The sequence below is a fragment of the Primorskyibacter flagellatus genome, from assembly GCF_900176485.1.
In the GTDB taxonomy this organism is placed as follows: domain Bacteria; phylum Pseudomonadota; class Alphaproteobacteria; order Rhodobacterales; family Rhodobacteraceae; genus Primorskyibacter; species Primorskyibacter flagellatus.
This window is the reverse complement of record NZ_FWYD01000002.1, coordinates 56212-112621: the sequence shown is the minus strand read 5'-3', so window position 1 is coordinate 112621 and position 56410 is coordinate 56212. Positions and strand designations below refer to the sequence as shown.

54 protein-coding genes and 1 pseudogene (2 of these 55 running past the window's edge) are annotated in these 56410 nt (G+C 61.1%); 18 read left to right on the top strand and 37 right to left on the bottom strand.

All coding sequences use genetic code 11. The annotated features are described in order from the left end of the window. Both B8991_RS03420 and B8991_RS03415 read left to right on the top strand, forming a co-directional pair. Positions 1-605 carry the end of a thiamine/thiamine pyrophosphate ABC transporter permease ThiP gene (locus B8991_RS03420; protein WP_084350424.1) on the top strand. It extends 913 nt beyond the left edge of the window, so the window shows 605 of its 1518 coding nt (coding positions 914-1518); the start codon falls outside the window, past its left edge; the stop codon is at positions 603-605. Next, a complete protein-coding gene (locus B8991_RS03415) occupies positions 592-1287 on the top strand; it encodes a thiamine ABC transporter ATP-binding protein (RefSeq protein ID WP_084350423.1) in 696 nt (231 codons plus the stop codon). The genes B8991_RS03420 and B8991_RS03415 overlap by 14 nt, the downstream gene beginning before the upstream one ends. Before the next feature lie 127 nt (positions 1288-1414). Here B8991_RS03415 and B8991_RS03410 read toward each other — a convergent pair whose 3' ends face one another. From B8991_RS03410 to petA, 3 genes are read right to left on the bottom strand one after another with little or no spacing between them, the layout of a single operon-like run. Beyond that, positions 1415-2212, bottom strand: coding sequence for a cytochrome c1 (locus tag B8991_RS03410; protein WP_084350422.1), 798 nt, complete (start codon positions 2210-2212; stop codon positions 1415-1417). 17 nt (positions 2213-2229) lie between these two features. Continuing rightward, on the bottom strand, positions 2230-3558 hold the full coding sequence (gene petB, locus B8991_RS03405; protein ID WP_084350421.1) for a cytochrome b: 1329 nt from the start codon (positions 3556-3558) through the stop codon (positions 2230-2232). A 10-nt stretch (positions 3559-3568) separates the two neighbouring features. Then, positions 3569-4138: a ubiquinol-cytochrome c reductase iron-sulfur subunit gene (gene petA / locus B8991_RS03400; RefSeq protein WP_084350420.1), complete on the bottom strand. Its 570-nt coding sequence runs from the start codon at positions 4136-4138 to the stop codon at positions 3569-3571. 224 nt (positions 4139-4362) lie between these two features. Here petA and B8991_RS03395 point away from each other — a divergent pair, with 224 nt between their 5' ends. Further along, positions 4363-5016: an outer membrane protein gene (locus B8991_RS03395; RefSeq protein WP_084350419.1), complete on the top strand. Its 654-nt coding sequence runs from the start codon at positions 4363-4365 to the stop codon at positions 5014-5016. Positions 5017-5121: 105 nt separating this feature from the next. Here B8991_RS03395 and B8991_RS03390 read toward each other — a convergent pair whose 3' ends face one another. The 4 genes from B8991_RS03390 to fsa all read right to left on the bottom strand — a co-directional run bounded on the left by B8991_RS03390 (position 5122) and on the right by fsa (position 8388). Beyond that, a complete protein-coding gene (locus B8991_RS03390; protein WP_084350418.1) occupies positions 5122-5730 on the bottom strand; it encodes a glutathione S-transferase in 609 nt (202 codons plus the stop codon). A gap of 133 nt (positions 5731-5863) precedes the next feature. Beyond that, positions 5864-6790 carry a tyrosine recombinase XerC gene (locus tag B8991_RS03385; protein WP_084350417.1) on the bottom strand — a complete coding sequence of 309 codons (927 nt, stop codon included), beginning with the start codon at positions 6788-6790 and terminating at the stop codon, positions 5864-5866. Then, positions 6787-7494 carry a DUF484 family protein gene (locus B8991_RS03380; RefSeq protein WP_084350416.1) on the bottom strand — a complete coding sequence of 236 codons (708 nt, stop codon included), beginning with the start codon at positions 7492-7494 and terminating at the stop codon, positions 6787-6789. The genes B8991_RS03385 and B8991_RS03380 overlap by 4 nt, the downstream gene beginning before the upstream one ends. Before the next feature lie 240 nt (positions 7495-7734). Then, a complete protein-coding gene (gene fsa, locus B8991_RS03375; RefSeq protein WP_084351109.1) occupies positions 7735-8388 on the bottom strand; it encodes a fructose-6-phosphate aldolase in 654 nt (217 codons plus the stop codon). A gap of 98 nt (positions 8389-8486) precedes the next feature. Between fsa and B8991_RS03370 the strand changes: the two genes are divergently transcribed. The 5 genes from B8991_RS03370 to uvrC all read left to right on the top strand — a co-directional run bounded on the left by B8991_RS03370 (position 8487) and on the right by uvrC (position 15689). Next, positions 8487-10685 (top strand): primosomal protein N', encoded by a 2199-nt coding sequence (locus tag B8991_RS03370; protein ID WP_412780370.1) that lies wholly within the window; start codon positions 8487-8489, stop codon positions 10683-10685. A 105-nt stretch (positions 10686-10790) separates the two neighbouring features. Further along, complete coding sequence (locus tag B8991_RS03365) at positions 10791-11588, top strand: S49 family peptidase (protein WP_084350415.1); 798 nt, start codon at positions 10791-10793, stop codon at positions 11586-11588. Positions 11589-11758: 170 nt separating this feature from the next. Then, positions 11759-12715, top strand: a complete 957-nt coding sequence (locus tag B8991_RS03360) for a calcium/sodium antiporter (protein ID WP_179141430.1) — start codon at positions 11759-11761, stop codon at positions 12713-12715. A gap of 29 nt (positions 12716-12744) precedes the next feature. Beyond that, the gene (locus tag B8991_RS03355; protein ID WP_084350413.1) at positions 12745-13527 is read left to right on the top strand and encodes an SDR family oxidoreductase; all 783 of its coding nucleotides are present in this window, start codon (positions 12745-12747) and stop codon (positions 13525-13527) included. Between the two features lie 284 nt (positions 13528-13811). Further along, positions 13812-15689 carry an excinuclease ABC subunit UvrC gene (gene uvrC / locus B8991_RS03350; RefSeq protein ID WP_084350412.1) on the top strand — a complete coding sequence of 626 codons (1878 nt, stop codon included), beginning with the start codon at positions 13812-13814 and terminating at the stop codon, positions 15687-15689. Between the two features lie 153 nt (positions 15690-15842). Here the strand turns inward: uvrC and rpe are convergent, their stop codons facing one another. Genes rpe through B8991_RS03315 form a run of 7 tightly spaced genes read right to left on the bottom strand, consistent with a single transcriptional unit; the run spans position 15843 to position 23121 of the window. Further along, the gene (gene rpe / locus B8991_RS03345) at positions 15843-16532 is read right to left on the bottom strand and encodes a ribulose-phosphate 3-epimerase (protein WP_084350411.1); all 690 of its coding nucleotides are present in this window, start codon (positions 16530-16532) and stop codon (positions 15843-15845) included. A 32-nt stretch (positions 16533-16564) separates the two neighbouring features. After that, on the bottom strand, positions 16565-17497 hold the full coding sequence (locus tag B8991_RS03340) for a 2-hydroxyacid dehydrogenase (RefSeq protein ID WP_084350410.1): 933 nt from the start codon (positions 17495-17497) through the stop codon (positions 16565-16567). Between the two features lie 9 nt (positions 17498-17506). After that, a complete protein-coding gene (gene rodA, locus B8991_RS03335) occupies positions 17507-18646 on the bottom strand; it encodes a rod shape-determining protein RodA (protein ID WP_084350409.1) in 1140 nt (379 codons plus the stop codon). Beyond that, positions 18643-20583 carry a penicillin-binding protein 2 gene (gene mrdA / locus B8991_RS03330; RefSeq protein ID WP_084350408.1) on the bottom strand — a complete coding sequence of 647 codons (1941 nt, stop codon included), beginning with the start codon at positions 20581-20583 and terminating at the stop codon, positions 18643-18645. The genes rodA and mrdA overlap by 4 nt, the downstream gene beginning before the upstream one ends. After that, on the bottom strand, positions 20580-21119 hold the full coding sequence (locus B8991_RS03325) for a rod shape-determining protein MreD (protein ID WP_084350407.1): 540 nt from the start codon (positions 21117-21119) through the stop codon (positions 20580-20582). Before B8991_RS03325 ends, mrdA begins: the two co-directional genes overlap by 4 nt. After that, entirely contained in the window at positions 21112-22044 is a 933-nt protein-coding gene (gene mreC, locus B8991_RS03320; protein ID WP_084350406.1) for a rod shape-determining protein MreC, read from the bottom strand. The genes B8991_RS03325 and mreC overlap by 8 nt, the downstream gene beginning before the upstream one ends. A 30-nt stretch (positions 22045-22074) precedes the next feature. After that, positions 22075-23121 (bottom strand): rod shape-determining protein, encoded by a 1047-nt coding sequence (locus B8991_RS03315; RefSeq protein WP_084350405.1) that lies wholly within the window; start codon positions 23119-23121, stop codon positions 22075-22077. A 418-nt stretch (positions 23122-23539) separates the two neighbouring features. Here B8991_RS03315 and B8991_RS03310 point away from each other — a divergent pair, with 418 nt between their 5' ends. Genes B8991_RS03310 through kdsA form a run of 3 tightly spaced genes read left to right on the top strand, consistent with a single transcriptional unit; the run spans position 23540 to position 26135 of the window. Next, positions 23540-24499: a KpsF/GutQ family sugar-phosphate isomerase gene (locus tag B8991_RS03310; RefSeq protein WP_143514483.1), complete on the top strand. Its 960-nt coding sequence runs from the start codon at positions 23540-23542 to the stop codon at positions 24497-24499. Beyond that, the gene (locus B8991_RS03305; protein ID WP_084350404.1) at positions 24496-25290 is read left to right on the top strand and encodes a 3-deoxy-manno-octulosonate cytidylyltransferase; all 795 of its coding nucleotides are present in this window, start codon (positions 24496-24498) and stop codon (positions 25288-25290) included. Before B8991_RS03310 ends, B8991_RS03305 begins: the two co-directional genes overlap by 4 nt. Next, positions 25287-26135, top strand: a complete 849-nt coding sequence (gene kdsA, locus B8991_RS03300) for a 3-deoxy-8-phosphooctulonate synthase (protein ID WP_084350403.1) — start codon at positions 25287-25289, stop codon at positions 26133-26135. Before B8991_RS03305 ends, kdsA begins: the two co-directional genes overlap by 4 nt. 12 nt (positions 26136-26147) lie before the next feature. Here kdsA and B8991_RS03295 read toward each other — a convergent pair whose 3' ends face one another. Then, positions 26148-26375, bottom strand: a complete 228-nt coding sequence (locus tag B8991_RS03295; RefSeq protein ID WP_143514482.1) for a DUF1127 domain-containing protein — start codon at positions 26373-26375, stop codon at positions 26148-26150. 264 nt (positions 26376-26639) lie between these two features. Between B8991_RS03295 and B8991_RS03290 the strand changes: the two genes are divergently transcribed. Then, complete coding sequence (locus B8991_RS03290) at positions 26640-27962, top strand: NAD(P)-dependent oxidoreductase (RefSeq protein WP_084350401.1); 1323 nt, start codon at positions 26640-26642, stop codon at positions 27960-27962. Positions 27963-28063: 101 nt separating this feature from the next. Then, positions 28064-29368, top strand: a complete 1305-nt coding sequence (gene preA / locus B8991_RS03285; protein ID WP_084350400.1) for an NAD-dependent dihydropyrimidine dehydrogenase subunit PreA — start codon at positions 28064-28066, stop codon at positions 29366-29368. Between the two features lie 334 nt (positions 29369-29702). On the opposite strand, the gene B8991_RS03280 is transcribed toward preA, so the two are convergent. From B8991_RS03280 to B8991_RS03260, 5 genes are all read right to left on the bottom strand, one after another. Next, complete coding sequence (locus B8991_RS03280; RefSeq protein WP_084350399.1) at positions 29703-31508, bottom strand: ABC transporter ATP-binding protein; 1806 nt, start codon at positions 31506-31508, stop codon at positions 29703-29705. A 1-nt stretch (position 31509) separates the two neighbouring features. Then, positions 31510-32439 carry an ABC transporter permease subunit gene (locus tag B8991_RS03275; protein ID WP_084350398.1) on the bottom strand — a complete coding sequence of 310 codons (930 nt, stop codon included), beginning with the start codon at positions 32437-32439 and terminating at the stop codon, positions 31510-31512. 10 nt (positions 32440-32449) lie between these two features. Continuing rightward, the gene (gene oppB / locus B8991_RS03270) at positions 32450-33373 is read right to left on the bottom strand and encodes an oligopeptide ABC transporter permease OppB (RefSeq protein ID WP_084350397.1); all 924 of its coding nucleotides are present in this window, start codon (positions 33371-33373) and stop codon (positions 32450-32452) included. A gap of 118 nt (positions 33374-33491) precedes the next feature. Continuing rightward, positions 33492-35141, bottom strand: coding sequence for a peptide ABC transporter substrate-binding protein (locus B8991_RS03265; protein WP_084350396.1), 1650 nt, complete (start codon positions 35139-35141; stop codon positions 33492-33494). 480 nt (positions 35142-35621) lie between these two features. Next, a complete protein-coding gene (locus B8991_RS03260; RefSeq protein ID WP_084350395.1) occupies positions 35622-36350 on the bottom strand; it encodes a Crp/Fnr family transcriptional regulator in 729 nt (242 codons plus the stop codon). Between the two features lie 88 nt (positions 36351-36438). On the opposite strand from B8991_RS03260, the gene B8991_RS03255 reads away from it, so the two are divergent. Continuing rightward, positions 36439-36807 carry a hypothetical protein gene (locus B8991_RS03255; RefSeq protein WP_143514481.1) on the top strand — a complete coding sequence of 123 codons (369 nt, stop codon included), beginning with the start codon at positions 36439-36441 and terminating at the stop codon, positions 36805-36807. Between the two features lie 129 nt (positions 36808-36936). Here B8991_RS03255 and B8991_RS03250 read toward each other — a convergent pair whose 3' ends face one another. The 6 genes from B8991_RS03250 to B8991_RS03225 all read right to left on the bottom strand — a co-directional run bounded on the left by B8991_RS03250 (position 36937) and on the right by B8991_RS03225 (position 42626). Then, complete coding sequence (locus B8991_RS03250) at positions 36937-37995, bottom strand: TRAP transporter substrate-binding protein (RefSeq protein ID WP_084350393.1); 1059 nt, start codon at positions 37993-37995, stop codon at positions 36937-36939. Positions 37996-38048: 53 nt separating this feature from the next. Then, positions 38049-39338: a TRAP transporter large permease gene (locus B8991_RS03245; RefSeq protein ID WP_084350392.1), complete on the bottom strand. Its 1290-nt coding sequence runs from the start codon at positions 39336-39338 to the stop codon at positions 38049-38051. Continuing rightward, positions 39339-39926, bottom strand: a complete 588-nt coding sequence (locus B8991_RS03240) for a TRAP transporter small permease (protein WP_084350391.1) — start codon at positions 39924-39926, stop codon at positions 39339-39341. Between the two features lie 46 nt (positions 39927-39972). Further along, positions 39973-40479 (bottom strand): flavin reductase family protein, encoded by a 507-nt coding sequence (locus B8991_RS03235; protein ID WP_143514493.1) that lies wholly within the window; start codon positions 40477-40479, stop codon positions 39973-39975. Between the two features lie 12 nt (positions 40480-40491). After that, the gene (locus B8991_RS03230) at positions 40492-41379 is read right to left on the bottom strand and encodes an aldo/keto reductase (protein WP_084350389.1); all 888 of its coding nucleotides are present in this window, start codon (positions 41377-41379) and stop codon (positions 40492-40494) included. A gap of 92 nt (positions 41380-41471) precedes the next feature. Further along, a complete protein-coding gene (locus tag B8991_RS03225; protein ID WP_084350388.1) occupies positions 41472-42626 on the bottom strand; it encodes an LLM class flavin-dependent oxidoreductase in 1155 nt (384 codons plus the stop codon). A gap of 94 nt (positions 42627-42720) precedes the next feature. On the opposite strand from B8991_RS03225, the gene B8991_RS03220 reads away from it, so the two are divergent. Together B8991_RS03220 and B8991_RS03215 are read left to right on the top strand one after the other, a co-directional pair. Continuing rightward, positions 42721-43422 (top strand): GntR family transcriptional regulator, encoded by a 702-nt coding sequence (locus B8991_RS03220; protein ID WP_084350387.1) that lies wholly within the window; start codon positions 42721-42723, stop codon positions 43420-43422. 11 nt (positions 43423-43433) lie between these two features. After that, positions 43434-44525 carry a Gfo/Idh/MocA family protein gene (locus B8991_RS03215; protein ID WP_084350386.1) on the top strand — a complete coding sequence of 364 codons (1092 nt, stop codon included), beginning with the start codon at positions 43434-43436 and terminating at the stop codon, positions 44523-44525. Between the two features lie 120 nt (positions 44526-44645). On the opposite strand, the pseudogene dtd reads toward B8991_RS03215, so the two are convergent. From dtd to B8991_RS03170, 9 genes and pseudogenes are all read right to left on the bottom strand, one after another. Continuing rightward, positions 44646-45088: pseudogene (gene dtd, locus B8991_RS03210) on the bottom strand (D-aminoacyl-tRNA deacylase). Then, positions 45085-45993 (bottom strand): carbohydrate kinase family protein, encoded by a 909-nt coding sequence (locus B8991_RS03205; RefSeq protein ID WP_084350385.1) that lies wholly within the window; start codon positions 45991-45993, stop codon positions 45085-45087. The pseudogene dtd and the gene B8991_RS03205 overlap by 4 nt, the downstream one beginning before the upstream one ends. 346 nt (positions 45994-46339) lie before the next feature. Beyond that, positions 46340-47449: a TFIIB-type zinc finger domain-containing protein gene (locus tag B8991_RS03200; RefSeq protein WP_084350384.1), complete on the bottom strand. Its 1110-nt coding sequence runs from the start codon at positions 47447-47449 to the stop codon at positions 46340-46342. A 129-nt stretch (positions 47450-47578) separates the two neighbouring features. Beyond that, on the bottom strand, positions 47579-48694 hold the full coding sequence (locus B8991_RS03195; RefSeq protein WP_084350383.1) for an SPFH domain-containing protein: 1116 nt from the start codon (positions 48692-48694) through the stop codon (positions 47579-47581). An 18-nt stretch (positions 48695-48712) separates the two neighbouring features. Beyond that, positions 48713-49636, bottom strand: a complete 924-nt coding sequence (locus tag B8991_RS03190) for a DUF2927 domain-containing protein (RefSeq protein WP_084351103.1) — start codon at positions 49634-49636, stop codon at positions 48713-48715. 74 nt (positions 49637-49710) lie between these two features. Continuing rightward, positions 49711-50910: a toxic anion resistance protein gene (locus B8991_RS03185; RefSeq protein WP_084350382.1), complete on the bottom strand. Its 1200-nt coding sequence runs from the start codon at positions 50908-50910 to the stop codon at positions 49711-49713. A gap of 23 nt (positions 50911-50933) precedes the next feature. Beyond that, positions 50934-51821, bottom strand: coding sequence for a 5-bromo-4-chloroindolyl phosphate hydrolysis family protein (locus B8991_RS03180; RefSeq protein ID WP_084350381.1), 888 nt, complete (start codon positions 51819-51821; stop codon positions 50934-50936). Between the two features lie 237 nt (positions 51822-52058). Continuing rightward, complete coding sequence (locus tag B8991_RS03175; RefSeq protein ID WP_084350380.1) at positions 52059-52877, bottom strand: TerC family protein; 819 nt, start codon at positions 52875-52877, stop codon at positions 52059-52061. A gap of 206 nt (positions 52878-53083) precedes the next feature. Further along, positions 53084-53899, bottom strand: a complete 816-nt coding sequence (locus B8991_RS03170) for a pseudouridine synthase (protein ID WP_084350379.1) — start codon at positions 53897-53899, stop codon at positions 53084-53086. Between the two features lie 150 nt (positions 53900-54049). Between B8991_RS03170 and B8991_RS03165 the strand changes: the two genes are divergently transcribed. Together B8991_RS03165 and B8991_RS03160 are read left to right on the top strand one after the other, a co-directional pair. After that, positions 54050-54502 carry a nucleoside deaminase gene (locus B8991_RS03165; RefSeq protein ID WP_084350378.1) on the top strand — a complete coding sequence of 151 codons (453 nt, stop codon included), beginning with the start codon at positions 54050-54052 and terminating at the stop codon, positions 54500-54502. Between the two features lie 29 nt (positions 54503-54531). Beyond that, positions 54532-55119: a pseudouridine synthase gene (locus B8991_RS03160; protein WP_218673185.1), complete on the top strand. Its 588-nt coding sequence runs from the start codon at positions 54532-54534 to the stop codon at positions 55117-55119. Between the two features lie 26 nt (positions 55120-55145). Here B8991_RS03160 and hemF read toward each other — a convergent pair whose 3' ends face one another. Continuing rightward, complete coding sequence (gene hemF, locus B8991_RS03155; RefSeq protein WP_084350376.1) at positions 55146-56039, bottom strand: oxygen-dependent coproporphyrinogen oxidase; 894 nt, start codon at positions 56037-56039, stop codon at positions 55146-55148. Between the two features lie 99 nt (positions 56040-56138). Beyond that, positions 56139-56410, bottom strand: partial view of an SDR family NAD(P)-dependent oxidoreductase gene (locus B8991_RS03150; protein ID WP_084350375.1) — the final stretch only. Its footprint extends 529 nt past the window's final position; only the last 272 of its 801 coding nucleotides appear in the window; its start codon lies beyond the right edge, outside the window — the gene reads right to left on this strand; the stop codon is at positions 56139-56141.

Sequence of the window (56410 nt, the reverse complement as noted above, 5' to 3'; positions counted from 1 at the left end):
TCAGCCTGCCGGGGCCGGTCTGGACGGCGGCGGCGCATTCGCTGGCGGTGGCGCTGGGGTCCACGGCTTTGTGCATCTTCTGGGCCATTCCGCTGGCCACACGGCGCGGAGAGCTGCTGGGCCTTGCGGGCATCGCGCTGTCCCCGCTGGTGCTGGGCACCGGATTGTTCCTGATCCTGCGCGCATTCGTCAATCCGTTCTCGCTGGCCCTGCCGGTGACGGGCGTCGTCAATGCGCTGCTGTCGCTGCCTTTCGTCCTGCGCATCCTGAGGCCCGAGGCAGAGGCGTTGCAGCAGGATTTCAGTCGCCTTGGCGGCGCGCTGGGGTTAAGTCCCTACGCGTGGCTGCGCTGGGTCTATCTGCCGCGTATGCGCCGCCCATTGGGGTTTTCCGCGGGCCTGTGCGCGGCGCTTTCGATGGGGGATCTGGGCGTGATCGCGCTGTTTGCCGATCCGGACCGCGCAACGCTGCCCTTGCAGATCTACCGTCTGATGGGTGCCTACCGGATGGATCAGGCCTCGGCGGCGGCGGTCCTGCTCTTGGCGCTCAGCCTTGGGCTGTTCTGGATTTTTGACCGAGGAGGCCGCGCAAATGCTGGTTCTTGAAGATCTGGTGATCGGGGCAGGGGCGTTTCGTGTGACAGCGGATCTAACCCTACACTCCGGCGCGTCCGTTGCCATCATCGGGCCGTCGGGCGCAGGGAAATCGACGCTTCTGGATGCGATTGCCGGATTCCGCAGCCCGCTTTCGGGCCGTATTCTTTGGGACGGGCAGGAGATTACCCGCGATGCGCCGGGCAAACGGCCCGTGGGGATGCTGTTTCAGGACAATAACCTTTTTCCGCATCTTACTTTAACGCAGAACCTTGCGCTTGCGCTGCGCCCGGACGGCCGGCTTGCCAGTGCCGACCACGCAGCGATTGCCGCTGCGTTGGACCGTGTGGGGCTGGCAGGGATGGAAAACCGTCGCCCCTCTGGTCTGTCCGGTGGGCAGATCAGTCGCGCGGCGCTGGCGCGGGTGTTGTTGCAAGCGCGGCCCATCATGGCGCTGGATGAACCTTTCGCGGCACTCGGGCCTGCGTTGAAGATCGAGATGCTTGATGTGGTCGCGCAGGTCGCCGCCGAAATCGGGGCGCTTGTGTTGATGGTCAGCCATGATCCACAGGACGCGATGCGCTTTGCCGGACAGACGGTCTTTGTCAATGCAGGGGTGGCGCAGGGGCCGTTTGACACCGACGCCCTGTTTTCCGATCCGCCAAAGGCGCTGCGCGCCTATCTGGGGCGCTAAAACAACCGGGTCGGCAGAAAAATGGCAGGTGGTACACGGCGCAGGCCTGCGACCCCTTACCAGCACCCGAACGTAAAAAGGCCCCGCGTCAGCAGGGCCTTTCAAACTTTTCAATCCGGAGACGGCTTTAGGCTTCGGGCTTGTGCTTGCCCTTGAGCGGTGCCCAGATGCGCTTGTTGGTGAGATAGAGCAGCACCGACAGAACGGTCAGAAACAGAACGGCAACAAAGCCTGCCTGCTTGCGCGCCATCATTTTCGGCTCTGCCGTCCACATCAGAAAGGCCGCGACGTCCTGCGACATGTGATGAACGGTGTTGTCGTGGCCGTCGTCAAATTCGACAATCTCGTCCGACAGCGGCGGGGCCATCGAAATCCAGCCGCCGGGAAAGGCGGTGTTTTCGTAAAAGATTGTGCCCGCTTCTTCCTTCTCTTCGCCAGTATAACCGTCAAGCAGCGACGCGATGTATTCTGCGCCGCCGATGCCACGGAAGAACTGGTTGATGCCAGAACCATAAGGCCCGTGGAAACCGGCGCGCCCCTTGGCCATCAGCGACAGGTCCGGCGCACCGGCTGCCGTATTGGCTGGGAATTTGTCAACCGGACCCGCGGGGCGGTAATCGTCCAGCTCGGGGTCGAAAACTTCGAAGTTTGCCGCAGCGTAGGCGCGGACCTGCTCTTCAGAAAAGCCGGGTCCACCCTCGTCACCGAGGGTCCGCAGCGGGACGAATTTCAGCCCGTGGCAGGCCGAACAGACCTCGGTATAGACCTTGAGGCCACGCTGGAGCTGGTTCTGGTCATAGCTGCCGAAGGGCCCCTCGAACGAGAAGGCGAAGTCTTCGACATGGCCCTCGGCACCGGCAGCAAAGGCGCTGCCGGTGGTGAGACCCAGGACCGTGACAGCCGCGATGGTGAGTTTCTTGAACATGCCTGTCAGTCCCCTGTTCATTCCGCCGGCGCCGTGTCGGACGGCTTGGCGTAGTGGGCGTTGAAGTCTTCCTCGATCGTCGCGGGCTGGGCACGCGGCTTTTCGATCACGCCAAGCAGTGGCAGGATGACAAGGAAATAGCCGAACCAGTAGGCCGATGCGATCAGCGAGAACGACGCGTAGGGTTCTTCCGCGGGCATCGCGCCCAGCCACATCAGCGCGAAGAAGTCGATGACCAGCAGGACGAACCACCACTTGAACATCGGCCGGTAGCGGCCGGACCGTACCGAGGATGTGTCAAGCCAGGGTGCCAGCGCCATGACGGCAATCGCACCGAACATCGCCAGAACACCGAAGAACTTCGCGTCGATCAGGCCCCCGGTGACGAACGAGGCGATCTGCACGACCCAAACTTCGGAGGTGAACGCACGCAGGATCGCGTAGAACGGCAGGAAGTACCATTCCGGAACGATATGCGCGGGCGTTACCAGCGGGTTGGCTTCGATGTAGTTGTCCGGGTGACCAAGATAGTTCGGCATGAACCCGACAATGGCAAAGAAGATCACCATGATCACGGCCAGCGCGAACAGGTCCTTCATCACGAAATAGGGCCAGAACGGAACCGTGTCCTTTTCCGCCTCGGCCTTCGATGCGCGGCGTACCTCGACCCCGGTGGGGTTGTTGTTGCCGGTCGAGTGGAAGGCCCAGATATGCACCGCCACCAGCGCCGCGATGACGAAGGGCAGCAGGTAATGCAGCGAGAAGAAGCGGTTCAGCGTCGCGTTATCCACCGCCGGTCCGCCCAGAAGCCATGTCTGGATCGGCTCACCGATGAACGGGATCGCGCCAAACAGGCCGGTGATAACCGTCGCACCCCAGAAAGACATCTGGCCCCAGGGCAGAACGTAGCCCATGAACGCCGTGCCCATCATGCACAGGTAGATAAGCATGCCGATGATCCATGTGATCTCACGCGGGGATTTGTAGGACCCGTAATACAGACCGCGGAAGATATGCGCATAGACGGCCACAAAGAACAGCGACGCGCCATTGGCGTGCAGGTAGCGCAGCATATAGCCGCCATTGACGTCTCGCATGATATGCTCGACCGAGGCAAAGGCCATGTCGACATGCGGTGTGTAATGCATTGCCAGAACGATGCCGGTGGCGATCTGCAACACAAGGCAGAACGTCAGAACGATGCCCCAGATCCACATCCAGTTCAGGTTCTTGGGTGTGGGGATCATCAGCGTGTCATAGAGCAAGCCAACGATGGGAAGCCGTGAGTGAACCCACTTCTCGGCCCCGGTGCGCGGCTCGTAATGGTCGTGAGGAATTCCTGACATGGATCTCTCCTTAACCCAGTTTGATCGTGGTATCGTCGACAAATGCGGCGACCGGGACATGGAGGTTCTGCGGGGCCGGGCCTTTACGAATGCGGCCAGCGCTATCGTAGTGAGAACCGTGACACGGGCAGAACCAGCCGTCGAATTCACCCGAACCGTTGCCGATCGGCACACAGCCCAGATGCGTACAGACACCGATCATGACCAGCCATTTGCCGTCCTCATCAAGGGCGCGGTTCTGGTCTGTCGCGGGTACGGGGGCACCATTGCCCAGATTGGGGTTCTGTGCAGTCCGGTCGATCAGCGTGTCCACGTCAACCGCGCGGGCCTCTTCAATCTCTTTGGCAGTGCGGTGACGGAAGAAGACCGGCTTGCCCAGCCATTTCACCGTCAATTGTGTGCCCTCTTCGACACCGCTGATATCGACTTGTATCGACGCCAGCGCGCGCACGTCGGCGGCAGGGTTCATCTGATTGACCATAGGCCAGACTGCGGCACCAGTGGCAACCGCTCCGGCGCCCGCCGTGGCGTAGTAGAGGAAATCCCTACGGGTGCCTTCGTGATCTTCTGCGTGGGACACGAGGTTAACTCCATTCGTTGGGCCTTGAGTGCGGCCAATACGGGTTCTGGCCGCAGCCAAAGGCCGCAGCGTTTCCGAGGGCGTATTTAACGGGGCTAACTAGGGCCGTCCAGAACACAAAATGGGCGGAAGTCGATTAGCGCGGATGTGTCGCGGTTGAGCCGACGCGAAACAGCCTATATGAATGGGTCAATATTCTCCCTCGGAAGGACAGAGGTCCATATATGAAACTGGTGATTCTCTCGGCCGTGGCGGCCCTGTGCCTGGGCGTTGCGCCTGCTTCGGCAGAGATGGAGGTCAGTCTTTATTCCGGCTGGCAAACTGCGCCGCATAGCCGCGCATCGGGCGATCACCCTGATGGCGGTAGCTATAACGCGCTTATCGGCTGGGAAGGCCGCTCCTTCGAGGCACCGCCCTATTACGGTGTTCGCGGCACCTGGTGGCGCGATGAGAAGCTGGGCTTCGGTCTGGAATTTACCCATGCCAAGGTTTACGCGCCTGATTCTGAGAAAGAAGCAATCGGCTTCAACCGGATGGAATTCACCGACGGGATCAACCTGATTACCGTGAATGCCTATCGTCGCTGGCAGAATCAGTGGCGCGATATCACACCGTATGTCGGCGGCGGCATCGGCCTGTCCATTCCGCATGTGGATGTCGAATCGGCGGGCGGCGAAAAGACCTTCGGCTATCAGGTGACAGGTCCGGCGGTGCGGCTTCTGGCCGGCGTCAACTATGATCTGAGCGAGCGTTTTGCCGTGTTTGGCGAATATCAGTTCACCTATTCCAACAACGAGGCCGATCTTGATGGCGGCGGATCGCTTGAGACCGAAATCAAGACTAATGCGCTCAATTTCGGTGTGACGCTGAAGTTCTGATCGTCGCTGCGGCCATGCGCGCCTTATGCAATGCCGCGCGACAGATCGCATTCATGCACAACGCGCGCCGCGCTTGACGCGGCGCCTTTCGGCCCACGGCCCGTGTTACGCTGGCGGGGTTGTCGTCCGCATCGACCCGCGCTCGGCAAAACCTGCATACCACGCCGCCAATGCGTCATTGCCATTGCGCCAGCCGCGCGCTTCGTGACGGAAATCCACATAAGCCAGCGCACAGCCCACAGCGATCTGACCGGCATCAAGCGGCCCGGACAGGTGGCTGATCCAGCGCGCATTCAAGGCCGCGCAGGCATTTTCGATCTTCTCCCATTGCGCATCGACAAACGCATCCATGCGCTGTCCCTCCGGGCGCAGCCGTGCCTCGTAGGTCATCAGCAGTGCCGCATCGGTAATTCCGTCGCCCGTCGCCTCCAGCGTCAGAGTTTCCCAGCCGCGCGCGCCCTGTGGATACAGTCCGGCCTTGGCGCGAGCATCCAGAAAACGACAGATCACCCGACTGTCATACAGCGTGCAACCATCCGGACGCTCCAGCGCCGGCACCTTGGTCAGCGGATTTTTCGCCACAAGCCCTGCTGCCGGTGCCAGAGGTGTGCCGGTTGTGGCCTCCAACGTGACATCTTCCAGCTGTCCGGTTTCATGAAGAACCACCATGACCTTGCGGACATAGGGCGATGTCGGACTGTGATAGAGCTTCATCGGAGAGACCTCGCTGCTCGGCGTTTTGATATACACATCAGCCTAGGCGGGAATCCGGACGGTGGAAACCGGGGCGTATGGATTTTGAGCGCACAGAATCGCGCACTAACTGCAGGATTTTGGGAAAAGGGCGTTAGTGCGCCTTGGGGTGGGCCTTGTTGTACGCGCTCATCAAATGCACAGAATCGACAGATGTATAGGCCTGGGTAGTGGACAGCGATGCATGGCCCAAAAGCTCCTGGATTGCGCGCAGATCACCGCCCGCGGCCAGAAGATGCGTCGCGAAACTGTGGCGTAGCGCGTGGGGTGTGGCCGTGGCGGGCAGGCCAAGCTGCAACCGCAATCCGGCCATAAGCTGTTGCATGCTGCGCGGATTCAGTGGGCCACCCCGAACGCCGCGAAAAACGGGGGCATCCTGGGTCAGGTCGAACGGGCAAAGCCGCAAATACGCCTCTACCGCGTCGCGCGCGGGGCCAATCACCGGAACGATACGCTCTTTGTTCCCCTTCCCGATGATCCGCAGCACATCGCCAATCGGCAAATGTGCAGGTGTAAGGCCAAGCGCTTCGGAAATCCGCAACCCGCATCCGTAAAGCAGTGTCACCACGGCCACATCCCGCGCTGCGACCCAGGGCGTTTGCGACTGTGCCTCAACGGAGGCGATCAGATTGCGCGCCGCATCAACACTCAACGGGCGCGGCAGCTTCTTTTCAAACTTCGGGGCGCGGGTGGACAGGACAGCCGTGGGCTCAAAGCCTTCGCGCTCGCCCAGCCAGCGGTAGAAGGATTTGACCGCCGACAATTTGCGCGCCACCGATCGCGCGCCCACATCCTCGGCACGCAAGCCTGCCATCCAGGAGCGCATTTCCGAAATGCTGATTCGCGTCAGCGGTGCCAGTCCCTGCGGGCCACCTTGATGAAATGTCAGGAACACCAGAAAATCGCGCACATCCGCAGCGTAGGCCGTCAGCGTGTTGGCCGCAGCGCCTTGCAGCGATTTCTGCGCGCTCAACCAGTCCTCCAACGCGTCACGCGCGGCGGGGGACAGGGCCAGTGTCATGCCAGCCAGCGCCGCATGGCGCGCTCGAATACGCCGGCAAAGAAGGCCAGCAGATCAGTGCCTTGCTGCGACGTGAATTGGTTCGCGTCTGTTGCCCCCATGACCAGAAGGCCGGGCAGGCGCTCCTCTCCGAGATCAAGCCGCAGGCAGGCCTCCGACCGGATGGACGCTGCAATGTCTCCGTAAATGCGTGCATCGCCTGTCTGAATGCCGCGCAACGTGACCTGACGCGGGGTGCCGCCGCGTGCGCCGTTCACATAGTCGTCAATATATCCGGGCGCACAGACCGACAGCACGTCGCCAAGACGTTTGACCGCCGCGCCCTCTTCTTCTTGCGCTGTTTCCAGCACCAGCTTGATCCGGTCCACTTGCAGGATTTCCGCCACCGGCCCGCCCAGATCACGCAGGAAGCTTTCGAACCCGGTCGGGTCCAGCATCCGCAAAATCGCGCGATGCACCTGATTTGTGCTGGCCAGATTGTCGTAGGCCGCCGCAATCACCGACCGGTGCGTGTCTTCCAGCCGGGCAAGCTGCGCCTCCAGCCGTTCCATGGCAATGCCGCGCAGATCGACAATATTGCCGCCCATGCTGCGGTCATTCGCGCCGATCAGGGCCTGCATGACATGCTGATCGTCAAGGATCACGTCAGGGCGCGAGATAATCGTCTCCCGAAGGGAGTCGTCGATTTGGGGGCTGCTGCTCATGCGTGCCTCTGGTTTTATGGGTTCCCGAAGCGGCGCGAAGACCAGCCTGCGAGATGCCGATTTTTTCGGCTTGTCCCTCTGGTTTCCCCGCAATGGGCCAATGTGTCAACTGCGGGCACCGGTTTCGGCCCATGTCCGCCCGAAACCGGCGCGCCTGAGTCACACTTGTCGGATTTACAACGAAAAAGCGCCGCGACGGTAGGACCGCGCGGCACCGATAAGTCAGTCATATCGACCGGCTCAGACGATCTTGATGCCCGCCTCTTTGGCGTCCTTGACGAACTGGTCCAGACCCTTGTCGGTCAGCAGGTGGTTGGCCATCGCCTTGATCACATTTGGCGGGGCGGTCGCCACATCGGCACCGATCTTGGCGCATTCGCTCATGTGGTTGGCAGAGCGGATCGACGCGGCAAGGATATTGGTCTCATACCCGTAATTGTCATAAATTTCGCGGATGTCGGAAATCAGGTCCAGCCCGTCTAGGTTCAGGTCGTCCAGACGGCCGATGAAGGGGCTGATGAACGTCGCCCCCGCCTTGGCCGCCAGCAACGCCTGATTGGCCGAGAAGCACAGCGTGACGTTGACCATCTTGCCCTCGTCCGTCAGCACTTTGCAGGCCTTGAGGCCGTCCCACGTCAGCGGGACCTTGACGGCGATGTTGTCGGCGATTTCCGCCAGCTTGCGACCCTCGGCAATCATGTCATCGGCCTTCAGTGCGATGACCTCGGCAGAAACCGGGCCGGAAACCATGTCGCAAATCTCTTTGGTGACTTCCAGAATGTCACGCCCGGATTTCAGGATCAGCGAAGGGTTGGTTGTGACCCCGTCTATCATGCCCAGGTCATTCAGTTCGGCGATGGCGTCGGTGTCGGCAGTGTCTACGAAGAATTTCATGGAGGCACATCCTTGGTTGGCTTGGCTTTCGATTGCGGCTGTCATACCCCAAGCAGGGGGCAGAGAAAAACCCCTTTCGGTCAGCGCTAACATTAAGGATGGTCATGGAGGCTGGGTATTTCGACGAAGGCGCGCTGGTGGGGGTGCTGACGGCACAACCGCTCGACCGGGTTCTGGACTACCGTGCGCCCGAAGGTGGCTGCCAGTTGGGTGCGTTTGTCGAGGTGCCACTGGGGCCGCGCAAGGTATTGGGTGTTGTCTGGGGGTCGGGCAAGGGCGACTGGGACATCGCCAAGGTGCGGCAGGTCATCCGCGTGCTGGATGCCGCCCCGATGCGCGACGAGCTGCGTGCCTTTCTGGAAAAGGCCGGTGATTACACGCTGACGCCGATGTCGGCGATGTTGCGGCTGGCGACACGCGCGCCGGGGCTGGGCGATCCGCCGTCGATGCGCAAGGTCTACCGGCTGGGCCATGCAGAGCCTTCCCGGATGACCGATGCGCGCCGCCGCGTGCTGGAGGCTTTGCGCGAGTATGGCGGGCTGTCCTTCACGCTCAAGGAACTGGCCGAGATGGCGGGGGTTACCACCAGCGTCGTCAAGGGTCTGGTCACGCAAGGGGCGGTTGCCGAAGAGAACAGCCCTCGCGATCTGCCTTTTCCGCGGCTGGACCCGGATCTGGGCAGCAAGGAGCTGACCGGCGATCAGGCGGCAGCGGCTGAAACGCTTCGGGCAGGCGTGGGGTCCGGCAGTTACGGGACGGTCCTGCTGAAAGGTGTCACCGGGTCCGGCAAGACCGAAGTGTATCTGGAGGCCGTCGCCGAATGCCTGCGCCGGGGGCGTCAGGCGCTGGTGTTGCTGCCGGAAATCGCGCTGACGGCGGAATTCCTGACGCGCGTGCAGGCGCGATTCGGCGCGCAACCGGCCGAGTGGCATTCCGGTGTGACCATGACCGAACGGCGCCGGGTCTGGAAAATGATCGGGCAGGGTGGCGCACAGTTTGTAGTTGGCGCGCGCTCTGCATTGTTCCTGCCGTTCCGCGATTTGGGGCTGGTGGTGGTCGATGAGGAACACGACACGTCCTACAAGCAGGAAGAGGGCGTTCTGTATAATGCCCGTGATATGGCCGTGCTTCGGGCCTCGCTTTGTGGGGCGCGAGTGGTGCTGGCCTCGGCCACGCCATCGCTGGAAAGCTGGGCCAATGCTGACGCGGGCAAGTATGACAAGGTTGAACTGACCTCGCGCTACGGGCCCGCCGTGATGCCGGAAATGCGCAGCCTGGACATGCGGGCGGAAAAACTGCCGTCGGATCGCTGGATTTCCACCGCGCTGCAATCGGCAGTGAATGCGCGGATCGAGAAGGGCGAACAGGCGCTGTTGTTCATAAACCGGCGTGGCTATGCGCCCGTCACGATTTGCCGGGCCTGCGGGCATCAGATCGGGTGTGATCATTGCGACGCGCGGATGGTCGAGCACCGCTTTCTGAAACGCCTTGTCTGTCATCAATGCGGCGAGACCAAGCCGATGCCGGAAATCTGCCCCTCTTGCGAGACAGAGGGACGGCTGGCAGCGGTCGGACCGGGTGTGGAGCGGCTGACCGAAGAAGCGGTAAAGCTGTTTCCGGACGCGCGTGTGGCAACGCTGTCGTCGGATATGTTCGGATCGGCCCGTGCGCTGAAGGCCGAGATCGAGGGGATTGCGCAAGGCTCTGCCGACATCATCATCGGCACGCAACTGGTGGCCAAGGGGCACAACTTTCCGCTTTTGACGCTTGTGGGCGTGATTGATGCGGATCTTGGACTGCAAGGGTCGGACTTGCGCGCGGCGGAACGCACATTTCAACTGATGCGTCAGGTTGCGGGCCGGGCCGGGCGGGCCGAGAAGTCCGGGGTGGCGCTGCTCCAGACCTACCAGCCCGAACATCCGGTGATCCGCGCGATCCTGTCGGGCGACGAGGAAGGGTTCTGGAAGGCCGAGGCGGGCGAGCGCCGTCATGCGGGTGTGCCGCCTTACGGGCGAATGGCGGGGATCATCCTGTCCTCGTCGGATGTGCAGGAGGCATTCGACCTTGGCAACGCATTGGCCCGGCAGGATGCGCCCCTGCGCCGTATCGGGGCGCAGGTCTTCGGCCCGGCCCCGGCCCCCATCGCGCGGGTCCGTGGGCGGCACCGCGTGCGCTTGCTGGTCAAGGCCGACCGTGGCACGCCGCTGCAAACAGCCCTGCGGCAATGGGTGGGGCAGTTCCGCCTGAAAGGCGACATGCGGCTGGCGGTGGACATTGATCCGCAAAGTTTCTATTGAAACTTCCGCCATTCATCCGATGACTACGGGCAAGCGCGCCACTTTGCGCGGGTTTGTACGCCCGCCACCTTGTTTGTCGGGCGGCGGCAATCTACATCCAAAGCCATGAAACAGTGGATACCCTATCTGAACAAGGCCCCGACCGTGGCGGTTGTCCGGCTGACGGGCGCTATTGGCACGTCCGGGCGCGTCAGCCTGAATGACGAGACCATCGGGCCGGTTCTGGAAAAGGCCTTTCGGCGCGGCAAACCCGCGGCCGTGGCGTTGCAGATCAACTCTCCGGGCGGGTCTCCGGTGCAATCCTCGCTGATCGGCGCGCGCATTCGGCGGCTTGCCGAGGAAAAAAACGTGCCGGTACTTGCCTTCGTCGAGGATGTTGCGGCCAGCGGTGGCTACTGGCTGGCGGCGGCGGCAGATGAGATTTTTGCGGACGAAAGCTCTATCCTAGGGTCGATCGGGGTGATCTCTGCTGGGTTCGGCGCGCATGTGTTTCTGGCGCGGCAAGGGATCGAACGGCGCGTGCACACGGCGGGCAAGTCGAAATCCATGATGGACCCGTTTCGCCCGGAGGAAGAGGAAGACGTGGCCCGTCTGACCCGCCTGCTGGGCCAGATTCACGATAACTTCATCAACCATGTCCAGACTCGACGCGGGCCCAAGCTGGCACAGGACCCCGATCTTTTCACCGGTGAAATCTGGGTCGGCAAATCCGCGGTCGATGTCGGACTGGCGGATGCGGTTGGTCATATGATGCCGGAACTGAAAAAACGCTTTGGCGACAAGGTCCGTCTGCGCCGCTACGGCATCAAGCGGCCTTTCCTGTCACGGTTCGGGATGTCGCTGGCACAGGACGCGTTGTCCGGTATCGAAGAACGCGCCCACTACGCGCGGTTCGGCCTTTGACGTGGTTGTAAAGGTCGTCATCCTGTTTCTGGTCGGCATGGGCGTGATGGCCATGTTTGGCAAGTTGCGGTTTCCGGGCAGCAAGCGACTGGCGTCGGCAAAATGTCCAAAATGCGGTCGTTACAAGATCGGACGCGGGCCTTGTTCCTGCGGACACGGAAAGGGCTGACATCGTGGTTTGGTTGATGTGCGGGCTGGGACTGGTGATCCTGCTGCTGGCAGGGGATGCGCTGGTGAAAGGGGCTGTGAACCTCAGCCTGCGGGTCGGTATCCCCGCTTTGATCGTCAGCCTGACGGTGGTGGCGTTCGGTACCTCGGCACCCGAGCTTCTGATTTCGATCAGTGCCGTGCTGGATAACGCGCCGGGGTTGGCGCTTGGCAATGTCGTGGGGTCGAACACCGCCAACATTCTGTTGGTGCTGGGTGTGCCCGCGCTGATATCGACGCTGGACACTTCTGAATGCAAGACGCGCAAGACCTATGTCTTCATGCTGATCGCATCCGTGTTGTTCATAGGGCTGGCCTTTACCGGGACGTTCGACTGGAAGGTCGGGCTTATCCTGCTTGCGGCGCTGGCCTTCATGTTGGCAGATGCCATGCGAGAGGCGATGTCTCACCGTCGTGCGTCAAAGGCCACGGCGGCGGAGACCCTCGACGAGGTGGAAGGCGCAGACCCGGATATGCCCTGGTGGCGGATTGGCGGATTTCTGGCTCTGGGTCTTGTCGGGCTACCGTTGGGGGCGGATATGCTGGTCGACAATGCGTCGATCATCGCGCGGACATATGGCGTCAGTGATACCGTGATCGGGCTGACGCTGGTTGCGGTCGGCACGTCGCTGCCGGAACTGGCGACAACCGTGATGGCGGCGCTGCGGCGGCAAGCCGACGTGGCGCTTGGCAACGTGATCGGGTCGAACATGTTCAACCTGCTTGCGATCATCGGGATTGCCTCGTTTGTCGGGCCAATTCCGGTCGACCCGGAGTTCCTTCGCTTTGATCTTTGGGTCATGCTTGCCGCGTCGCTGATCCTGTTCCCGTTCGTGTGGCTGGGGTGGAACATGTCGCGCATCTGGGGCAGCGTGTTCACCGCCCTTTACGTCATCTATGTGGTGGCAATTCTGTTCTGAGGCCCGCAGAGGCCAAATGGAGGCAAGTCATGTCGATCGCACTTGTGACCGGCGCTGGAAAACGGCTGGGCCGCGCGATGGCGCTCTACCTTGCAGGGCGCGGGTATGACGTGGGCGTGCATTACGGCACATCCGCTGATGCCGCACAGGCCGTCGCGGAAGAGGTTCGCGCGATGGGGTGCCGTGCAGTGCCCCTGCAAGCCGACCTGCTGGACGAGGCGCAGGTGCAGGCCCTGCTGCCCGCCTGTCGGGACGCGTTGGGCGGCCCCGTAACCTGTCTGGTCAACAGCGCGTCGATTTTCGACTATGACCGGATTGAAACGGCCACGCGAGAAGGTTGGGACCGGCATCTGGAAAGCAACCTGCGCGCGCCGTTCGTGTTGACCCAGGCGATGGCGGCAGAAATTCCCGATCCAGTCGCCGATGAAAACGACGAACCGGTGGCGCAGGGCCTTATCGTCAATATGGTCGATCAGCGGGTGCGCAAGCTGACGCCGGAATTCATGACCTACACCATCGCCAAGATGGGCCTGTGGGCCTTTACCCAGACCGCGGCCCAGGGGCTCGCGCCGCGCATCCGGGTCAATGCCATCGGACCCGGCCCGACCATGCAAGGCGCGCGGCAAAGCGACGACCATTTTGCAAGACAACGGGCCGCGACCGTTCTGAAGCGGGGGGCGAATCGGTCCGATATAACCGCCGCACTTGGGTTTTTCCTCGATTCACCGGGGGTGACGGGCCAATTGATCTGCGTCGATGGTGGGCAGCATCTGGGCTGGAAAACACCCGATATTCTGGGCGGTGAAGGTTGACTCTTGGAAAGTTGTACACGCCGCTCTTGCCGGTCGCAAATCTGTTACAGAAACTGTAATGTTTTCAATAATTTGGCACCCGTTAAAAATAAAATCATTTAATTACAATAGCCTAGGGAAGCGCCTAAAAAATGGGCAAATGCAGGAAGCGGGCCGAAATCAAGGGAAATTTCCGTGTGAACGAAACTTGTACGCAGAGTTATCCACAAGAACCGTGGATGTCTTAACTCTTGCCTCCGCTGCCTAGGCATGTAGCAAAATGCAAGAATCAGCCAAGGGACACGATGACCGACGACGCTTCGCATACGACCGCCGATGAGAAGACCGGACACGCCCTGATCCAGTCTTATCTCAAGACCCTTGACAGCTCTCCGGGGGTGTACCGGATGCTGGATGCACAGGCGCGCGTGCTTTATGTCGGCAAGGCGCGCAACCTCAAGGCGCGGGTGTCGAACTACGCGCGGCCTTCTGGGCATTCGGGGCGGATTGCCCGGATGATCCGCGAAACAGCCTCGATGATGTTTCTGACCACGCGGACCGAGACAGAGGCGCTGCTGCTGGAGCAGAATCTCATCAAGCAGCTGAAACCGCGCTACAATGTGCTGCTGCGCGACGACAAGTCCTTCCCGAACATTCTGGTCTCCAAAGACCACGCCTTTCCGCAGATCAAGAAACATCGCGGCGCAAAAAAAGAGAAGGGTGCCTATTACGGGCCGTTCGCCAGCGCAGGCGCGGTGAACCGGACCCTGAACCAGTTGCAGAAGGTGTTCTTGCTGCGCAATTGCTCGGATGCGATGTTCGAAAGCCGCACGCGGCCGTGCCTTCTGCACCAGATTCGGCGGTGTTCCGCCCCTTGCGTCGGCAAGATCGCAGAGGCCGACTATCTTGAAAGCGTGGCCGAGGCCGAACGCTATCTTTCCGGCAAATCGACCCAGATTCAGGAAACTTTGGCGCGGCAGATGCAGGAAGCGTCCGAGGCGATGGAGTTCGAGCGCGCGGCGGCGTTGCGCGACCGCATCCGCGCGCTGACGCAGGTGCAGACGTCGCAAGGCATAAACCCGCGTGGCGTGGCAGAGGCCGATATTATCGCGCTGCATATGGATGGCGGACAGGCCTGCGTTCAGGTTTTCTTCATCCGCGGCAACCAGAACTGGGGCAACCGCGATTTCTATCCGCGGATCGGCGCGGATGTCGAAGAGGCCGAAGTGCTGGAAGCGTTTATCGGCCAGTTCTATGACAGCAAGGAACCGCCGCGCATGTTGCTTCTGTCTCATGCGATCGAGAATACCGACCTGATGGAAGAGGCCCTGTCAGGCAAGCTGGGCCGGAAGGTCGAAATTCTTGTTCCCCAGCGAGGCGAAAAGGCAGAACTGATCGAGAGTGCCGCGCGCAACGCCCGCGAAAGCCTCGCGCGCAAGCTGGCAGAGACCGCAAGTCACACAAGGTTGCTGAAAGGGCTGGCAGAGGCCTTTGCGCTGGACGCTCCGCCGCAGCGGATCGAAGTTTACGACAACAGCCATATTCAGGGCACCAATGCGGTGGGGGGCATGATTGTCGCCGGACCGGAAGGATTCATGAAAGGCCAGTACCGGAAATTCAATATTCGCGGCGATGACCTGACGCCGGGCGATGATTTCGGGATGATGAAAGAGGTGCTGACCCGACGCTTCAAGCGGTTGCTGAAAGAGGACCCGGATCGTGACAAGGGGATGTGGCCGGATCTGCTGTTGATTGACGGCGGGGCGGGGCAGGTCTCTGCCGTGGCAGAGATCATGCGCGAACACGGTGTCGAGGATATTCCGATGGTGGGCGTGGCCAAGGGCATAGATCGCGATGCCGGCAGGGAAGAGTTCCACCGCGTCGGCAAGCGACCGTTCGCGCTGCGCCACAATGATCCGGTGTTGTATTTCGTGCAGCGTCTGCGCGACGAAGCGCATCGGTTTGCCATCGGGACGCATCGCGCCAAACGGTCCAAAGCCGTCGGGGCGACGCCGTTGGACGACGTGCCCGGTGTCGGAGCAGCCCGGAAGCGCGCGCTGTTGGCGCATTTCGGATCGGCCAAGGCGGTGAGCCGCGCGAACCTGTCGGATCTGAAGGCCGTGGAGGGCGTGTCAGACGCGCTTGCAGAGCGGATTTATGCCTTCTTTCACGAGCACGGTTAGCGTCGTTTCGGCAGAGCCGAACCGACCGAATTGAGCGCTTTCGCGCACTCTGTTTTTAGGGGCGTTTTGAGAGGTGACGCGACGCTCTTGACGCGCGCCGTTTGGCGGGCGGCGCGCAGTGAGTATTTTTGCCAAGAAGAAGCAGGGCGGGGGTCAGGCGACGCTTTGCGCGGCTGACCGGATCGCATGCATGTTGTCGCCGTAGATCTGTGGGGCATCGACCGAGCCGCCTTTGAAGACTGCCGATCCGGCGACCAGGACATCGGCCCCTGCCGCGGCGACCAGGGGGGCGGTTGTCGGATCGACTCCGCCGTCGATCTGGATGTGAATTTCGCGGTCGCCGATCATGTTTCGTATGGTCTTTACCTTTTCCACCTGGTTGTGGATGAATTTCTGTCCACCGAAGCCGGGGTTCACGGTCATCACCAGAACCATATCGGCGAGGTCCAGCAGGGTTTCCACTGCGGAGGCCGGTGTGCCGGGATTGAGCGCAACACCGGCTTTCTTACCCGTCGCGCGGATTGCTTGCAGCGTGCGGTGAATATGCGGTCCGGCCTCGACATGGGCGGTGATCATATCGGCACCCGCCTCGGCATAGGCGTCGATATAGGGATCGACCGGCGCGATCATCAGGTGGACATCCATGAAGGTTTTGACATGTGGACGGAAGGCTTTGACGGCGGGAGGGCCGAAGGTGAGGTTCGGCACGAAATGCCCGTCCATCACATCGACATGCACCCAATCGGCACCCTGATCTTCGATGGCGCGGATCTCGCGTCCGAAATCGGCGAAATCGGCGGAGAGGATGGACGGGGCGATCTTGATCGAACGGTCGAAGGTCATGGCGGTCTCCTGCGCTGGTTGGTGGCGCTTTATCAGTAGCCGCGGGCCCGGTCCACAAGATGCTTCAGGGGTTGGCCGTCTTCGGCGCGGCGGATGTTCTCTGCGATGGTGCGGGCGGCGGTGCGGGGGCGCGTTTCCGACGCGACATGGGGCGTGACGGTCACGTTCGGGAGCGACCAGAAGGCGTGCTCCTTGGGCAGGGGTTCGGTGCGGAAGACGTCGAGCGTGGCGTGAGAGATTTGACCGCTGGTCAGCGCGTCGATCAGAGCGCCATCGTCGATCAGGGCACCGCGACCGGGGTTGACCAGGACGGCACCTTTTGGAAGGCGGGCGAGTGACGTCGCATCCAGCAGGTTTTCCGTATCCCCGGTGAGTGGCAGAAGCAGGACGAGGATTTCAGCCGTTTCAAGCGCCTGGATCAGGCCGTCGGCGCCGTGCAAGCGGCGGATGCCCGGCGCATCGCCGGGTCGTCTGCTCCATCCGGTGACGGGAAAGCCGAGGCTGCGCAGCATTTCTCCGCAAGCGGCACCAAGGGCACCGTACCCCAAGATTGTCACGGGGCGATCCTGGGCAAGAGGCGGAGCGCAGTGGTGCCAGCTATGGTCGAGGTTCACGATATGTGCATCCATGCCAAGGTGATGACGCAGGACGTGGCCCGTGACCCATTCCACCATGCCTTGCGTCAGGCCGGGATCGACCATCCGCGCCAGCGGCACGTTCAAGGTTTCGTTGCCGGTGACGCCCTCAACGCCCGCCCAGAGGTTCAGAACCGCCTTGAGCCGAGTATAGGGGGCGAAATCCTTCACCTCGCTGCTGGGCGCATAAACCATGTAGTCGACCAGTTCGGGCGCGAAAGAGGTCCGCAGATCGGCATCCAGCCCTTCGGTCTTCAACGCGTCGCGCAGAGGCGTTTCATAGTCAGGCCAGTCCGCCTGAGCGGCGGCGAAAAGTATATTGAGTGTCATGTGAACCCTCTAGCGCGGTCTGTGAATATGGGCGCTTTGCACCATACCGAAAGCGACCATCAATACCAGCATGGCCGATCCACCGTAGCTGACAAGCGGCAATGGCACGCCGACCACGGGTGCCATACCCATGACCATCGACATGTTGACCGCAAAGAACAGGAAAAATGTCAGCCCGACGCCCAAGATCAGCAGTGATGAGAACCTGTCGCGGTTCTGCATTGCGGAGACGATGCAGAATAACAGCACCAACACATAAAGGATCAGCAGGGAGAATCCGCCAATGAAGCCAAATTCCTCGGCCAGTGTGTTGAAGATGAAATCGGTGTGCTTTTCCGGCAGGAAGTTCAGGCGGCTTTGCGTGCCTTGCATGAAGCCGCGCCCGGTCCAGCCGCCGGACCCCATGGCAATCTTGGCCTGAGTGATGTGGTAGCCCGCGCCCAGAGGATCGGTGGACGGATCAATGAAGGTGTCGATGCGGCGGAACTGGTAGTCCTGAAGCAATTGCCAACTTGTCCCGCGGCTTTGAAACACGGCGGCGATTGCGCCACCGGCAAGTGCCAGGACCACACCGAAATAGATCCAGTGAACGCCCGCGATGAACATCATCAGACCGCCTGCGGTGACCAGCAGAATGGCGGTGCCAAGGTCCGGTTGCTTCAACACCATGAACGTTGGCAGCAGGATGATCAGAAGCGGCAACAGCACCCAGAGCGGCCGTGACGTATTGCGCATGGGCAGCCAATCATAATAGGCCGCCAGGAACATCACCAGCGTGATCTTGGTCAGTTCGGACGGTTGCAGCCGCATGAAGCCAAGGTCGATCCAGCGCTGCGCACCCATCCCGACCGTGCCGAAAAGCTCGACAAAGACCAGCAGCAGGATCGAGACGAGATAGGCCAGTGTCGCCATGTTTCGCCAGAACCAGATCGGCACCAGCGCGACCAGACACATGGCGACGAACCCCAGCGCAAAGCGTTTCATCTGTGGTTCGGCCCAGGGGGTGAACGACCCGCCCGCGACCGAATAGAGCATCAGAAACCCGATGCTGGCCACCGCGGTCAGCAGCAGTGCAAGCGGCCAGTTCAGGTACAACACCTTGCGAAGCCCCGTCGGGACCGCTTTGACGGTATATTCAAGATAGCTCATGCGCGGCTGCGCTCTTCGCCGTCGGGCGCGCGGCGTTCGCGTGCCAGCCGTTCCTGCTGGGCCTTGATGCGGCCGCGATCCTTGCTGGGATAGGCGTCCAGCGGCGGATCGCCCCCATACAATGCCTGAAGCGCTACGTCGCGCGCAATTGGCGTCGCAGCGCTGGAGCCGCCGCCATGTTCAACCACCACGGAGACGGCGATCTTGGGTGCCTCATAGGGTGCAAAGGCAACGAATAGCCCGTGGTCGCGCCGGTCCCATGGCAGGTCGTCATTGCTGGTGACGCCGCGAGCACGTTCGGCAGCGGTGATGTTGCGGACCTGGCTGGTGCCTGTCTTTCCCGCCATGCGGAAGGCGTCCTCGGCGATGCGGGTGCTATAGGCCGTGCCGCGCCGGTTGTTTGACACGGCAAACATCGCCTTGCGGATCCAGCGCAGGTGATTTTCGTTGAAGCCCAGATTTTCACCGCTGTGACTTGGGGATGTTTTGCCTTCGACCGACTTGATCAACCGTGGCGTAACGGCGCGCCCGGTGGCCAGCCGCGCTGTCATCACCGCCAGTTGCAGTGGCGAGGTCAGCACGAAGCCTTGGCCGATAGAGGCGTTGACCGTGTCGCCAATTACCCAGGAAGAGCCGCGCTCGCGCTCTTTCCAGGCCTTGGTGGGTGTCAGGCCTTCGGTGACGGCGGACATGGGGATGTCATGCGACGTGCCCAGCCCCAGACGCAGCGCGGTATCGGTGATCTTTTCGATCCCGACCTTCAGGGCAAGATCGTAGTAGTATACATCGCAGCTTTCGCGGAGCGATTTTTCCAGGTCCATATGGCCATGGCCGCCGCGTTTCCAGCAGTGAAAACGGCGACCGCCGACCTCCATATAACCGGGGCACCACACGGTTTCCTCGGGTGAAATGACGCCCGCGTCCAGCGCCGCAAGCACCGTTACCATCTTGAAGGTCGAGCCGGGGGGATAGGCGTCCTGCACGGTCTTGGAGGCTAGTGGTCTGCGATCATTGTCGCGCAGAACCGCGTAATCGTCGAACGAGATGCCGCGCACGAATTTGTTGGGATCGTAGGAGGGCGAGGATGAAATCGCCAGCAGATCGCCATCGGTCACGTCCATCACCACGACGGACGCGCTTTCAGCGCCCAGCCGGGCCTTGATGTAGTTTTGCAGGCCATTGTCTACGGTCAGTTGCAGGTCGGCACCTGCTTCGCCCTCGCGGCGGTCAAGTTCGCGCATCACGCGGCCAACGGCGTTGACCTCGACGCGCTTGGCACCGGCACGGCCGCGCAGCATCTCTTCGTAGTTGGCCTCGACGCCGACCTTGCCGATCTGGAACCGCGGAATGCGCAACACCGGTTCGGGGTCGGCATAGCGGGCAAGGTCGCGTTCGCTGACCGGGCCGACATAGCCTGCCACATGAGCAAAGTCATCGCCCATCGGATAGTGCCGCGACAGGCCCACCTCTGGCGTGACGCCGGGCAGGGCGGGCGCGTTGACAGCCACGCGGCTGATATCGTCCCACCCTACGCGATCGGCGATGGTGATCGGCAGAAACGGGGCGGACCGCTCCATCTCGGCAAGTGCGCGGTTCAGTTCGTCCTCGTCCAGCTCGACAAGGGCGGACAGGCGCGCGATGACCTCTTCGACATTGCCCGCATCCTCGCGCACCATGGTGATCCGGTAGGACGGTGCATTTTCGGCAATCACAGCGCCATTGCGGTCGAAAATCTGGCCGCGCGCGGGTGGGATCAGGCGGATATTGACCCGGTTTTCCTCGGCCAGAAGACGAAACTGATCGGCCTGATCGACCTGCATATAGCGCATCCGCAGGCCCAGCAGCCCGGCAAAGCCCAGCTGCATTCCGCCAAGGATCAACCCGCGACGCGAAACGCGGCGGTAGCTGTCCATCGAATCCCTTGGCGAACGTCTCATATCCTGCGTCCCAATGTGTCGACCTCTCCGGGGCTGGCGTGGCGCACCCCAAACAGAAACCGCGATACCATGACGACAAACGGATAGGCCATGGCGGTCATCGCCAATTGCATCAGAGCGAGATACAGCGATCCCGGCGCGTACATGACCGACAGCAACGCCAGCCGGTTGGCAAGTGTTGCAACGGTCAGAGCCGATACTACCGTAAGCCATTCCATTGCGAAAGACGCGTCGCGTTGGCGCCTTTGGCGGCGTTTGAGCCATTCAACCGTGATCACCATCAGTGCCGCCCACAACCCCGGCGGGCGCTGGAACATCAGATCGGCCAACAGCATCACCCCAGCAATTGACACGGCGGGCACATATTCGGGGCGTCGTATCGCCCATGCGAGGCTGAGTGCCACCATCAGGTCCGGTGCGGCCCAGCGGCGCGGTGCCGTTTCCAGCGGCAACAGGTGGAAGAAAATCACCACAAGGCACAGTGCTATGTAGGCCGCGCGCATGGTCCAGACGCGTGATAGGCTTTGCTCAACCATCGCTCTCGCGCTCGGTTGCTGGCTGTGTTGCCTGATCTGCCGGCGGCAAGGTCTGACCCGGCAGTTCTTCCGGCGCGATCAACGCGCTGGGATTGTTGACCTTCTGGCTGCCGTGATCCCGCAACACCCGCAGAAACTCAAGACGTTCGTAATCGGCTGACAGGCGCGCCCGCAGACGTCCGCCCGGATCCTTCGCCACTTGTCCGATCAGCAGGCCCGGAGGAAAAACCTCGCCGTCGCCACTGGTCACGATCCGGTCACCGGGCCGCACCTGATCGGGGTCTTCCAGAAAATCGACAGGTGGGGCGGCGGAATTGTCGCCCACGATCAACGCCCGCTGGCCCGAGGGCTGGATCGTCGCGGGAATGCGGCTGGATGTGTCCGTCAGCAGGATCACCCGGCTGGTGCTGTCGCCCACGCCCGAGATGCGCCCGACAAGGCCGATCCCGTCCATCGTGGCCCAGCCGTCCACGATGCCGTCGCGCTCTCCGACGTTCAGCAGCACGGATTGCCGGAACGGTGATCCGCTATCGGCAAGCACCACGCCGGTTACGAAGGTCAGGCGCGGGTCCAGCCGCACATTGTTGAGATCGAGCAGTCGCGCGTTTTCCTGCTCCAGCTGCAAGGCCGCCTCTTTCCAGGATTTCATTTGCTGTAGCTCGCGCCGCAGCTCCTGATTCTGCTCGTAAATGGCTTGATAGCTTTGGAAGTCCCGCATCAGGTTGACGGTTGCCGTAACCGGCACCATTGCCCATTCAAAGCCCGGCATGACCCTGTCGATGACCTGCGCGCGGAACCGTTCGACGCGCGGGCTGTCGATCCGCCAGACCAGAAACAACCCGATCAGGCACAGCACCAGAAACGACACAAGCAGCCGCCGAAGCGGGCCGGTATAGTCTTCGCTTTGTGAACGATCTCTGGCCAATGGACCCCCTTTACGGCAAAGGTGGGCAGCTTAACTGTCGTAGTCAATCGCGTGGCGCAGCTGTTTTTCGTATTCCAATGCCTTGCCAGTGCCCATCGCGACGCAGTTCAGGCATTCATCCGCGATCGAGACCGCAAGCCCGGTCTGTTCGCGCAACGCCAGATCCAGATCGCCCAGCAACGCACCGCCGCCGGTCAGCATCACGCCCCGGTCGACAATATCGGCCGCAAGATCGGGCGGCGTGGCTTCGAGCGCGGTCATCACCGCCTCGCAGATCTGCTGCACGGGTTCGGAAAGCGCCTCGGCGACCTGCGCCTGACTGATTTCGGTTTCCTTCGGAACACCGTTGAGCAGATCGCGCCCCCGGATCAGCATCGACGCGCCGCGCCCGTCATCGGGCATCCGGGCGGTTCCGATGGAGGTCTTGATGCGTTCGGCGGTTGATTCGCCCACCAGCAGGTTTTGCTGACGTCGCAGATAGTTGATGATCGCCTCGTCCATGCGGTCACCGCCGACGCGGACGGAACGGGCGTAAACGATGTCGCCAAGGCTGAGAACCGCCACTTCGACCGTACCGCCACCGATATCCACAACCATGTTGCCGGTCGGATCGGTGATCGGCATGCCTGCGCCGATGGCGGCTGCGATGGGTTCTGCGATCAGCCCAGCCTTGCGTGCGCCCGCCGACAGAACCGACTGGCGAATCGCGCGTTTCTCGACGGGGGTGGCACCATGCGGCACGCACACGATGATCTTCGGTTTGGAGAACGTCGAGCGCTTGTGTACCTTGCGGATGAAATGCTTGATCATTTCCTCGGCGACGTCGAAATCGGCAATCACGCCTTCGCGCATTGGCCGGATCGCCTCGATGCTGCCGGGCGTTCGGCCCAGCATCAGCTTGGCATCTTCCCCCACGGCCAGCACTTTCTTGACGCCGTCCTTGACGTGATAGGCGACAACCGAAGGCTCTGACAGGATCACGCCGCGGCCTTTGACGTAGACCAGCGTGTTTGCAGTCCCAAGGTCGATTGCCATATCTGATGAGAACATGCCCATCAGTTTCTCTAGTCCCAGCATTCTGCGTCGTGCCCCAAGAAATGTTTATAGGCCCGCGACTCTTCGGGTGCAGGCCGGATGCTCTTATAGGCCCGGAAGGGCGGTAGCGAAAGGGGCGTCTCCTGTCAGGACAGGCGTTAACTTGCCGGCGGGCTCAGAAACCGCGCGCCGAACATGTGAAGTGATGTCGCAGGCCAGCCATGAATGGCACTGTGGTTGCCTATTTCGCGGGGTATCAGTCTGTACGACCCGAACGCGCCCGTCCGGGGCGCATGGCGCAACGGGCGCATGCAAACCGGCATCTGTCTGGGCGAAGGCGATTTTATCCGATATGAAACCCCTATAGCTTGGCGGCCTGGGTCGACCTGCGCTGCGCGGCCCTTGCAACTGCGGCCCGGTCGTCGCATTAGCGAGGGACCACAAGCCAAGAGGTGGAGACGTGGCGCCAGCCGAGACCATCGTGAATACGGGCCAGCGCGTTCTGCGCACCGAAGCGGCTGCGCTTGCCACATTGGCCGAAGCGTTGCCCGCTGACTTTTCCGCTGCTGTTGAAATGATCCTTGGCGCAAAAGGCCGCGTTGTGGTGTCGGGGATCGGGAAATCCGGCCATATCGGCAACAAGATCGCGGCGACACTGGCCTCTACCGGGACGCCTGCGCAGTTTGTTCATGCATCAGAGGCCAGCCATGGCGATCTGGGCATGCTGACCACGGATGATGTCTGTCTGTTGCTGTCCAACAGCGGCGAGACCACTGAATTGGGCGATATCATTGCCCATACCCGGCGTTTCGGCATCCCGCTGATCGGGATCTCCAGCCGCGAAAACAGTACCTTGATGCGGGCCGCCGATTTGCGGCTGACCTTGCCCGCAGCACCCGAGGCCTGCGCGATTGGCATGGCCCCCACGACATCGACCACGATGATGCTGGCGCTTGGCGATGCGCTGGCCGTGGCGCTGATGGAGGATCGCGGCTTTGAGGCCTCGCATTTCCACGTTTTCCATCCCGGCGGCAAACTGGGCGCGCAAATGGCCAGCGTGGCGGATTTCATGCATGGTGGCGTAGAACTGCCCCTCGTGGATGCTGACGCGGATATGAGCGAAACGCTGCTACAGATGACTTCCAAGGGGTTCGGCATCGCGGCAGTTGTCACGGATGGCAAGCTGACCGGAGTCGTGTCGGATGGCGACCTGCGCCGCAATATGGCCGATCTGATGAGCCGCAAGGCGGGCCAGGTGGCCACGCCGGACCCCGTGACCATAGCGCCGGACTGTCTGGCCGCCGTCGCCCTGAAAACCCTGAACGAGCGCAAGATCGGTGCGCTTGTCGTCGTCTCGGAGGATAAGACACCCTTGGGCATCCTGCATATTCACGACCTTCTGCGCGCTGGTGTGGCATGAGCGCGGTCATCCTGATCCCCGCGCGCTATGCCTCGCAGCGCTATCCCGGCAAGCCGCTGGCCGAACTGCGCCAACCCGATGGCAGCCGCAAATCCCTGATCCGGATGAGCTGGGAGGCCGCCTGCAAGGTGCCGGGTGTCGACGCGGTGCATGTGGTTACCGATGACGACCGTATTGCCGATGTTGCAAAGGTGTTCGGTGCCAGCGTCATCATGACCTCGCCAGAATGCGAGAACGGGACTGCGCGCTGCGCCGATGCGCTGACCCGCGCCACGCTGGACGCCGACATCATCGTCAACCTGCAAGGCGATGCGCCCCTGACGCCGCCCTGGTTCGTCGAGGCGTTGATCGACGAGATGCGGCGCAATCCATCCGCAAGCATGGCAACACCCGTCTTGCGGCTTGACCGCGAGACCTATGGTCATTTCGCCGAGGACCGCAAGAATGACCGCGTTGGCGGCACCACGGCGGTCTTCGACAAGGATATGAATGCGCTCTATTTCTCGAAAGAGATCGTGCCGTATCTCGATCCGTCGAAACTGCCCGAAGGCCCGCTGCCGGTGTTCCACCATGTCGGCGTCTATGCCTACACGCCGGAGGCGCTGACCGCGTATGGCAGTTGGCCGCAAGGTCCGCTGGAAGGCGTCGAGGGGCTGGAACAGTTGCGCTTTCTCGAAAACGGCCACAAGATCCGCTGCGTCGAGGTTGACGGCCGTGGGCGCGTGTTCTGGGAGTTGAACAATCCCACGGATGTGGACCGCATCGAATCGGTATTGAGGACGCTGGCATGACCCCTATTGACGCACGCATCGTTAAAGTTGGCGACATAGAGGTGGGCGGCAACGCGCCTTTCATGCTGATCACCGGTCCTTGCCAGCTTGAAAGCCTCGACCACGCCCGGATGATGGCGACCCGAATTGCCGAGGCCTGCGCGCCGACCGGCACGCGGTTCGTGTTCAAGGCCAGCTATGACAAGGCCAACCGGTCCTCCATTGGTACCCAACGTGGATTGGGCATGGAGAAGGGGCTGGAGATCCTCGGCCGGATCGCGGAAGAATTTGACTGCCCGGTGCTGACCGATGTGCATGAACCCGGCCATTGTGCGGTGGCGGCAGAGGTTTGCGACATTCTGCAAATCCCCGCTTTCCTGTGCCGCCAGACGGATCTGTTGCTTGCTGCGGGCGAAACCGGACGGGTGATCAACGTGAAAAAAGGTCAGTTTCTGGCACCTTGGGACATGGGCAATGTCGCCGCCAAGATTTCCAGCACAGGGAATGAGAACATTCTTCTATGCGAACGTGGCACCAGCTTTGGCTACAACGCACTGGTGACGGATTTTCGCGGGCTTCCGACGATGGGGCAGACCGGCTATCCGGTGGTATTCGACGCCACCCATTCGGTGCAGCAGCCGGGCGGGCAGGGGGCGTCCAGCGGCGGACAGCGCGAATTTGCGCCGGTTTTGGCGCGTGCGGCCTGTGCTGTGGGGGTGTCGGCGCTGTTTATCGAGACCCATGAGGATCCGGACAACGCGCCCAGCGACGGGCCGAACATGATCCCAGTGGATCAGATGTCCGGCCTCATCGCGGAACTCAGAGCGTTTGATGCACTGCGCAAGGGACTATCGACGTCCGCTTGAGCGGCGTCGCGCTCATAGGTGCATAATGTCGGAAAAGACGTGATGCACGATCCGGTCGCGCGGGATGCCCAGTTTTGCCAATTGCTCGTCCGAGAGCGCATGCAATCGTGCGGCATGCTCCAGACGGCGGTTATGTGGCGACGCTTTGATCAACGCCTTGCCGATGCGTTTCAGGACGCCCATCAAGCCGCCGTTTTTTTCGGGTGCGCCTGTGGCGCCGAATGTGGCAATATCTGCCATTGTTCTGCTTCCTTGCATTAACGTGATCTGTTGATTGCAAAGATAGGTGCTCATCACAGGCTTTCCTACGGCCAATGCTGCATAGCGGCATTGGCCGTAGTGCAAAGCACTCATTGAAAAAAATGGAAGAATTCGATTCGATATTCAGAAAATAATGCTGCGACGCAGCGTCACCTTTGCTGCAGGACGTATAAATTTTACCAGTTGATAAAAAAATGAACCTGTGAGAGCATTTTCCCGAACCAACGAATGCGGAGGGATGGAATGGATCCGAAAATGCTGACCGAAGGGATTGTCGCGGGGCGACGCGAGGCCGGACAACTGGCCGACGCCTTCGAGGATCTCCACCCGCCGCTGTCAGAACACGAGGCGCTGGTCGCCGCTGACCGTTGCTATTTTTGCCATGACGCACCCTGCACGGTGGCGTGCCCCACAGATATTGATATCCCGCTGTTCATCCGGCAGATCGCAACCGGCACGCCAGAGGCTGCGGCCCGCACGATCCTGTCTCAGAACATCCTTGGCGGCATGTGCGCGCGTGTCTGTCCGACCGAAACGCTGTGCGAAGAGGTCTGCGTGCGTGAAACCGCCGAAGGCAAGCCGGTCGTGATCGGTCAGTTGCAGCGCTTTGCCACCGATACGTTGATGGCTGCGGATGAGCATCCGTTCGAACGCGCACCGTCCACCGGCAAACGCATCGCGGTTGTCGGTGCCGGGCCTGCCGGGTTGGCCTGTGCGCACAGATTGGCGATGAAAGGCCATGACGTCGTTGTATATGACGCGCGCCCCAAAGCGGGCGGGCTGAACGAATATGGCATCGCCGCCTACAAGACCGTCGATGGGTTCGCGCAGGCAGAGGTTAATTGGCTGATGAAAATCGGCGGCATCACCTTGCAGAACGGCAAAGCCCTGGGCGCTGACCTGAGATTGGATGATCTGAAAGCCGAGCATGACGCAGTGTTCCTTGGTGTGGGGCTTGGCGGCGTCAACGCTCTGGGCGTTCCGGGTGACGACAAGGATGGGGTGCGCGACGCAGTGGATTTCATTGCAGAGCTGCGCCAGGTGCCGGATCTGACTGCGCTGCCCGTCGGACGTGATGTGGTGGTGATCGGTGGTGGCATGACAGCGGTGGACGCGGCCGTTCAGGCAAAACTGTTGGGCGCGCTCAACGTCACAATGGTGTATCGGCGCGGCAAGGACCGGCTGAGCGCCAGCGAGTTCGAGCAGGACCTGGCGGCGTCGCGCGGGGTGCGCATCATCACCAATGCCCAGCCTGTCGCTGTGCATGGCAACGGGGCCGTCCGCGAGGTCGAGTTCGCCTTTACCGATGACGATCTGAAACCCACCGGGCAAAACTTCCGTCTGCCAGCCGATCAATTGTTCCGCGCCATTGGGCAAACATTGGTAGCAGACGGATTGCCTGATCTCGACGGTCGAAAAATCGCAGTCACAGGGGCGGGTCGCACCAGTGTCAGTGGCGTCTGGGCAGGTGGTGACTGTGCTGCGGGTGGTGACGATCTGACCGTGACAGCCGTGGCCGAGGGGCGCGATGCGGCCGAGGATATTCATGCCCGGTTGATGGGATAAGGCTGCGCGCCCCGGACTTGATCCGGGGCCTTCTGCCAGCCGACCGAAAGGCCCCGGATCAAGTCCGGGGCGGGTGGTGACAACAAAAGGATGATCGCAAAATGGCTGATCTGACAACCGATTTCGTAGGGATAAAATCTCCAAACCCGTTCTGGCTGGCCTCCGCGCCGCCCACCGACAAGGAATACAACGTCCGACGTGCCTTCGAGGCAGGTTGGGGCGGTGTCGTGTGGAAGACGCTGGGTGAGGACCCACCCATCGTGAACGTCAACGGCCCGCGTTACGGCGCAATCTGGGGCGCGGACCGACGCTTGCTGGGTCTCAACAACATCGAATTGATCACCGATCGCCCGTTGGAGGTGAACCTACGCGAGATCAAGGCGGTTAAGCGCGACTATCCGGATCGCGCTGTCGTCGTCTCGCTGATGGTGCCTTGCGAGGAAGAGGCCTGGAAAAAGATCCTGCCTCTGGTCGAGGAAACCGGCGCCGACGGGGTAGAGCTGAACTTCGGCTGCCCCCACGGGATGAGCGAGCGCGGAATGGGGTCTGCCGTGGGGCAGGTGCCGGAATATATCGAGATGGTGACCCGCTGGGTCAAACAATACACGCGCATGCCCTGCATCGTGAAGCTGACACCCAACATCACCGACGTGCGCAAGCCTGCGGCGGCGGCCCATGCCGGGGGGGCCGATGCGGTCAGCCTGATCAACACAATCAACTCCATCACCGGGGTCGATCTGGACATCTTCGCGCCCGAACCCACGATTGACGGCAAGGGCGCGCATGGGGGCTATTGCGGTCCGGCGGTCAAGCCCATCGCCCTGAACATGGTCGCCGAGATTGCGCGTTCGCCTGAAATGCGTGGCCTGCCGATCAGTGGTATCGGTGGTGTGACAACCTGGAAAGATGCTGCCGAGTTCATGGTGCTGGGCGCGGGTAACGTGCAGGTCTGCACCGCCGCGATGACTTACGGCTTCAAGGTCGTGCAGGAGATGATCTCTGGCCTGTCGCAATTTATGGACGAAAAAGGCCTGACCGATACGTCAGAGCTGATCGGCCGGGCAGTGCCAAATATCAGTGACTGGCAGCATCTCAACCTCAACTATGTCACCAAGGCGGAGATTGATCAGGACCTGTGCATCAGCTGTGGCCGCTGCTATGCCGCTTGCGAGGATACCAGCCACCAGGCCATCGCGATGTCGGATGATCGGGTCTTTACCGTCAAAGATGAGGAGTGCGTGGCGTGTAATCTGTGCGTCGTCGTCTGCCCGGTCGAGGATTGCATCACCATGGTCGAGATGCAGCCCGGCCAGACAGATCCGCGCACCGAACGTGAGGTGGTCAAGGAATATGCCAACTGGACAACACATCCCAACAATCCTGGCGCGGTGAAAGCCGCCGAATGAACCGCTATTTCTGACGCGGTCTTCGCTGTGAAAATTAACGAAATGCCGCCTCGGTCTCTGCCCGTGGGCGGCATTCGCTTTTGAAGGCGCAGTCTTGTTCCAAGTTCAATCAATCTTTTGTTCAAAATTAACGATATGACGAACACAATTCCGGCCACGACCGTTTGATATTTTTATGGCCACGATGACGTGAGAAACGAGGGCGCGGCCACAAGGCTGAAAAGCACGCTGTGCAGCCTTGTGGTTTTCGCGCGGTGGCGCGCTCTTGTTCCGACCTATCTTGGACTGATCCAAAGCAGCCCTGGCATTCTGGCGGGCGCTTTCTGCTGCGCGGTCACGCGGTGCCGGACATGATCCGGTCCAGCGGATCGTGCTCGGCCACCAGATGGCCTTCCGACACTTCATCAAGTTGCGGGACATACTCATCTTCGCCCGCGGCCAGTTTCGAGGGCAGGAAGCGCAGCGATGCGCGGGTATCCAGCGGTGAAGGCAGCTCTCCGGGCAGGCGGATGCGTTCGCGCGCGCGTTCGGCGACCGGATCCGGGATCGGCACGGCCGAGATCAGCGATTGCGTGTAGGGGTGGCGCGGTCTTGCACAGATCGTGTCGGCATCGGCCAGTTCCACGATCCGACCCAGATACAGGACCATGATCCGGTTGGAAATCGCGCGCACCACAGACAGATCGTGACTGATGAACAGCATCGACATGCCGAATTCATCCTGAAGGTCGCGCAGAAGCTGCACGATCTGCGCCTGAATGGACACGTCCAGCGCGGACACGGCCTCGTCACAGATAATCAGGCGCGGCTTGTTGATCATCGCGCGGGCAATGCCGACGCGCTGGTTCTGTCCGCCCGACAATTCATGCGGATAGCGGTTGTACATGGCCGCATCCAGACCGACGCGCTCCATCATCGCCTGCACTTCAGCGCGGCGTTCGCGTTTGGTCAGGTCGGGGCGATAGGTGCGCAGCGGCTCGGCGATGGAATCGGCGATGGTCATGCGCGGATCGAGGCTGGCAAGCGGATCCTGAAACACGATCTGCAAATCCTTGCGCTCGCGTTTCATGCCTGCCCGGTCCAGATCCGTAAGCGGTGTGCCCAGCCAGCTGACGCTGCCTGCCGAGGGTTCGATCAGGCGCAACACGGCGCGGGCCAGGGTGGACTTGCCGCACCCGGATTCGCCGACGATGCCCAGCGTTTCGCCCGCCCGCAGGGAAAAGCTGACACCGTTCACGGCTTTCAGCGGCACCGTGCGCCCGAAAACCCCGCCCGAGACGCGGATCGGGAAATGTACCTTGAGGTCGTCAACCTTCAGCAAGGTATCGGAGGCGGCGGCGGCCTCGGGTGCTTCGCCCTTGTCGATGCGCGGCATCGCGTCCAGCAATTTGCGGGTGTAGTCGTGCTTCGGCGCGCCGAAGATCTGTTCCGCCGCGCCTTCCTCGACAAAAGCGCCAAGGCGCATCACCTTCACCCGGTCGCACATCCGTGCCACCACGCCCATGTCATGGGTGATCAGCGCGATCGCGGTCTGCAACTCGTCCTGCAAACCCGCCATCAGATCCAGCACATCGGCTTGCACCGTCACATCCAGCGCCGTGGTGGGTTCATCCGCGATCAGCAGTTTCGGCTCGCAGAGCATGGCCTGGGCGATCATCACCCTCTGGCGCATGCCCCCGGACAACTCGTGCGGGTACTGGTCCAGCCTGCGGGCGGCCTCCGGGATGCGGACACGGTCCAGCCAGTCAAGGCAATGCTTGCGCGCATCAGAGCGTGACATGCCGCGATGCACTTTCAGAACCTCGGCCATCTGGGCGCCCACCTTCATATGGGGCGTCAGCGCGGTCAGCGGATCCTGAAAGATCATGCCCACATCCGCACCGCGAATACGGTTCAGCTTGCCGGGTGACAGGTTGAGGATCTCGTTCCCGCCCAGTTTGACGGACCCGGAGGCATGGCCGTTGGGCGGCAGCAGGCCCATCGCGGCCATGAAGCTTTGGCTTTTGCCGGAACCGCTTTCGCCGACGATGCCCAGGCATTCGCCCGCCGTGATGTCGAAAGAGACGCCCTTCACTGCCTGCACGCGGCCATCCGGGGTGTCAAAGCCAACTTTCAGATCGGAGACGGAAAGAATGGTCATGTCAGTGATCCTTCGGGTCTAGCGCGTCACGCAGCCCATCGCCGATGAAGAACATGGTGATGATGATGGTGACGTAGAAGAACAGCGGGAAGGCCAGTTGCCACAGCGTCCCGTAGGCCATCGTGCCGGCCCCTTCGGCAATGAGGCGTCCCAGTGACGTATTGGGTTCCGAAATACCCAGCCCGAGGAAAGAGATGAAGGATTCCGCAAGGATCATCTCGGGCACCAGAAGGGACGCGTAGACGATGACGACCCCTATCAGGTTGGGCAAGACATGGCGAAAGATGATCGCTGTCTCGGAGACACCGCCGGCCCGAGCGGCCTCGATGAATTCGCGGGTTTTCAGCGTCAGGGTCTGGCCGCGCACGATCCGGCTCATCGTCAGCCAACTGACGGCCCCTAGGGCGACGAACAGCGTGACGAAGCTGCGTCCGGCGATGACAAGGATGAGGATCAGGATCAGCGTCAGCGGAATGGCCAGAAGGATGTCGACAAAGCGCATCATCACGCTGTCCAGCTTGCCGCCGAAATAGCCCGCGATGACGCCCCAGGCCGTGCCCACGATCAGCGCCATGCCTGCACCGATCAGGCCGACCAGAAGCGAGGTCCGCGTTGCCTGGATGGTGCGCGAATACAAATCCCGGCCCAGATCGTCGGCACCGAAGAAGTGGCCGGATTCCAGCGAAGGCGCACCAAGGGCAAGCACGTCGCCCATCACGACCCAGTCGATTTCCTCGTTCGACCAGACAGCGACGAGCGGGCCGAACAGCACGAACAGCACGATCAGGCCCAGCACCAGAACGCTGGCCATCGCGGCCTTGTTGCGCAGAAACCGCCGCATGGCGTCATTCCACAGCGACCGGCCGCGCACGGCCTTGAAATCGGTGATATCGGCGGCGAGTTCCTCGGCCTTTTTGGATGTTCCGAACATGCGCGCCTCCTCAATACCGGATTTTCGGGTCGAACCACGCATAGGCGAGGTCGGTCAGCAGGTTCACCACGACAGTGAGCGCGCCGTAGAGGATGGTGATCCCCAGCAGCACGGCGTAGTCGCGTGTCAGGGCAGAGCTGACATAGGACTGCCCCAGCCCGCCGGTCGAGAAATAAATGTCCACAAAGACCGACCCGGTCAGGACGTAGACGAAGACCGGGCCCAGGTAGGACACGACCGGCAGAAGCGTCGGCTTCATCGCGTGACGCCAGATGATGACGCGTTCGGGCAGGCCCTTGGCGCGTGCTGTGCGGATGAAGTTGGAGTTCATCACCTCCAGCATCGAGGACCGGGTGATCCGCGCGATGTTGCCCATATAGGACGTGGACAGCGCGATCACCGGCATGATCAGATATTCCCACTGCCCACCGTTCCAGCCGCCGCCGGGCAACAGACCCAGCCATAGCGTGAAGGTCAGGATCAGGATCGGACCCATGATGAAGTTGGGCAGCGCCTGTGCCGCAATCCCGAGGCTGACCGCGAAATAGTCCAGCCATGTGTTGTGACGGATGGCCGCCGCAATCCCCAGCGCGATGCCCACGATGGACGCCGCCAGAAAGGCCAGCGATCCGTAGGTCAGCGAGATCGGAAACCCCTGCGCGATGATGTCGTTCACATCGCGATCCTTGTAGCGGAAGGACGGGCCGAAATCGAAATGCAGGAAGATATTAATGAAGTAATCCCACAACTGTTTCCAGAGTGGCTGATCCAGACCGTAACGCGCCTCGATATTGGCCAGCACTTCGGGCGGCAGCGGACGCTCTGACGTGAACGGCCCGCCAGGGGCGAAATGCATCATGAAGAAGGCTGCGATGACAAGCAGCATGATGGTCGGGACGGCGACCAGCAGCCGCCTGATGACGTAGGAAATCATTGCAGGATTACCCGAATTTTGAGAGAACCCGTGCCCCGGACTTGATCCGGGGCCTCTGCGTTTGATGCGCGGCGCTGGTTAGGCCCCGGCTCAGGGCCGGGGCACGAAGCGCTACAGATCATTCCGCGATCTTGTAAAGATCCTTGGAGTACCAGTTCTGCTCGACATTCTCGACAGGCCAGTTGCCCACATCGCTGTCCATCATATAGACGCCGGCATAGTGGTAGATGGGGATCACCGGCACTTCCTCGGCCAGGATCTGTTCGATCTCGGTGTAGATCGGCGTGGTGTCGCTGGCGGATTTGGCTTCTATCAGCAACTCGTCAACGCGGGGATTGCTGTACTTGCCGTCATTGTAGCCGGATTCACTGTCCAGCAGATCGAGGAAGGTCGAGGCCTCGTTATAGTCACCGCACCACGCGCCACGCGCCAGATCGAAATCCTGATTGCCGCGAGTCTCAAGGAAGACTTTCCATTCCATATTGGCAAGGTTCGGCACCACACCCAGCTTTTGTTTCCACATCTGGCTGAGCACCACGGCAATCTTCTCGTGGCTTTCATCGGTGTTGTAGATCATGTCGAATGTCAGCGGGTTGTCGGGGCCATATCCCGCCTCTGCCAGCAATTCCTTGGCTTTCGCATCACGGTCGGCCTGGCTCATTTCCGACATCTCGGTTTGCGGAGGGGTAAAGCCCGCCACGGCTTCGGGCGTGAACGTGTAGGCTTCGGGTTCGCCTCCGGCTTTGATGTTCTGGGTGATGATCTTGCGGTCTACGGCCAGCGACAGGGCTTGCCGCACACGCACATCCTTGAACGCCTCGGGACCGGTGTCGCTTTGGTTGAACGTGTAGTAATAGTTGCACAGCCGCGGGAAGCTGATCGCTTCTTCGGGGTGTTCCTTCTTCAGGCGGGGGAACTGTCCGGCGGGAACTTCGGTGCGGTCCAGCTCGCCTGCCATGAACCGGGTGAGAGCCACGTTTTCATCGTTGATGACCAGCGCAATGGTCTTGTCGATGATCGTGTTCTCATTGTCCCAGTACATCTCGTTCCGCTCGCGCACAGAGCGTTCGTTGGGCAGATGCTCCGTCAGGACATAGGCACCGTTGGACACGATATTTTCGGGTTTGGTCCATTCCTCGCCAAATTCCTCGACCACTTTTTGCGGCGCGGGGAAAGTGGTGGAATGAGTTGTCATTTGCGGGAAATAGCTGAGCGGCTGTGACAGGCGCACCTCCAGCGTGTGATCGTCGATGGCCGTTACGCCAAGTTCCTCGGGGGGCATTTCACCGGCGACGATCTCCGACGCGTTCTCCAATGACATCAGCTTGACATACCATTGGTAGGGCGAGGCCAGTTCGGGCGAAGCGGCGCGGCGCCAGGCGAAGACAAAATCACCCGCGGTTACCGGATCGCCGTTCGACCATTTCGCATTGTCACGCAGGTGGAATGTATAGGTCTTGGTGTCATCCGAGACGTCATAATCGGTGGCGACGCCGGGAATCAGCTTGCCCTGAGCATCCTGATTCATCAGCCCTTCGAAGAGATCGCGCACGATTTCGGCACCGATCGTGTCCTCGACGACTTGCGGGTCGACAGAGCTGTGCTCATCCAGCACGCGGTAGGTGAAGGTTTGATCTTTGGCCAGCGGTTCGCCTGTGACAGGGTGGGTGGCCTGAGCCAGCGCGGTCCCGGCCAACAGTGCGGAACACAGGAAGGTGGACAGCGTCAGCTTTGCATGATGTTTCAAGATAGTTCTCCCATATTTCATCGACGACCCAGGGCTTCTGGCGACGAATCCTTTGATGGCGGAAGTGTAGGGTGCTGTGATGCTTCCGCAAGAGTCCTGACGCAATTACTCGCCTTGTCTGCGGCGGCGTAGAAAAATCTTTTCGATTGGTCAAATTCTGGATCAATTTATATATTCTGTGGTCGCATATTGAGTGTTGTGCGGTCACACTGAACCGAATTTTGACTAATCGAGGGGGCGAAAGCTGCCGGATCAAGTCCGGCAGGGGCGCGTTTCAATCGTCCGGCAAACTGCATGGGACGCGTTCCGGGCTCCCGAGCGGCGAATGGAGCGCGTGGAAGCATCGGAATGGCGATAAGGCATGAAGAGGAAATGAAGAGGGTGACGCCGGGTGAGGTCGAGCATGCCAAACGCTTATCGAAAGCCATGGAGTCTGGATGTGCCTTTTGGGCAGGGGGTGTTGCTGACGGGCTGTGCCAAATCCGTTGTGTTGAAGTTTATCTAGATCAGCGGCCGTTTGCGTAACGATTCGTCCCGGCAAAGACCCACCTCTTCCAACGCCTCGATATCGGGCACGGTCAGTTCGCCATCGCTCCAGAAGGCGAGATCGGAATTTCGTAATTTTGCCAAGGTCTTGTTGGTGTGAACCAGTGAAAGCCCCATCGCATCTGCCAGATCTTGCTGTCGATAGGGCAAGGGCGCGACCGTTCCCGATGTCATGTCCAGCGCGTTGAGTTTGCGCCAGATCCGGGCGAGTGCCCATGCCAAAAGCTCGTAAGCCTCGCGTTGGCCTAGCGCAGCGAGGGCTTCGCCCAGAAACCTTTCTTCATTGGCGGCAAGCCAGGTCAGATCAAAGGCGCGCGCCGGCTGATTCCGGTACAGGCTCCACAATTCGGAGCGATCAAAGACGCACAGGGTCATGGCGGTCGTGGCCTCGACTGAATGGGTCATCTGGTTCAGAACGCCGGCTTGAAGCCCTATGAAATCACCGGGCAGAACCAGACTGATTACATGACGGCGTCCATCTTCCAACAGTTTGTACCGCAGCCCCATGCCGCTGAGCGCTGTGTAAAGTTGGGGGGTGTTGGCACCCTCTGCAAGGATCGGGACACCGGGTTCCATGTTCATCTCACCGACTTTGAATTTTTCCATGAATTCGATCTCTGTCGAAGACATCGGATCAAACAAAGGCAATTGCCTGATCGGACAGTTGCGGCACTTGATACCCATATTTTCCCTCCACCTATGTCATAGTTAAATGCAGAGTTTCCAAAGATGTTCCATGATTTGTCTTTGATGAACGGGAACCGTTATGCTGATGACAGCCGAGAAGCCGACCACCGACACCCGCCAGTTTGGTGTGGTTTGCCAAGAGCCGGTCGTACAGCTTGACGCGGTTGAAACACTGCGGGAGGTTTTCCCCGGTGCCGCGGTTCACATGTTCCACGATCTTTCTGCGACCTCGGCAGAGCTTGATGCCCTTGCCTCTTGCACGGTTCTGCTGGTCATCGGCCCCGGATTGCACTTCACCGATAATTCACTGCCCCGTCGCTTGGCCGCTCGGGGCGCTGGGCTGGTGTTGGTTGATTGCGATTCTGCCGACGTCGAGGCGTATGGCATAAAACCTATCATGGTACAGCAACCTTTTACTTCGGAAACTTTGGCCGAAGCATTGCGAAAGGTCTGATTTTTAACGACGAATGCCGGGATTATCTTGTTAGACCATTCTTCGCGACCATCGTATCGCCGATATAGGGTGAAGGCTTTTGGGGAGGGAGCCTGAACTTCTTCGGCTTCGGTTTATGCGATGTCAGACTTATTGCAGGTCCTTGGCGCGGGCTTCGGCCAGGTCTGCCTCTGCCGAGGCAACCGCATCGGTCAGTGCAGTAAAGATCGCTTCGCCACCCTCTACATTGGATTTGAACCAGTCATAAACCGGCGCTGCGGCATCCTTGAACGCGGCCTTTTCCTCGGGGGTGGGTACATACAGATCGCCGCCACCGGCTACGAAATCCTCATAGGCCTGAATCGATTTGCGCTTGGGCGAGGCAAAGGTCGCTTGCTGCAATTGGTAGAAGCCGTCCACCACCACCCTGCGCAGATCTTCTGGCATGGACATGAACTTGTCGTTGTTCATCCACCAGAGCGCGCCCATGTAGGCATGGCCGTCCAGCGTGACATATTGCAGACCGGCATCCGGAAACTTCATGCCCATGATGTCGGTGATGCCATTCTTGGACCCTTCGACAACGCCGGTCTGGAAGCTGGTAAAGAGTTCAGGCCACGGGATCGGGGTGGGCGATGCGCCAAGCGCCTTGACCAGTTCCTGCGGCAAATCGGCGACCACGGTACGGATCTTCAGCCCCTCCAGATCGGCGGGCATCTGCACCCGGCGTTTGGTGTTGGCAAAGTTGCGCCAGCCACCGGTGTTGCCGATGGTCATCAGCCGGATCATCCCGTTCGAGTCGTCCAGCGCCATGTCCCGCATGGTGCGGACGAAATCTCCCTGAAGCACGGTTTCTGCCACGCGGTCGTCGGCCATCAGGTAGGGCAGGTCCAGAACCTGCACATACGGAAAGATCCCCGCGGCACCGCCGGAGGTCGAGATATAGACGTCGATCGACCCGTCAGCGATGCCTTGAAGGCATTCGGTCCCATTGGAGCAAAGCTGCGTGCCGATAAACATCTCAACGCCGATCTGGCCGTTGGACGCCGCCTCGACATAGTTCTTGAAGACCACGAGCCCGTCGTAATCCTCGTCGTTTTCATTGGAATTGGCGGTGGCGCGGATGGTGTATTCCTGCGCGCTTGCGGCAAGTGTGCCGCCCGCCATGACTGCGGCTGTCATTGCCGCCACTGTAAGACCCTTGAGCATGTAAGACCTCCCTTATGCTTTCTTTTGGTCGATGATCGGGCGATACGCCCGGCTTAGTTAACAAATCCCGTCAGCCGTGGGATCGTCATGGAAATCGCCGGGATGTAGGTGATCAGGAAAATCACCACCACCTCGACGGCAAGGAATGGCAGGATTGCGCGGGCGATCTTTTCGACCCGTTCGCCCGATACGGATGAGGCGACGAACAGCACCAGCCCCATCGGCGGTGTCGCCAAACCCACGGTCAGGTTGACCGACATGATGATCGCGAAATGCACCGGGTCCACGCCCAGGCTGACGAAGATCGGCCCTAGGATCGGCCCGAGGATGATGATTGCGGGGCCCGCATCCAGAAACATGCCGACGACGAACAGCAACAGGTTTATCAGGAACAGCAGGATCAGCGGGTTTTCCGACAGCGCAAGGATGAATGCGGCCAGTTGTTCGGGGGCGTGGCTGAGGCTGACCACCGTCTTGAACGCCATCGCGGCGCCGACCAGAAGCAACACGACCGCGCTGGTCATGGCGGAGTTTGACAGGACCTCGGGCAGATCGCGCAGCCGCAGCGTGCGCAGAATGAACAGGCCGACGATGGTGGCATAGGCCACGGCGACGGCAGCGGCCTCGGTGGGGGTAAATATGCCGCCAAGGATGCCGCCAAGGATGATCACGGGCGTCATGAGCGGAAAGAACGCCTTGAGGCTGGCCTGTCCACGCTCGGGCCAGGTGTGTTTGCGGGTGGCGACGGGAAAGTCGTATTTGTCGGCCATGATCTTGACCATCATCATCAGGCCAACACCCACCAGAATACCCGGCACGATGCCCGCGAGAAACAGCGCGGCGACGCTTTCGCCCATGACATAGGCATAGATGATCATGATGCCCGAAGGCGGAATGATCGGGCCGATCACGGAACTGGCGGCGGTGATGGCGGCGGCGAATTTGCGGGAATACCCCTGTTTCTCCATCGCGGGGATCAGCATCGACCCCAGCGCCGAGGTGTCCGCCACGGCAGAGCCGGACAGGCCCGCAAACAGCATCGAGCTGAGGACGTTCACATGCGCCAGCCCACCGCGAAAATGACCCATCATCGCCTGGCTGAACTCGACCAGCCGCATGGTGATGCCGCCTCTGTTCATCAATTCGCCGGCCAGCATGAAGAACGGGATCGCCATCAGCGGAAAGCTGTCCATGCCATTGTAGACATTGCGGTACAGCAAGCCGACATCGCGTTCCTGCCCGTTCATCCATAACAGGATTCCGGGGGCGGCAAGCAGGCCGAAAAACACCGGCAGGCCAATCATCAGGAACACAAGGAAAAGCGGCAGGAACCATATCAGCATCTATTCGGCCCCCGGTGTGGCGAGTGTCGGCAAAGGTTCCAGATCGTCCCCGCCACCGGTCAGGCGTACAAATTCCCGCAGCAGCAATTCCACCGTGACAGAGATCAGCAGGACGACACCCACGAACAACGACAGGAACATCCAGGCGAGTTTCAGCTTCACCACTTTCATTCCGATCAGATCAAGCGGCAGACGAAGCGAGGAAGAACTGAACAGCCACCCGGAATTCACATGTTTCCACCCCAGTTGAAGGGCCACGACAAGAACCAGAAGCGCCATCGCCAAAAGAAGGAAGTTAAGGAGTGCCGCCGCACCCTTGGGCAACAGGATCGTCAGCGTGTCTATCGCGACAAAGCCACCCCGGCGGTAGGCCGCGGGCGCGACCAGCCCGGTCATCCACAACATGCAGAACCGCGCCAGTTCCTCGGACCAGTTGGGGGCGGCGTTGAAGCCGTAGCGCATCACGACCTGATAGAGGATCGACAGCACCATGATGGCCATGGCGAAAACGGCGATTGCTCGGCCCAGGCGCAACACATGTGTGTTGACGAATTGCAGGGGGACAAGAAATCCCATCAATATCGCCATTCGGTCTCCTCCTCCCAGTGCACGCATCTTTTCTTATGGCGGCAAATTATGACGGTTTTTCAATGGCTCCGTATTTTCCGGCAAAGAAAGCCAGCGGTTTTCCAGGCCGTGTCGTGACGCGGGTCACGCGCCCGATGATGATGGAATGGTCGCCGCCGTCATGCTGGGCGGTTCTGGTGCATTCAAAGCAGGACAGGCAGCCGCCGATCAGCGGCACACCATGCTCGCTGGTCTCCCAATCAAGTACGTCAAACACGTTGCCGTCACGCGCGAAACCATTGCTGATTTCGGATTGCTCGGCACCCATGACATGGATCGCGAAATGTTCGGCCGCCATGTAGAACGGGTAGCGCTGAGAGCTTTTCGCAGGCGCCCAAAGCACCAGCGGCGGGTCCAGCGACAGGCTGGCAAAGCTGTTGGCGGTGATGCCGATCGGCCCGGTGCCAGATTCGCAGGTGATAATGGTGACGCCCGTGATGAATTTTCCCAGCGCCGCCCGAAAGGCGCGCGGATCTTCCGTTTCGGGATCGAAGCTGTAAGGCTCTGCCGTCATCAGCGACATGCCTCAGGCCACTTCGTTGCCAAGGGCGTGGGTGTAGATCTCAAACCATGTCTCCCGGTCCATCGTGAACTTTGCAGCATCGCTGATACGGGCGATGCGGTCCAGATTATTGGTACCAAGGACAGGTAGAATTCGCGCGGGATGTGCCAAGAGCCACGCCACGGCAACGGCGGCGGCGTCGATGCCCCGCGCCGCGCCAAACTTTTCCAGCGCGCGGCGCAATTCCGCGCGGCTGCTGGCAAACAGCGTGCCGCCGCCCAGCGGAGACCACGCCATTGGAGGGATACCGCGCTCTTGCAGGAAGGCGATGTCGCCATTGGTGAACGCGTCATGCATCATCAGACTAAGTTCGATCTGGTTCGTGGAGAGCGGCGTCTTCATAGCCGATTGCAGCAGCGTCCAGTCCCAGGGCCGAAAGTTTGACACACCCACGGCGCGGACCTTGCCTGTGGCCACAACCTCGTCCAGCGCAGCGCCGGTTTCGTGGGGATCCATGAAAGGATCAGGCCGGTGGATCAGCAACAGGTCGATGCGGTCGGTTTTCATCAGGCGCAGGGAATGATCGACAGAGGCCAGAATATGCGCGTGGCCGGTGTCGTAATGCTTGACCCGTGCATTGGCGTACCGGCCTGCGGGGGCGACGATGCCGCATTTTGTGACGATCTCGATCTTGTTGCGCAGTGCGGGCGTCAATGCATTGCCAAGGATCTCTTCGGCCATGTAACCGCCATAGATGTCGGCTTGATCCATCGTGGTGATGCCCTGATCCAGACAGGACGAGATCTTTGCCCGAACATATTCCGGCTCAGTGTTTTCGTCATCGCCAAGACGCCACATCCCATAGACGATACGGCTGAGGTCGAGTTGGTCAGTCAGTCGGATGCGATCCATCGGGTCTTCCTTCAATTCCAGTGCCCACCCGCCCCGGGCTTGACCCGGGGCCTTTGGGTGAAGGTCCCGGGTCAAGCCCGGGACGGGTCTCTCTAGCGACGCAGGCCAACGCCAAGCGGCGTGATCGGTGTCGACGCAGGCAAGCGGCCATAGGCACTGTTCAACTGCGTGGTCTTCAAATGCGGCAACACCCTTTGCCCGAAATGACGGCATTCGTCGAGATGCGGATAGCCGGACAGGATAAAGGCGCGAATGCCCATCTTCTGATAGTGTTCCAACTCCGACAGCACCTGATCGGTGGACCCGACCAAAGCGGCACCGCAACCCGACCGCGCCCGGCCTATGCCAGTCCACAGATGCGGCTCGATAAAGCCTTCCATATCGGCCAATTCGCGGTTCTTTGCCTGATGCGACACGCCAAGACTGGAAGCGTCCAGAGATCGTTCGCGGATTGCGCGGCCCTGTTCGTCATCCAGCTTGCTGACGATATGCTCGGCCCATTCGCGGGCCTCTGCCTCTGTGTCGCGGACGATGACATGCACGCGCAGCCCGTAATCCAGCGTGCGATCGTATTGCTGGGCCACGGCGTGCACGGCTTTCATGCGCTCGGCCAGCGCCTCCTTGGCCTCTGGCCACATCAGGTAGACATCGCAATGCTGGCCGCACAGGTCCAGCGCGGCGGGCGAGTAGCCACCGAAATACAGCAGTGGCCCTCCGGTCTGATAAGGCTTGGCCGGATCGGTCCAGAGCTTGTCGAACTCATAGACCTCGCCCTTGTAGGTGATCTCGTCCTGCGTCCAGGCCTGTTTCAGGATCTCTACCACCTCACGCGACCGCTGGTAACGAAAGGCGCTGTCGGCTTTCTCGCCTGGGAAGTCAGAAGAGATGATGTTGACCGTCAGCCGCCCCTCCAGCATATGATCCAGTGTGGCGATGGTGCGCGCCAGCATGATTGGCTGCATCTCTCCGCAGCGCACGGCGGCCAGCATGTTGATCTTGTCGGTAATTGGCGCGCAGCCTGCGACAAAGCTGAGCGTGTCCTGACCTACCTGATAGGAGGACGGGCACAGAATGTTGCCAAACCCTTGGGTCTCGGCCTCTTTCACGATCGACGAACAATGCGCCCACGATGATCGCAACCGGCCTTCGGGCACACCGAGATATTCGTAATCGTCAGAGCAGAGCGCCGCGAACCACGACACCTCTGCCGCGTCCAAGTCGGGGGAGGTGATGGGGACCACGGTCATCAGGGTTCTCCGGCTGCGTCATTTTGTCTTGCGTAGCATCGGATTTGATGTAGATCAATAGTGTATCAATTATTTCGCGCACCCGGACGCACCAATGTCAGACCAGTCTTCCTTGCCGCTATATATCCAGATCAGCGAGATGCTGATCCGCGAGATAAATGCGGGCCGCTATCTGGATGGCGAGCGTTTGCCCCCGGAACGTGACATGTCCGCAGAGCTTGGAATCTCTGTGGGGACATTGCGCAAGGCGCTGGCGGACCTGACCTCGAAGGGCATGTTGGAGCGTGTGCAGGGCTCGGGCAATTACATCCGTGCGCAAGCGGATACGAAAAGCGTTTACGCGTTCTTCCGGGTGGAGTTGCTGCGTGGGGGCGGTTTGCCGACGGCGGATGTGCTGGATGTGACGCGTCTTGCGAAACCCGTTGATCTGCCGGATTTCGGTGCCTCGTCGGATGCGCATCGCATCCGACGGTTGCGCAAGCTGGATGGTACGCCAGCAGTGCTTGAGGAAATCTGGCTGGACGCCAGCTTTGCCGAGCGGATCGCGGCGCGGGATCTGTCCGAGTCTCTCTATCATTACTATCGCCAGCGATTGGGACTGTGGATCATGCGCGCCGAAGATCAGTTGCGCTTGGGCGACGTGCCTGAATGGGCACCGCAGGATTTCGGTACGCCGCAGGGTAGCCCCTGTCTGTTGGCAGATCGCATCAGTTGGGGACAGAACGGCGTACGGGTAGAGGTCTCGCGCAGTTGGATCGACACGAATGTGGCGCGCTATGTCACGCGCCTTAAATGAAAGCAGGACACATGAGCGATACCGTCATCTACGGCATCATCGGCTGCGGCATGATGGGGCAGGAACATCTGCGCAACATCGCGCTTCTGCCGGACACACGCGTCGGTGCGATTTTCGAACCGGACCGCGCCATGCGAGAGGCCGCTGCTGACTTGGCGCCGGGTGCGGTGCTGCCCGAGACGCTTGAGGACTTATTGGCAGTCGAGGGTCTGGATTGCCTTCTGATCGCGTCGCCCAACCATCTTCACGTCCCGCAGTTGGAATTGATTGCGGCCAAGCGCCCGCTGCCGCTGTTGATCGAAAAGCCGCTTTTCACCAATCCGGCCGACACGGATCGCGTGATCGAGATCTGTGCGGCCTATCCGGCACCGATCTGGGTGGCGATGGAATACCGCTACATGCCGCCCATCGCAGCGCTGCTGGATCAGGTGGATGCGGCAACCGGCGGCGTCAGGATGCTGACCATCCGCGAGCACCGCTTCGCCTTTCTCAAGAAGGTCGGCGACTGGAACCGGTTCAACCGCTATTCCGGCGGGACACTGGTCGAAAAATGTTGCCACTTCTTTGATTTGATGCGGCTGGTGATCCCGTCTGATCCGGTTCGTGTGATGGCCAGCGCCGGGCAGGCGACCAATCATCTGGACGAGACCTATGGCGGTGAGACACCCGATATTTGGGACCATGGCTATGTCATCGTCGAATTCGCCAACGGTGCCCGCGCCATGCTGGAGTTGTGCATGTTCGCCGAAGGCAGCCGCTATCAAGAGGAGATCTCGGCCGTGGGCCCGGCGGGGAAGATCGAATGCCTTGTGCCTGGGCCGGGAAGGTTCTGGCCTGCCGATTTGGGCACCCCGCCCGTGCCGCAACTGATCGTCAGCCCGCGCAATCCCAAGGGGCCGATGACGCTAGATATTCCGGTTGAGCCAAGGTTGTTGGAGGCGGGCGATCACAACGGCTCGACTTACTATCAACATCAAAAGTTCCGTGAGGCCGTGCTGGGCAACGCGCCGCCGGAAGTAACCGTGAAAGATGGCCACATGGCCGTGCGTCTCGGTCTGGCTGCGCAGCTTTCTGCCAGCACCGGCCAATCGGTCGATCTTTAGCGCTGTGTCAGGCAAAGGTGCCGGGTTTCACCGGTGGCTGACATTGCCCGCTATACCGAGGGCCGCGATGACGGGCAGCGCATCGTCCGCCTGACGCAGTTCGTCAAGAAGGTCCGCGGCTCACACGGCGGTGTCAATCCAGATCGTCACCGGACCATCGTTCACAAGGCTGACCTTCATATCCGCGCCGAACTTGCCGCGCGCCGTCGGGATGCCCAGCTTTGCCATTGCGTCGGCAAAGGCCTCGTAGGCGGGTGCGCCCTCTGACGGGGGTGCGGCGGTTGAAAAGCCGGGGCGGTTGCCGCGGGACGTGTCGGCGGCAAGCGTGAACTGGCTGACCACCAGCGCCGCGCCGCCCGTATCAGACAGCGACCGGTTCATCTTGCCGTCGTTATCCGCGAAAATGCGCAGCTTGGCGATCTTCGCCGCCAGCTTGGCGGGGCATCTGCCGGGTCATCCTGCATCGCGCAAACGAGGATCAGAAGGCCCGGCCCGATCTCGCCCAGCACCGCGCCATCGACCCGTACCGCCGCTTCGGACACGCGCTGGACAAGGGCTCTCATGCCAGTTCCTCGGCCCAGGGCGGGTTTGCACCCGCACGGCTGACGGTGACGGCCGCCGCGCGCGCGCCCAATTCGATTGCAGGACGTAACATGTCAGAAGTGGCCGAGGCGATAGCCTCTTTGGACAACAGGCCTTCGCGAGACAAGCCCGCCAGAAAGCCTGCGTTGAACGTATCGCCCGCGCCGACAGTATCAACGACCAATGCCTTCTGCGCGGACACTTCAAAACTTCCAGAGCCGATATGCGCCTCGACCCCTTGTGCGCCGCGCGTCATCAACACCAGTTTCGGTCCACCACTGGCCAGAAGGCCCTGAGGCGTGGTGCCGAGCCAGTGCAGGTCTTCGTCGGAAATTTTGACGATGTCCGAGACCGCCAGCATCGCGTCCAGCCGCGCGCGATACCGCGCCTCGTCGGTGATGAAGCCGGGGCGGATATTGGGATCGATCATGACAGGCAGGCGCGACGCCTCGCGCAGGGCGAGCGCCTTATAGGCATCCGCCGCCGGTTCGCCAACAAGGCTGATGCCGCCGAAAAAGAGCGCGTTCACCTCGTCGGTCAGCGCTGGCAGGTCCTCGGCGCGCAGCATGCGGCCGGCGGTGTTCTCGTCGTAGAAGGCGTATTGCGCCTGTCCGTCGGTCAGCGTCACGAAGGCGAGCGTCGTCGGTCTGTCGGACCGTGGTGCAAGGCGACTGTCCACATTGCTGGCCGCCAGATTGTTCTCCAGAAGCTGCCCGAACAAGTCATGAGACAGACCACCAAAATACCCTGTCGGCGTGCCAAGCCGCCCCAAGGCGATCGCCGTGTTGAAAACCGCGCCGCCCGCATGTGGGGCAAAAGCGCCTTCGCCTTCGATTGTGGTACGGGGCAACATGTCGATCAGCGCTTCGCCACAGCAGAGTATCATGGACACCTCCCAATTGTATTGTTTGCGCTAACATGAGCGACGATTTCCCGCAAGACCAAGCCTTGCACAATCACGCCGGATCAAGTTGGTCAGTAAGGTTCGAGGCTAGACGTAGACACAGATCCTGACAACTTCGACGCAGCGACTAAGAAAAGATGGCCCGGATCAGGCGCTCTTGGGCGGCAGATGCAGGCTCGAAAAGATGTAGGCTAATTCGCAATTTGGTACATGCAATCAACCATAATGACCAACGCATCCGGCACAAGGCCCCGCCCCGGACTTGATCCGGGGCCTTCCGACTCGCCAACGCAGAGGCCCCGGATCAAGTCCGGGGCGGGTGACGACCTTATTGATTCGTCGCTATGATAAAGCCGACACACCCTGCGATAATCAGGCCCAGGATCACCGCGGCGGTGATCTTCCAGGGCGACCACGGCCGCTCACCTTGTACCCGGCCGGTGCGACCGTTGACGACAAACCGGTAGGTCTTGCCGCGAAATTTGTAGGCGGCCAGCCAGACGGGCAGCAGGATATGTTTGAACGTCACATCATCGACGTCTGTCGCGACGCTGTGGATGCGTTGGCGGTCCCCCCCGATGTCAAAGCGGATATCGCGGGCGATCTGCCGATCCATGATCTGTCGCGCCTCGCCGAAACCGTCTTCCAACTGCACGCCGTAGCCTTCTGCCCGGAAGCCCGCCAGGAATTCCGGCCGGTAGGTCTCCAGTTCCGACAGGTCCCAAGGTTCCAGCGCGTCGGTGAACTTTTTGGGCAGCGAGGTAGAGGCCAGCACCAGCACGTCGTCGAAGAACCGCGCGACCCGCCCGGACACGGCGCGCCAGCGGATCTTTTGCACCCGGACCTGCTCGGTCTTGCCGTCGCGGGTGACGGTTCTTGTTTCGTAATAGACGGTTCCGCGTTCGCCTCGGTATTGCGATTTCGTGTCGGCGTCGAAGGTCCAGTAAGGCACATAGATGCCGTTCATCTTCCGCCCCTTACGGGCATAGTCCTGTAGGCCGCCGGGCGCAAACCACAGCCCGCCCAGCCAGTCATTCATCGCGCTGCGCGCCTCTTCCTGGCTGAGACGGAAAGGTAGCAATCCGCGCGGCTTGATATGCCGATGCGCGCCGGTATCGGTGACAACGGGGGTCGCGCAGAACGGACATTCCGTGGCGTGGATATCCGCGTCGAATTCCACCGACGCCCCGCAATTGGGGCATTTCGTGACGCGTGTTTCCTCGATCTCGGCCTCTGACATGTCGCCCCGGATGGCGCGATCGAAGTCAATCTCGCGGATGCCGCCGGTCCACGGCCCGGCTTGCGCCACCTCTGCCGTGTTGCCGCAATGGTCGCAGACAAGCTGGCCAGCATCCGGATCAAACCGCATATCCGCGCCGCATTGATCGCAGGGAAAGCGATGTTCGGACTGTGCGAGGGTCGGGAATTCGTCGGGCATCTGATCCTCTTGCCTGTTCACGGAACACGTCCCGGCGTGCCGTTCAGCGTGCCGGTCCGCCCTCAAGCTGGCCGTTATTCAACTGCAGCCATGCTCCGACACTATGTCAGAGCGCTTGTGCGGCGTGCGTCAGACCCCCGGCGGAGGGGGCGGGGGCATCACGGTGAAAAGCTGTGCGAGTTCAGCCACATCCTCGGCGGGTTTCCAGCCATCCTGCCCGGCGGTCCAGACATAGGTCTCGCGGGTCATGTCGCCATCGCGGGCCATGCGACCCAGTTGAGCCTTGGAGTAGGGGCCTTCGGTCGCACCGCTCTTGGCCAGGTGCCAGACATGTTCCACGGGCGGTGGGGGCGGCGGCGCGCTTGTCGTAGATGCAGGCACGGTGCCCCACGGGCCGCGTTGTCCCCCCATCATCTGGCCTGCCATCGCCATGCCCATACCAGCCCCCATCCCGGCGCCCATCGCGCCAGAGGCATCGCCGCCCTGACGCAGCGCCTCGGCTGCGGAATACTTCAGATGCTGGTCCAGATCACCCGACAACCCGCGCGAGGTGCGGGTGTCCAGCGCCTTTTCCACCGCAGGCGGCAGCGAGATATTCTCGATGTAAAGTTCTGGGATCGTCAGGCCGTATTGCTCCAGCGTCGGGGTGATCGCACGGGCCAGAACCTGGCCCAGATCGCCGGTGTTCGCAGCCATATCCAGCACCGGGATGCCCGACGACGCGATCACGCGGCTGAATTCCTGCACGATGATATTGCGGATTTGAAAGCTGATCTCGTCCATGGTGAATTCGCCGTCCGTGCCGACGATTTCCGACATGAAGCGCGCAGGGTCTCCCACCCGGACCGAATAGGTGCCGAACGCCCGAATGCGGGTCGGGCCGAATTCGGGATCGCGCAGCATGATCGGGTTCTTCGTGCCCCATTTCAGATCGTTGAACCGCGTCGTGTTGACGAAATAGATCTCGGATTTGAAGGGGCTTTTGAAACCATGATCCCAATGCTGGAGCGAGGTCATGATCGGCATGTTGTTCGTTTCAAGCATGTAAAGGCCCGGCGTGAACACATCCGCCAGCTGACCCTCATGCACAAAAACCGCCGCTTGCCCCTCGCGGACCGTCAGCTTGGCGCCGTACTTGATCTCGTGGCCCTCACGCTCGAACCGCCAGACCATGGTGTCGCGGGTGTCGTCGGTCCAGTGAATGACGTCGATGAACTGGCCGCTCAGAAAGTCGAAAATGCCCATGGGTGTGTCTCCTCGGGGTTAACTGGGGCCGCCGGTCAGTCGGGCGGCAAGCTCTCGTACGACGGGGCGGACCTGATCGGCGGTCATGCCGGGCTTCAGCCGTGGGTCGTACAAGATTTTAAGCAGCATCTCGTCATGCGTGGTCAGCAGCGCGAATTCATCGTCATCGTTGAAGATCGACGGGCGCGCCTCTGGGCTGTCATTGCCCAGACCAAGACCTTGTGCGACCTCTTCGTGAATGCAGGACCGGCGCAGCAGATTGGGATGTTCGTCGCGGATCAGGGCGACGGCACGGGCATAGTCATAGCCGCCCTGACTGCCCGAGAAGGCCAGCACAAGACAGTGGATGCCGCGCGGCAGATTGTCGAAGATCGCCAGTGACGCGGCGCTGATCTCAGGCACCAGCGCACGGATACGAGGCTTGACATGCGCGCTGTCATCTTCGCCCATGAACAGCACATGGAAATTGGCATTGGACTGGCTGACGCTGATCGGATGACCGGTGACGCGCGCCAGCCTGCGGGCGTAATTCGTAACCTCGCGCGTGTCCGTCGCCCGGCGATCGGCATCGACTGATGCACCGAATTCGACAGAGATCCGCACCGGGCTGGTCCATTTCTTGATCCGGCCCAATTCGCCGCTGCTGCGGGTGAAACCCGCGCCGCGGGCGTATTCCTCTTCCAGCGCGATACGTTCGAAATTGCGTGCCAGCATGGTGTCGGTAAACGGCGTGTCGGGGCCGCCCCCATTGGTGCGGAGCAAGCCCTGTACCAGCAGATCCTGCTGCAACCGGCCATAATACGCGGCCAATTCCCGGCTGGCCGGGGACGGCGGCGTCGCGCTGGGGCTGGGCGAGACAGGCTTTGTCGGGGGCGGCGTCGCGGCGGGCTGCGCGGGAATTGCAAGCATTTCCGATGGGGGTGTGGGCTCGTTAGGCAACATCTCACAGCCCGCCAGCGCCACACCCGCAAAACCGGCCAGCAAAAGCCAGCGTATCTGACGGCCCGGTTCCACGGTCAGCCTTTCGGCACAGAGGTCGAGGCCGTGTCGCCCAGACCGGTCTTCTTTGCCTTGGCTGATGCAAGGGTATCGCGCAGCTCTGCCTCCATCTTCTTCAGCTCTGTCTCGGCGGCGGCGCGGCGGGCCTTGCCTTCGTCGGCAATCTGAAGCGATTCCTGAATTGTCCCGATCAGATCGGCATTGGCCTGCTTGACGGCCTCAATGTCGAATACGCCGCGCTCCATCTCCTGGCGGATCATCTTGTTGCTGTCGCGCAGGTTCTTGGCGTTCGAGGTCAAAAGCTCATTGGTCAGGTCATTGGCATCGCGCACCGCAGCGGCGGCTTCGGCCGAACGCTGGATTGTCACCGCCTGCGCCAGCTGGGTTTCCCAAAGCGGCACGGTGTTGACGAGGGTGGAGTTGATCTTGGTCACAAGGCTCTTGTCGTTTTCCTGCACCAACCGGATCGAGGGAAGCGACTGCATGGTCACCTGACGCGTCAGTTTCAGATCGTGTACCCGGCGTTCCAGATCGTCGCGCGCGGCGCGCAGATCGCGCAATTCCTGCGCCGCCATCACCTGTTCGTCCTCGGGCGTGGCCTCAACCTCGGCCTCTTTCGCGGGGATGATCTGTTCGTCAAGTTCCCGCAGCTTTTCCTCGCCTGCGGCGATGTAAAGCGCCAGCTCGTCATAAAAGGCCAGCGTCTTTTCATACAGCAGATCAAGCGATTTGATGTCTTTCAAAAGCGTGTGCTCGTGGCGCAGAAGATCATCGGTGACCCTGTCGATCTGGCCCTGAACCTGCTCGAACTTGGCGGTGAACTTCGCAAATGGCGCGGCACGGCCGATCAGTTTTTCCCACCAACTGCGGTCGCGGCGTACGTCCAGTTCGGATACGGAAAAGCCACGGATCGTCGTGACGATGTTGCGTAGGGAATCGCCAGCAGGCCCGACATCCTTGTTGCGCACGTCCTGCAACATCGCTTGACTGATTTCCTGCAATTCGGCCTGTGCGGCGGACCCGAAGGCGACGATGGAGTTGGTATCGCCCATGTCGATCTCGTCCATCCGGCTGCGGATTTCCTCGCCCACGGGCGCGTCCGCCTCGGACAGGGACACCACCGCGCCCGCATCTGCCGGTTCGGGCAGCACAACGGCGTTCACTTCGTCGACTAGAGCGACCGTCTGCTCTGCCTTTTCCCTTACATTCTCAGACATCGGTGTACCTCTTTACTGTAAATCTATTTCAGGCGAATGCCTTCGCGCTGTAGCCGGTCGCGCAGAACCTCGATCTCGACCGTCAGGTCGGAATTGTCGTCGAGCAGCAGTTTGCGTTTCTTGGCGTTGAAGCTTTCCTCCAGGTCGGTCAGCAGCATCATATAATCGGACCGCGCGCCCGCATCCTGCGTGCGACTGTAGATGTCGGCGAATTTCACCGACGCATCGCGTGCACCCATCAGATAGACGCCCATATATTTACGCGCGGCGGTCAAATCGCGAGGATCTTCTTCGACGGTGCGCAAAAGTTCGCGCACTTCGGCCTGAAACCGTTCGACCCGCTGCTCGATTTGGCGGTCTTGCGCGCGACGAACCGCATCCGACATCGCGGCGAGGTGCTTTTCGGCCTCGTCAACCGCTCTGGCGACGCGGTTCTGCTGGAACGTGTCGATGCCTTCCATACCCTTGTCGCGCAGCGGGTCAAAGCCGAAGGCCGCCAGATGAAGCCCGCCTGCCGCTGCGGCGTAAAGCACCGGGGCTATGATCCCCGGTTCGTTGCGCCATGCGGCAAGCGCCACGCCGACACCCGCCAATACGGCAGCGGCAATCTTGCGCGGGAAGCCGGGGCGGCGGGCAACCTTGCGGGCGTTGTACGCCGCTTCGGCGCGCAACCCGTCGCGCAGTAGCCATGCGCCAAGTGTCAGCAAGGCAGCCCCCAGAAGGCCCGCGACCAGTGTCGTGGCACCGCCTGTGATCGAGGTGAACGCCAGCACAACCGGCGGGAGGAACAGCAGGTTGCTGCGTGCGCCCACCGGGTCAACCGTCGCCCCGCGAAACGCGCCGCGTTCGGCCGGTGTTTCATCTGGACCGGTGCCGTCAGGGCTGAATTTGCCGCCGAACCTTTGCGCCATGATCAAAGTCCCCCAAACCAGCCCGACGACACGCCGCAAAGCACAACCAAAAGCAGGATGTAAGCGATTTTCTGAAGGGCAGTGCCGGCCATGCTACCTCGGGATTCTGGGCGATTTGCGTTGTCACGGAACTTACGGGAAGCGCCCGTCGGGGGCTAGGGGGAGAATTGCCTTCGCATTCCACCTGTTTGCGGTGGCCCGGAATACAGGCCACCGGTTTTGTCCATGCAGTGATTTTCAGCGCCTTGAGGCTGTGCGGCGCTCGGCGTTCAGCTTGCGGGTATAGCGCGATTGGATGACCTCGACCGCGACCAGCACCAGCACGCTGAAATAGAAGGTGGTCTTGGACATCGGCACGACCTCGTATCCGAAGAAATGCAGCGCCAGAGTGTCGTCATGCACGGCATGGGCCGCCGCTTGCCCGGCCTCGCCCAGCAGAACCACGCCGACGATCAGCAGGATGAAGAGGCCCAGAACCTCGTACATGCGGTTCTTTTCCAGAAACTCCGTCACCGTGTCGGCCAGCACCAGCATTGCCAGCCCGGACAGGATGATCGCGGTCGCCAGGATGATGAATACATCGGTGATCGCCAGCGCCGAAAGCACCGAATCGAACGAGAAGATCAGGTTCATCATCACGATCAAAAGCACGACCTGAGTGGCGCTTTTTCCCGATTTCGCGTCCACATCGGTGTTGAGATCCTCGATCGCCATCATGTGGCTGATTTCTTTGACGGCGGTATAGATGATGAACACGCCGCCGATGATAAAGACGCAGGTGGCGAAGTTGACCCCTCCTTCGATCACGCCCGGCCAGTTGAAGATAAAAAACGGCTCTGCCAGCGCATCAATCAACTGGATCATCACGAACAGCAGCACCACCCGCAGCACCACGGCGATGATAATGCCCCAATACCTGACGGCTTTTTGCTGCGCGACAGGCGCGCGTTGCGACTCGATGGAAATGTAGAGCAGGTTGTCGAACCCGAGAACGGCTTGCAGGAAACACAACATCAGCAGGTTCCCAAGGTTCTCGATGGTCAGCAGATCAGCCATGAATGCATCCTCGTAGAGTGGTCGGTTCGCGCCAGAATTTACGAAACCCGGCGGACGAACAAGGGGAGTTGGTGTCTAAATGAAGCACGATGGGCACCAAAACCGCAGATTTTGCGCGTTTCAGACAGGGAAGATGCGTTTACCACAGGTTGTCAGAGTCAGGCCGCGCGGATGGTTCGCCGATCCGGGATCAGCGGCTTTGGAGGCTAGCGGCGTCTGCGCGTGACCCTGGGCTTTCCGGTTTTGCTCGGCTTTTCGGTTTTGGGACTTTCCAGCCCCAATTGGTCGCGCAGAACCTTGGGGCGGATCTCCTCGACTGCGCCGACCTTCAATTCCCCCAGTTGGAATGGCCCGTAGGACACCCGGATCAATCTGTTCACGGCCAGTCCCAGATCCATCATCGCGCGCCGAACCTCGCGGTTCTTGCCTTCACGCAGGCCGACCGTGACCCAGGCGTTGGAGGCCTGCTGCCGGTCAAGGCTGACAATCATCGGCTGGAACCGCTCGCCGTCGATGACCAGCCCCTTGCGCAGCGGTTCAAACGTTTCGTCCGTGGGTCTGCCGTTGACGCGCACCCGGTAGCGCCGCAGCCAGCCAGTGGAAGGCAGCTCCATCCGGCGTTTCAGCGCGCCGTCATTGGTCAGCAGCAGCAGACCTTCGGAATTCAGGTCCAACCGTCCGACGGACATCACCCGAGGCAGGTCTTCGGGCAGGTGGTCAAAGATCGTTTCGCGGCCCTTTTCGTCGCTGTTGCTTGTCACCAGCCCGCTGGGCTTGTGATACAGCCACAGGCGTGGCGGTTCGGGTGCCTTGATCGGCTTGCCGTCCACCGCGATCTTGTCCGCATCAGTGACGTTCAGGGCTGGGCTGTCGATCTTGCGGCCATTCACGCTGACCCGGCCCAGTTCGATCATGCGTTCCGCCTCGCGGCGGCTGGCGACACCGGCGCGGGACAGCACTTTTGCGATACGGTCGCCGGGAGGCGTTGCGGGGGGCGTCGATGGGGGCGGGGACTGGCTCATGCGGCGCACCTTTGATGTGCTTGATTTCAGGGCGGACCGATTTCTTGCCGCATCGACCTAGGGCGGGCGGCCGCGACACGGTCCAATCCGATCGGACCTAGACGAATTTTCGCCCTTGGGAAAGCGCCAAGGGCAATTTATGACGGGCGAATGACCTTCAAAAGCCACATGGACGCCGCGTTGACAGAAGCCCGCGCCGCCGCCGACCGAGGCGAAGTGCCGGTCGGTGCCGTACTGATCGGCCCGGACGGCGAAATCGTGGCGCGCGCCGGCAACCGCACCCGAGAGATGAACGATCCCACCGCCCACGCAGAGGTTCTGGCGATCCGCGAGGCCTGTGCTGCGCTTGGATCAGAGCGACTGACAGGCCATGATCTTTATGTGACGCTGGAGCCTTGCCCGATGTGCGCTGCCGCGATCTCTTTCGCGCGCATTCGCAGGCTGTATTACGCGGCGTCCGATCCGAAATCGGGCGGCGTGGCACAGGGCGCACGCATCTTTGCGCATCCGCAATGCCACCACGCGCCAGAGGTTTATGACGGCATCGCCGCGCCCGAGGCCGAGGACTTGCTGAAGGCGTTTTTCAACGCTCGGCGGGGCTGACGCCGATGGCCAAACCCCGCAAACCCAACATGTCCAGACCGCGAACGCCCAAGCCACGCCCGACCGGCCCTGCGCGGGTTATCCTGCTCAACAAACCCTGGGGGGTGTTGTCGCAATTCACTGACAAGGGCACCGAAGGATCGGGGCGCGAAACGCTGTCCAGCTATGTGAATCTGCCAGAGGTCTACCCCGCCGGACGGCTGGACCGCGATAGCGAGGGCTTGCTGATCCTGACCAATGACGGACGTTTGCAACACCGCATCGCGCATCCCGACACCAAACTGCCCAAGACCTACCTTGCGCAGGTCGAAGGAGAGATCACCGAAGAGGCGCTGGCGCTGTTGCGCAAAGGTGTGACGCTGAAGGATGGCATCACGCGCCCCGCCAATGCGCGGCGGATCGACCCGCCGGATTGGCTCTGGCCGCGCGATCCGCCGGTGCGCTACCGCAAATCCGTGCCGGATGGCTGGTTGGAGCTGACCCTCACCGAAGGGCGCAACCGGCAGGTGCGCCGCATGACGGCGGCGGTTGGCCTGCCCACGCTGCGGCTGATCCGCTGGCAGATCGGCGGTTGGACGCTTGGGGGCTTGCAGCCAGGTCAGTGGCGCGACGCCTGAGCCTCGCTACGTCTCAAGGGCCGCTGTCAGACCCACTTGGCCATGGGCGGCAGGCTCATCAGCACGGCATTCGCGTCATGCCCGGTCGCCAATCCGAATTTCGTGCCCCGGTCATAGACCAGATTATATTCGGCATAGAGCCCGCGGTGGATAAGCTGGGCGTCCTTGTCCGCCTCTGACCAGTCCTGAACCCGGCGTTTTTCCACCAGCGGAACAAAGGCAGGCAGGAAGGCCCGACCGATATCCTGTGTCAGCGCGAAATCGGCCTGCCAATCACCGGTACAGCGGTCGTCCATGAAGATCCCGCCAACACCGCGCGCCCGTCCCCGATGGGGGATGTAGAAATACTCATCCGCCCAATCCTTCAGCTTTGGATAAAGATCCGCGCCGTGTGGATCCAGATGCGCCTGCTGAACGGAATGAAAATGCGCCGTGTCCTCGGCATATTCGATGCAGGGGTTCAAGTCCGACCCGCCGCCGAACCACCATGCATGCGGTGTCCAGAACATGCGCGTGTTCATATGCACTGCCGGGACATGCGGGTTCTGCATATGCGCGACAAGGCTGATGCCGGAGGCCCAGAACCGGGGATCGTCGGCCATTCCGTCCAAGCCCGTGCGGGCCATCATCGACGCTTGCGCAGCCTCGCCCAAGGTACCGTACACCGTCGAGACGTTCACGCCCACCTTCTCGAACACACGGCCACCGCGCATCACGCTCATCAGACCGCCGCCCGCGTCCGACCCGTCGTCAGAGCCACGCCGCGTTTCGGTCACGTCGAATGTTCCGGCAGGCTCGTTGGTTAGCGGGCCTTTGGAATGGCTGGTTTCCAACCCTTCGAACGCTGCCACGATCTCGTCGCGCAACTGTCGGAACCATGCCGATGCCTGTTGCTTTTCGGTCAGAAAATCATCGCTCATGCCGCCCCCCAAAATTTTTGCAAACCACCCGTATCGCAGACCAGCATAGGTCGGCAAGCGCCTGGACGATCTGTCGCGCGTCCGGGCAGGGCAGGGGGGTTAATGCGCGGGACAAGCTGCCGGATCAATCAGGGACCGTCCGCCATCCACAGTCAGGATCTGACCGGTGACGAAACCTGCACCTTCGGATGCCAGATACTGAACAGTCTCTGCCAGTTCCGTCGGAGACGCGATGCGCCCCAAAGGCGTGTGCCGTTCAATGGCGGAACGGTAATCAGCGTTTTCCTTCAGTGCGCCCTTCAGGCTGGCCGACATGACCGAACCGAACGCAACCGCATTCACACGCACCCGGTGCGGTGCCAGAGTAACCG

What these genes read in the sequence shown, in the direction of transcription:
- B8991_RS03245 (WP_084350392.1), bottom strand. Translation starts at nt 39,338, where the DNA reads ATGCTGATATGGTTCCTGCCGCTTTTCCTTGTGTTCCTGATGATTGGC.
- B8991_RS03395 (WP_084350419.1), top strand. Translation starts at nt 4,363, where the DNA reads ATGAAACTGGTGATTCTCTCGGCCGTGGCGGCCCTGTGCCTGGGCGTT.
- B8991_RS03260 (WP_084350395.1), bottom strand. Translation starts at nt 36,350, where the DNA reads ATGGGTATCAAGTGCCGCAACTGTCCGATCAGGCAATTGCCTTTGTTT.
- B8991_RS03410 (WP_084350422.1), bottom strand. Translation starts at nt 2,212, where the DNA reads ATGTTCAAGAAACTCACCATCGCGGCTGTCACGGTCCTGGGTCTCACC.
- B8991_RS03385 (WP_084350417.1), bottom strand. Translation starts at nt 6,790, where the DNA reads ATGACACTGGCCCTGTCCCCCGCCGCGCGTGACGCGTTGGAGGACTGG.
- B8991_RS03315 (WP_084350405.1), bottom strand. Translation starts at nt 23,121, where the DNA reads ATGCTGGGACTAGAGAAACTGATGGGCATGTTCTCATCAGATATGGCA.
- B8991_RS03225 (WP_084350388.1), bottom strand. Translation starts at nt 42,626, where the DNA reads ATGACCGTGGTCCCCATCACCTCCCCCGACTTGGACGCGGCAGAGGTG.
- B8991_RS03240 (WP_084350391.1), bottom strand. Translation starts at nt 39,926, where the DNA reads ATGGCGATATTGATGGGATTTCTTGTCCCCCTGCAATTCGTCAACACA.
- B8991_RS03415 (WP_084350423.1), top strand. Translation starts at nt 592, where the DNA reads ATGCTGGTTCTTGAAGATCTGGTGATCGGGGCAGGGGCGTTTCGTGTG.
- B8991_RS03275 (WP_084350398.1), bottom strand. Translation starts at nt 32,439, where the DNA reads ATGTTCGGAACATCCAAAAAGGCCGAGGAACTCGCCGCCGATATCACC.
- petB (WP_084350421.1), bottom strand. Translation starts at nt 3,558, where the DNA reads ATGTCAGGAATTCCTCACGACCATTACGAGCCGCGCACCGGGGCCGAG.
- B8991_RS03370 (WP_412780370.1), top strand. Translation starts at nt 8,487, where the DNA reads ATGGTCATGGAGGCTGGGTATTTCGACGAAGGCGCGCTGGTGGGGGTG.
- B8991_RS03235 (WP_143514493.1), bottom strand. Translation starts at nt 40,479, where the DNA reads ATGACGGCAGAGCCTTACAGCTTCGATCCCGAAACGGAAGATCCGCGC.
- mrdA (WP_084350408.1), bottom strand. Translation starts at nt 20,583, where the DNA reads ATGAGACGTTCGCCAAGGGATTCGATGGACAGCTACCGCCGCGTTTCG.
- rpe (WP_084350411.1), bottom strand. Translation starts at nt 16,532, where the DNA reads ATGACCTTCGACCGTTCGATCAAGATCGCCCCGTCCATCCTCTCCGCC.
- oppB (WP_084350397.1), bottom strand. Translation starts at nt 33,373, where the DNA reads ATGATTTCCTACGTCATCAGGCGGCTGCTGGTCGCCGTCCCGACCATC.
- B8991_RS03195 (WP_084350383.1), bottom strand. Translation starts at nt 48,694, where the DNA reads ATGGGCATTTTCGACTTTCTGAGCGGCCAGTTCATCGACGTCATTCAC.
- B8991_RS03255 (WP_143514481.1), top strand. Translation starts at nt 36,439, where the DNA reads ATGACAGCCGAGAAGCCGACCACCGACACCCGCCAGTTTGGTGTGGTT.
- B8991_RS03355 (WP_084350413.1), top strand. Translation starts at nt 12,745, where the DNA reads ATGTCGATCGCACTTGTGACCGGCGCTGGAAAACGGCTGGGCCGCGCG.
- B8991_RS03295 (WP_143514482.1), bottom strand. Translation starts at nt 26,375, where the DNA reads ATGGCAGATATTGCCACATTCGGCGCCACAGGCGCACCCGAAAAAAAC.
- B8991_RS03325 (WP_084350407.1), bottom strand. Translation starts at nt 21,119, where the DNA reads ATGGTTGAGCAAAGCCTATCACGCGTCTGGACCATGCGCGCGGCCTAC.
- kdsA (WP_084350403.1), top strand. Translation starts at nt 25,287, where the DNA reads ATGACCCCTATTGACGCACGCATCGTTAAAGTTGGCGACATAGAGGTG.
- B8991_RS03250 (WP_084350393.1), bottom strand. Translation starts at nt 37,995, where the DNA reads ATGCTCAAGGGTCTTACAGTGGCGGCAATGACAGCCGCAGTCATGGCG.
- B8991_RS03160 (WP_218673185.1), top strand. Translation starts at nt 54,532, where the DNA reads ATGTCCAGACCGCGAACGCCCAAGCCACGCCCGACCGGCCCTGCGCGG.
- B8991_RS03180 (WP_084350381.1), bottom strand. Translation starts at nt 51,821, where the DNA reads ATGGCGCAAAGGTTCGGCGGCAAATTCAGCCCTGACGGCACCGGTCCA.
- B8991_RS03170 (WP_084350379.1), bottom strand. Translation starts at nt 53,899, where the DNA reads ATGAGCCAGTCCCCGCCCCCATCGACGCCCCCCGCAACGCCTCCCGGC.
- hemF (WP_084350376.1), bottom strand. Translation starts at nt 56,039, where the DNA reads ATGAGCGATGATTTTCTGACCGAAAAGCAACAGGCATCGGCATGGTTC.
- B8991_RS03185 (WP_084350382.1), bottom strand. Translation starts at nt 50,910, where the DNA reads ATGTCTGAGAATGTAAGGGAAAAGGCAGAGCAGACGGTCGCTCTAGTC.
- uvrC (WP_084350412.1), top strand. Translation starts at nt 13,812, where the DNA reads ATGACCGACGACGCTTCGCATACGACCGCCGATGAGAAGACCGGACAC.
- B8991_RS03305 (WP_084350404.1), top strand. Translation starts at nt 24,496, where the DNA reads ATGAGCGCGGTCATCCTGATCCCCGCGCGCTATGCCTCGCAGCGCTAT.
- B8991_RS03380 (WP_084350416.1), bottom strand. Translation starts at nt 7,494, where the DNA reads ATGAGCAGCAGCCCCCAAATCGACGACTCCCTTCGGGAGACGATTATC.
- B8991_RS03215 (WP_084350386.1), top strand. Translation starts at nt 43,434, where the DNA reads ATGAGCGATACCGTCATCTACGGCATCATCGGCTGCGGCATGATGGGG.
- B8991_RS03200 (WP_084350384.1), bottom strand. Translation starts at nt 47,449, where the DNA reads ATGCCCGACGAATTCCCGACCCTCGCACAGTCCGAACATCGCTTTCCC.
- fsa (WP_084351109.1), bottom strand. Translation starts at nt 8,388, where the DNA reads ATGAAATTCTTCGTAGACACTGCCGACACCGACGCCATCGCCGAACTG.
- B8991_RS03340 (WP_084350410.1), bottom strand. Translation starts at nt 17,497, where the DNA reads ATGACACTCAATATACTTTTCGCCGCCGCTCAGGCGGACTGGCCTGAC.
- B8991_RS03290 (WP_084350401.1), top strand. Translation starts at nt 26,640, where the DNA reads ATGGATCCGAAAATGCTGACCGAAGGGATTGTCGCGGGGCGACGCGAG.
- B8991_RS03230 (WP_084350389.1), bottom strand. Translation starts at nt 41,379, where the DNA reads ATGGATCGCATCCGACTGACTGACCAACTCGACCTCAGCCGTATCGTC.
- B8991_RS03265 (WP_084350396.1), bottom strand. Translation starts at nt 35,141, where the DNA reads ATGAAATATGGGAGAACTATCTTGAAACATCATGCAAAGCTGACGCTG.
- B8991_RS03205 (WP_084350385.1), bottom strand. Translation starts at nt 45,993, where the DNA reads ATGATACTCTGCTGTGGCGAAGCGCTGATCGACATGTTGCCCCGTACC.
- B8991_RS03365 (WP_084350415.1), top strand. Translation starts at nt 10,791, where the DNA reads ATGAAACAGTGGATACCCTATCTGAACAAGGCCCCGACCGTGGCGGTT.
- preA (WP_084350400.1), top strand. Translation starts at nt 28,064, where the DNA reads ATGGCTGATCTGACAACCGATTTCGTAGGGATAAAATCTCCAAACCCG.
- B8991_RS03280 (WP_084350399.1), bottom strand. Translation starts at nt 31,508, where the DNA reads ATGACCATTCTTTCCGTCTCCGATCTGAAAGTTGGCTTTGACACCCCG.
- rodA (WP_084350409.1), bottom strand. Translation starts at nt 18,646, where the DNA reads ATGAGCTATCTTGAATATACCGTCAAAGCGGTCCCGACGGGGCTTCGC.
- B8991_RS03220 (WP_084350387.1), top strand. Translation starts at nt 42,721, where the DNA reads ATGTCAGACCAGTCTTCCTTGCCGCTATATATCCAGATCAGCGAGATG.
- B8991_RS03390 (WP_084350418.1), bottom strand. Translation starts at nt 5,730, where the DNA reads ATGAAGCTCTATCACAGTCCGACATCGCCCTATGTCCGCAAGGTCATG.
- B8991_RS03190 (WP_084351103.1), bottom strand. Translation starts at nt 49,636, where the DNA reads ATGTTGCCTAACGAGCCCACACCCCCATCGGAAATGCTTGCAATTCCC.
- B8991_RS03175 (WP_084350380.1), bottom strand. Translation starts at nt 52,877, where the DNA reads ATGGCTGATCTGCTGACCATCGAGAACCTTGGGAACCTGCTGATGTTG.
- B8991_RS03165 (WP_084350378.1), top strand. Translation starts at nt 54,050, where the DNA reads ATGACCTTCAAAAGCCACATGGACGCCGCGTTGACAGAAGCCCGCGCC.